The sequence below is a fragment of the Bacillus sp. SRB_8 genome, assembly GCF_003264205.1.
In the GTDB taxonomy this organism is placed as follows: domain Bacteria; phylum Bacillota; class Bacilli; order Bacillales; family Bacillaceae_G; genus Bacillus_A; species Bacillus_A mycoides.
Genome location: NZ_NADT01000018.1, coordinates 827,993 through 884,296, shown reverse-complemented (window position 1 = coordinate 884,296; position 56,304 = coordinate 827,993). Strand labels below are relative to the sequence as shown.

General features: G+C 36.4%; 64 protein-coding genes, 4 pseudogenes and 1 other annotated feature (2 of these 69 only partly in view). Of the genes and pseudogenes, 46 read left to right on the top strand and 22 right to left on the bottom strand.

Features of this window, described 5'->3' with window-relative positions:
• Together B5P40_RS14750 and B5P40_RS14745 are read left to right on the top strand one after the other, a co-directional pair.
• Positions 1-547 carry the end of a putative polysaccharide biosynthesis protein gene (locus B5P40_RS14750; RefSeq protein ID WP_002089053.1) on the top strand. Its footprint begins 1,106 nt before the window's first position, so only the last 547 of its 1,653 coding nucleotides appear in the window; its start codon lies off the left edge, out of view; its stop codon occupies positions 545-547.
• A 41-nt stretch (positions 548-588) separates the two neighbouring features.
• Positions 589-1,317, top strand: a complete 729-nt coding sequence (locus B5P40_RS14745) for a pseudouridine synthase (RefSeq protein ID WP_002034388.1) — start codon at positions 589-591, stop codon at positions 1,315-1,317.
• 82 nt (positions 1,318-1,399) lie between these two features.
• On the opposite strand, the gene B5P40_RS14740 is transcribed toward B5P40_RS14745, so the two are convergent.
• Positions 1,400-1,621 carry a DeoR family transcriptional regulator gene (locus B5P40_RS14740; protein ID WP_000805512.1) on the bottom strand — a complete coding sequence of 74 codons (222 nt, stop codon included), beginning with the start codon at positions 1,619-1,621 and terminating at the stop codon, positions 1,400-1,402.
• Positions 1,622-1,978: 357 nt separating this feature from the next.
• Between B5P40_RS14740 and pepV the strand changes: the two genes are divergently transcribed.
• The 4 genes from pepV (at position 1,979) to B5P40_RS14720 (ending at position 7,356) form a co-directional block, all read left to right on the top strand.
• A complete protein-coding gene (pepV, locus tag B5P40_RS14735; protein ID WP_113709351.1) occupies positions 1,979-3,385 on the top strand; it encodes a dipeptidase PepV in 1,407 nt (468 codons plus the stop codon).
• Between the two features lie 103 nt (positions 3,386-3,488).
• Entirely contained in the window at positions 3,489-4,034 is a 546-nt protein-coding gene (gene thpR / locus B5P40_RS14730) for an RNA 2',3'-cyclic phosphodiesterase (RefSeq protein ID WP_113709350.1), read from the top strand.
• A 137-nt stretch (positions 4,035-4,171) separates the two neighbouring features.
• Positions 4,172-6,313 (top strand): type I pullulanase, encoded by a 2,142-nt coding sequence (gene pulA, locus B5P40_RS14725; RefSeq protein ID WP_002190925.1) that lies wholly within the window; start codon positions 4,172-4,174, stop codon positions 6,311-6,313.
• A gap of 245 nt (positions 6,314-6,558) precedes the next feature.
• Complete coding sequence (locus tag B5P40_RS14720) at positions 6,559-7,356, top strand: phosphotransferase family protein (RefSeq protein ID WP_002034382.1); 798 nt, start codon at positions 6,559-6,561, stop codon at positions 7,354-7,356.
• Between the two features lie 3 nt (positions 7,357-7,359).
• On the opposite strand, the gene B5P40_RS14715 is transcribed toward B5P40_RS14720, so the two are convergent.
• Positions 7,360-7,638: a YtzH-like family protein gene (locus tag B5P40_RS14715; protein ID WP_002015625.1), complete on the bottom strand. Its 279-nt coding sequence runs from the start codon at positions 7,636-7,638 to the stop codon at positions 7,360-7,362.
• Positions 7,639-7,870: 232 nt separating this feature from the next.
• On the opposite strand from B5P40_RS14715, the gene trmB reads away from it, so the two are divergent.
• The gene (gene trmB / locus B5P40_RS14710; protein ID WP_002015624.1) at positions 7,871-8,524 is read left to right on the top strand and encodes a tRNA (guanosine(46)-N7)-methyltransferase TrmB; all 654 of its coding nucleotides are present in this window, start codon (positions 7,871-7,873) and stop codon (positions 8,522-8,524) included.
• Between the two features lie 70 nt (positions 8,525-8,594).
• Positions 8,595-9,449 carry a YtnP family quorum-quenching lactonase gene (locus B5P40_RS14705; protein ID WP_002190924.1) on the top strand — a complete coding sequence of 285 codons (855 nt, stop codon included), beginning with the start codon at positions 8,595-8,597 and terminating at the stop codon, positions 9,447-9,449.
• A gap of 129 nt (positions 9,450-9,578) precedes the next feature.
• On the opposite strand, the gene B5P40_RS14700 is transcribed toward B5P40_RS14705, so the two are convergent.
• Positions 9,579-9,890 carry a PepSY domain-containing protein gene (locus B5P40_RS14700; protein WP_002112333.1) on the bottom strand — a complete coding sequence of 104 codons (312 nt, stop codon included), beginning with the start codon at positions 9,888-9,890 and terminating at the stop codon, positions 9,579-9,581.
• 148 nt (positions 9,891-10,038) lie between these two features.
• On the opposite strand from B5P40_RS14700, the gene B5P40_RS14695 reads away from it, so the two are divergent.
• The 10 genes from B5P40_RS14695 (at position 10,039) to murC (ending at position 21,832) form a co-directional block, all read left to right on the top strand.
• Positions 10,039-11,112 (top strand): M42 family metallopeptidase, encoded by a 1,074-nt coding sequence (locus B5P40_RS14695; protein ID WP_002089046.1) that lies wholly within the window; start codon positions 10,039-10,041, stop codon positions 11,110-11,112.
• A 289-nt stretch (positions 11,113-11,401) separates the two neighbouring features.
• On the top strand, positions 11,402-11,911 hold the full coding sequence (locus B5P40_RS14690; protein WP_002089045.1) for a DUF84 family protein: 510 nt from the start codon (positions 11,402-11,404) through the stop codon (positions 11,909-11,911).
• Between the two features lie 83 nt (positions 11,912-11,994).
• Complete coding sequence (locus B5P40_RS14685; protein ID WP_002015619.1) at positions 11,995-12,309, top strand: thioredoxin family protein; 315 nt, start codon at positions 11,995-11,997, stop codon at positions 12,307-12,309.
• Between the two features lie 79 nt (positions 12,310-12,388).
• A complete protein-coding gene (locus B5P40_RS14680) occupies positions 12,389-13,201 on the top strand; it encodes a DUF1444 domain-containing protein (protein WP_002129459.1) in 813 nt (270 codons plus the stop codon).
• Positions 13,198-13,812 (top strand): YtpR family tRNA-binding protein, encoded by a 615-nt coding sequence (gene ytpR / locus B5P40_RS14675; protein WP_002089041.1) that lies wholly within the window; start codon positions 13,198-13,200, stop codon positions 13,810-13,812. The genes B5P40_RS14680 and ytpR overlap by 4 nt, the downstream gene beginning before the upstream one ends.
• Positions 13,813-13,956: 144 nt before the next feature.
• The gene (locus tag B5P40_RS14670) at positions 13,957-14,301 is read left to right on the top strand and encodes a hypothetical protein (RefSeq protein ID WP_002015616.1); all 345 of its coding nucleotides are present in this window, start codon (positions 13,957-13,959) and stop codon (positions 14,299-14,301) included.
• 40 nt (positions 14,302-14,341) lie between these two features.
• Positions 14,342-15,298, top strand: a complete 957-nt coding sequence (locus tag B5P40_RS14665; protein WP_002190922.1) for an N-acetylmuramoyl-L-alanine amidase — start codon at positions 14,342-14,344, stop codon at positions 15,296-15,298.
• A 156-nt stretch (positions 15,299-15,454) separates the two neighbouring features.
• Entirely contained in the window at positions 15,455-19,090 is a 3,636-nt protein-coding gene (locus B5P40_RS14660) for a DNA translocase FtsK (protein WP_113709349.1), read from the top strand.
• 61 nt (positions 19,091-19,151) lie between these two features.
• Complete coding sequence (locus tag B5P40_RS14655; protein ID WP_002015597.1) at positions 19,152-20,270, top strand: nicotinate phosphoribosyltransferase; 1,119 nt, start codon at positions 19,152-19,154, stop codon at positions 20,268-20,270.
• A 251-nt stretch (positions 20,271-20,521) separates the two neighbouring features.
• Positions 20,522-21,832, top strand: a complete 1,311-nt coding sequence (gene murC, locus B5P40_RS14650; RefSeq protein ID WP_002015598.1) for a UDP-N-acetylmuramate--L-alanine ligase — start codon at positions 20,522-20,524, stop codon at positions 21,830-21,832.
• A 53-nt stretch (positions 21,833-21,885) separates the two neighbouring features.
• On the opposite strand, the gene B5P40_RS14645 is transcribed toward murC, so the two are convergent.
• Together B5P40_RS14645 and B5P40_RS14640 are read right to left on the bottom strand one after the other, a co-directional pair.
• A complete protein-coding gene (locus tag B5P40_RS14645) occupies positions 21,886-22,548 on the bottom strand; it encodes an HAAS signaling domain-containing protein (protein WP_002190914.1) in 663 nt (220 codons plus the stop codon).
• Positions 22,545-22,889, bottom strand: a complete 345-nt coding sequence (locus tag B5P40_RS14640; protein ID WP_002190913.1) for a PadR family transcriptional regulator — start codon at positions 22,887-22,889, stop codon at positions 22,545-22,547. The genes B5P40_RS14645 and B5P40_RS14640 overlap by 4 nt, the downstream gene beginning before the upstream one ends.
• Positions 22,890-23,032: 143 nt before the next feature.
• Here B5P40_RS14640 and B5P40_RS14635 point away from each other — a divergent pair, with 143 nt between their 5' ends.
• The 5 genes from B5P40_RS14635 to B5P40_RS14615 all read left to right on the top strand — a co-directional run bounded on the left by B5P40_RS14635 (position 23,033) and on the right by B5P40_RS14615 (position 25,181).
• Positions 23,033-23,581, top strand: a complete 549-nt coding sequence (locus B5P40_RS14635; protein ID WP_002034364.1) for a GNAT family N-acetyltransferase — start codon at positions 23,033-23,035, stop codon at positions 23,579-23,581.
• Positions 23,578-24,069, top strand: a complete 492-nt coding sequence (locus B5P40_RS14630) for a GNAT family N-acetyltransferase (protein WP_002190912.1) — start codon at positions 23,578-23,580, stop codon at positions 24,067-24,069. The genes B5P40_RS14635 and B5P40_RS14630 overlap by 4 nt, the downstream gene beginning before the upstream one ends.
• A 77-nt stretch (positions 24,070-24,146) precedes the next feature.
• Positions 24,147-24,551 (top strand): PH domain-containing protein, encoded by a 405-nt coding sequence (locus B5P40_RS14625; RefSeq protein ID WP_002164959.1) that lies wholly within the window; start codon positions 24,147-24,149, stop codon positions 24,549-24,551.
• Positions 24,548-24,730: a hypothetical protein gene (locus B5P40_RS14620; protein ID WP_078175974.1), complete on the top strand. Its 183-nt coding sequence runs from the start codon at positions 24,548-24,550 to the stop codon at positions 24,728-24,730. The genes B5P40_RS14625 and B5P40_RS14620 overlap by 4 nt, the downstream gene beginning before the upstream one ends.
• Positions 24,731-24,746: 16 nt before the next feature.
• Positions 24,747-25,181, top strand: a complete 435-nt coding sequence (locus B5P40_RS14615; protein ID WP_002190911.1) for a hypothetical protein — start codon at positions 24,747-24,749, stop codon at positions 25,179-25,181.
• A 37-nt stretch (positions 25,182-25,218) separates the two neighbouring features.
• Here B5P40_RS14615 and B5P40_RS14610 read toward each other — a convergent pair whose 3' ends face one another.
• Entirely contained in the window at positions 25,219-26,334 is a 1,116-nt protein-coding gene (locus B5P40_RS14610) for an aminopeptidase (RefSeq protein ID WP_002167560.1), read from the bottom strand.
• A gap of 187 nt (positions 26,335-26,521) precedes the next feature.
• Here B5P40_RS14610 and B5P40_RS14605 point away from each other — a divergent pair, with 187 nt between their 5' ends.
• The 5 genes and pseudogenes from B5P40_RS14605 (at position 26,522) to ccpA (ending at position 30,416) form a co-directional block, all read left to right on the top strand.
• Positions 26,522-27,031, top strand: coding sequence for a DUF948 domain-containing protein (locus tag B5P40_RS14605; protein WP_050001013.1), 510 nt, complete (start codon positions 26,522-26,524; stop codon positions 27,029-27,031).
• Positions 27,032-27,033: 2 nt separating this feature from the next.
• Positions 27,034-27,360, top strand: coding sequence for a bacillithiol system redox-active protein YtxJ (gene ytxJ / locus B5P40_RS14600; RefSeq protein ID WP_033728252.1), 327 nt, complete (start codon positions 27,034-27,036; stop codon positions 27,358-27,360).
• Positions 27,361-27,473: 113 nt separating this feature from the next.
• Positions 27,474-28,490, top strand: a complete 1,017-nt coding sequence (locus B5P40_RS14595) for a CamS family sex pheromone protein (protein WP_002138665.1) — start codon at positions 27,474-27,476, stop codon at positions 28,488-28,490.
• A 172-nt stretch (positions 28,491-28,662) separates the two neighbouring features.
• Positions 28,663-29,142: pseudogene (locus tag B5P40_RS33450) on the top strand (bifunctional 3-deoxy-7-phosphoheptulonate synthase/chorismate mutase); the annotation flags it as partial.
• A gap of 275 nt (positions 29,143-29,417) precedes the next feature.
• On the top strand, positions 29,418-30,416 hold the full coding sequence (gene ccpA / locus B5P40_RS14580) for a catabolite control protein A (RefSeq protein WP_002034370.1): 999 nt from the start codon (positions 29,418-29,420) through the stop codon (positions 30,414-30,416).
• A 34-nt stretch (positions 30,417-30,450) separates the two neighbouring features.
• Here ccpA and B5P40_RS14575 read toward each other — a convergent pair whose 3' ends face one another.
• A complete protein-coding gene (locus B5P40_RS14575) occupies positions 30,451-30,813 on the bottom strand; it encodes a DUF4288 domain-containing protein (protein ID WP_002067607.1) in 363 nt (120 codons plus the stop codon).
• Between the two features lie 15 nt (positions 30,814-30,828).
• Positions 30,829-30,936: pseudogene (locus B5P40_RS14570) on the bottom strand (DUF3949 domain-containing protein); the annotation flags it as partial.
• Positions 30,937-31,047: 111 nt separating this feature from the next.
• Between B5P40_RS14570 and B5P40_RS14565 the strand changes: the two are divergent.
• Positions 31,048-31,320, top strand: coding sequence for a DUF3917 domain-containing protein (locus B5P40_RS14565; RefSeq protein WP_002129437.1), 273 nt, complete (start codon positions 31,048-31,050; stop codon positions 31,318-31,320).
• A 50-nt stretch (positions 31,321-31,370) separates the two neighbouring features.
• Here the strand turns inward: B5P40_RS14565 and mscL are convergent, their stop codons facing one another.
• From mscL to B5P40_RS14550, 3 genes are all read right to left on the bottom strand, one after another.
• Positions 31,371-31,772 carry a large-conductance mechanosensitive channel protein MscL gene (gene mscL, locus B5P40_RS14560; protein WP_002015591.1) on the bottom strand — a complete coding sequence of 134 codons (402 nt, stop codon included), beginning with the start codon at positions 31,770-31,772 and terminating at the stop codon, positions 31,371-31,373.
• A gap of 128 nt (positions 31,773-31,900) precedes the next feature.
• On the bottom strand, positions 31,901-32,827 hold the full coding sequence (locus tag B5P40_RS14555) for a Gfo/Idh/MocA family protein (RefSeq protein WP_002129436.1): 927 nt from the start codon (positions 32,825-32,827) through the stop codon (positions 31,901-31,903).
• A 136-nt stretch (positions 32,828-32,963) separates the two neighbouring features.
• Entirely contained in the window at positions 32,964-33,644 is a 681-nt protein-coding gene (locus B5P40_RS14550; protein ID WP_002190905.1) for an ankyrin repeat domain-containing protein, read from the bottom strand.
• Between the two features lie 171 nt (positions 33,645-33,815).
• On the opposite strand from B5P40_RS14550, the gene B5P40_RS14545 reads away from it, so the two are divergent.
• The 3 genes from B5P40_RS14545 to B5P40_RS14535 all read left to right on the top strand — a co-directional run bounded on the left by B5P40_RS14545 (position 33,816) and on the right by B5P40_RS14535 (position 36,354).
• Positions 33,816-35,270: a sensor histidine kinase gene (locus B5P40_RS14545; RefSeq protein WP_002129434.1), complete on the top strand. Its 1,455-nt coding sequence runs from the start codon at positions 33,816-33,818 to the stop codon at positions 35,268-35,270.
• 1 nt (position 35,271) lies between these two features.
• Positions 35,272-35,961 (top strand): response regulator transcription factor, encoded by a 690-nt coding sequence (locus tag B5P40_RS14540; protein ID WP_033728166.1) that lies wholly within the window; start codon positions 35,272-35,274, stop codon positions 35,959-35,961.
• Between the two features lie 123 nt (positions 35,962-36,084).
• Positions 36,085-36,354, top strand: coding sequence for a hypothetical protein (locus B5P40_RS14535; RefSeq protein WP_002129432.1), 270 nt, complete (start codon positions 36,085-36,087; stop codon positions 36,352-36,354).
• A 66-nt stretch (positions 36,355-36,420) separates the two neighbouring features.
• On the opposite strand, the gene B5P40_RS14530 is transcribed toward B5P40_RS14535, so the two are convergent.
• The 4 genes from B5P40_RS14530 to acuA form a co-directional block, all read right to left on the bottom strand.
• Complete coding sequence (locus B5P40_RS14530; protein ID WP_370458374.1) at positions 36,421-37,281, bottom strand: alpha/beta fold hydrolase; 861 nt, start codon at positions 37,279-37,281, stop codon at positions 36,421-36,423.
• Between the two features lie 143 nt (positions 37,282-37,424).
• Complete coding sequence (acuC, locus tag B5P40_RS14525) at positions 37,425-38,591, bottom strand: acetoin utilization protein AcuC (RefSeq protein ID WP_078175968.1); 1,167 nt, start codon at positions 38,589-38,591, stop codon at positions 37,425-37,427.
• Positions 38,588-39,232 carry an acetoin utilization AcuB family protein gene (locus B5P40_RS14520; RefSeq protein WP_002190901.1) on the bottom strand — a complete coding sequence of 215 codons (645 nt, stop codon included), beginning with the start codon at positions 39,230-39,232 and terminating at the stop codon, positions 38,588-38,590. The genes acuC and B5P40_RS14520 overlap by 4 nt, the downstream gene beginning before the upstream one ends.
• A 17-nt stretch (positions 39,233-39,249) precedes the next feature.
• Positions 39,250-39,882, bottom strand: coding sequence for an acetoin utilization protein acetyltransferase AcuA (acuA, locus tag B5P40_RS14515; protein WP_002190900.1), 633 nt, complete (start codon positions 39,880-39,882; stop codon positions 39,250-39,252).
• Positions 39,883-40,058: 176 nt separating this feature from the next.
• On the opposite strand from acuA, the gene acsA reads away from it, so the two are divergent.
• The 6 genes from acsA (at position 40,059) to tyrS (ending at position 45,342) form a co-directional block, all read left to right on the top strand.
• Positions 40,059-41,777: an acetate--CoA ligase gene (gene acsA / locus B5P40_RS14510; protein WP_002190899.1), complete on the top strand. Its 1,719-nt coding sequence runs from the start codon at positions 40,059-40,061 to the stop codon at positions 41,775-41,777.
• Positions 41,778-41,877: 100 nt separating this feature from the next.
• On the top strand, positions 41,878-42,435 hold the full coding sequence (locus B5P40_RS14505) for a maltose acetyltransferase domain-containing protein (protein WP_002129424.1): 558 nt from the start codon (positions 41,878-41,880) through the stop codon (positions 42,433-42,435).
• Positions 42,436-42,501: 66 nt separating this feature from the next.
• Positions 42,502-42,957: a hypothetical protein gene (locus B5P40_RS14500; RefSeq protein WP_002190898.1), complete on the top strand. Its 456-nt coding sequence runs from the start codon at positions 42,502-42,504 to the stop codon at positions 42,955-42,957.
• Positions 42,938-43,483, top strand: coding sequence for an RNA polymerase sigma factor (locus B5P40_RS14495; protein ID WP_002190897.1), 546 nt, complete (start codon positions 42,938-42,940; stop codon positions 43,481-43,483). Before B5P40_RS14500 ends, B5P40_RS14495 begins: the two co-directional genes overlap by 20 nt.
• Positions 43,464-43,709, top strand: coding sequence for a hypothetical protein (locus tag B5P40_RS14490; protein WP_002190896.1), 246 nt, complete (start codon positions 43,464-43,466; stop codon positions 43,707-43,709). Before B5P40_RS14495 ends, B5P40_RS14490 begins: the two co-directional genes overlap by 20 nt.
• A gap of 77 nt (positions 43,710-43,786) precedes the next feature.
• Positions 43,787-44,015, top strand: a binding site (T-box leader).
• A 70-nt stretch (positions 44,016-44,085) separates the two neighbouring features.
• Positions 44,086-45,342, top strand: coding sequence for a tyrosine--tRNA ligase (tyrS, locus tag B5P40_RS14485; RefSeq protein WP_002190895.1), 1,257 nt, complete (start codon positions 44,086-44,088; stop codon positions 45,340-45,342).
• A 78-nt stretch (positions 45,343-45,420) separates the two neighbouring features.
• Here the strand turns inward: tyrS and B5P40_RS14480 are convergent, their stop codons facing one another.
• The gene (locus tag B5P40_RS14480) at positions 45,421-45,723 is read right to left on the bottom strand and encodes a YjdJ family protein (RefSeq protein ID WP_002190894.1); all 303 of its coding nucleotides are present in this window, start codon (positions 45,721-45,723) and stop codon (positions 45,421-45,423) included.
• A 150-nt stretch (positions 45,724-45,873) separates the two neighbouring features.
• On the opposite strand from B5P40_RS14480, the gene B5P40_RS14475 reads away from it, so the two are divergent.
• On the top strand, positions 45,874-46,002 hold the full coding sequence (locus B5P40_RS14475) for a hypothetical protein (protein ID WP_000050938.1): 129 nt from the start codon (positions 45,874-45,876) through the stop codon (positions 46,000-46,002).
• 345 nt (positions 46,003-46,347) lie between these two features.
• Here B5P40_RS14475 and B5P40_RS14470 read toward each other — a convergent pair whose 3' ends face one another.
• Both B5P40_RS14470 and B5P40_RS33445 read right to left on the bottom strand, forming a co-directional pair.
• The gene (locus B5P40_RS14470; protein WP_002190892.1) at positions 46,348-46,770 is read right to left on the bottom strand and encodes an immunity 70 family protein; all 423 of its coding nucleotides are present in this window, start codon (positions 46,768-46,770) and stop codon (positions 46,348-46,350) included.
• Positions 46,771-46,957: 187 nt separating this feature from the next.
• On the bottom strand, positions 46,958-47,107 hold the full coding sequence (locus B5P40_RS33445; RefSeq protein ID WP_002190891.1) for a hypothetical protein: 150 nt from the start codon (positions 47,105-47,107) through the stop codon (positions 46,958-46,960).
• 244 nt (positions 47,108-47,351) lie between these two features.
• On the opposite strand from B5P40_RS33445, the gene B5P40_RS14460 reads away from it, so the two are divergent.
• Positions 47,352-47,825: a hypothetical protein gene (locus tag B5P40_RS14460; protein ID WP_002190890.1), complete on the top strand. Its 474-nt coding sequence runs from the start codon at positions 47,352-47,354 to the stop codon at positions 47,823-47,825.
• Positions 47,826-47,964: 139 nt separating this feature from the next.
• On the opposite strand, the gene B5P40_RS14455 is transcribed toward B5P40_RS14460, so the two are convergent.
• Entirely contained in the window at positions 47,965-48,303 is a 339-nt protein-coding gene (locus B5P40_RS14455; RefSeq protein ID WP_002190888.1) for a GNAT family N-acetyltransferase, read from the bottom strand.
• Positions 48,304-48,611: 308 nt separating this feature from the next.
• A complete protein-coding gene (rpsD, locus tag B5P40_RS14450; RefSeq protein WP_002015568.1) occupies positions 48,612-49,214 on the bottom strand; it encodes a 30S ribosomal protein S4 in 603 nt (200 codons plus the stop codon).
• Between the two features lie 398 nt (positions 49,215-49,612).
• Between rpsD and megL the strand changes: the two genes are divergently transcribed.
• A complete protein-coding gene (megL, locus tag B5P40_RS14445; protein WP_002190887.1) occupies positions 49,613-50,791 on the top strand; it encodes a methionine gamma-lyase in 1,179 nt (392 codons plus the stop codon).
• 62 nt (positions 50,792-50,853) lie between these two features.
• Here the strand turns inward: megL and B5P40_RS14440 are convergent, their stop codons facing one another.
• Positions 50,854-51,333, bottom strand: a complete 480-nt coding sequence (locus B5P40_RS14440; RefSeq protein ID WP_113709348.1) for a GAF domain-containing protein — start codon at positions 51,331-51,333, stop codon at positions 50,854-50,856.
• A gap of 147 nt (positions 51,334-51,480) precedes the next feature.
• Here B5P40_RS14440 and refZ point away from each other — a divergent pair, with 147 nt between their 5' ends.
• The gene (gene refZ, locus B5P40_RS14435) at positions 51,481-52,119 is read left to right on the top strand and encodes a forespore capture DNA-binding protein RefZ (protein WP_002160225.1); all 639 of its coding nucleotides are present in this window, start codon (positions 51,481-51,483) and stop codon (positions 52,117-52,119) included.
• A gap of 11 nt (positions 52,120-52,130) precedes the next feature.
• On the opposite strand, the pseudogene B5P40_RS34360 reads toward refZ, so the two are convergent.
• Positions 52,131-52,259: pseudogene (locus B5P40_RS34360) on the bottom strand (EamA family transporter); the annotation flags it as partial.
• Here B5P40_RS34360 and B5P40_RS14430 point away from each other — a divergent pair.
• From B5P40_RS14430 to thiI, 4 genes and pseudogenes are all read left to right on the top strand, one after another.
• Positions 52,207-52,500: pseudogene (locus tag B5P40_RS14430) on the top strand (LysR family transcriptional regulator substrate-binding protein); the annotation flags it as partial. The pseudogenes B5P40_RS34360 and B5P40_RS14430 overlap by 53 nt on opposite strands.
• A gap of 248 nt (positions 52,501-52,748) precedes the next feature.
• Entirely contained in the window at positions 52,749-54,458 is a 1,710-nt protein-coding gene (ezrA, locus tag B5P40_RS14425; protein WP_002190884.1) for a septation ring formation regulator EzrA, read from the top strand.
• A 274-nt stretch (positions 54,459-54,732) separates the two neighbouring features.
• The gene (locus B5P40_RS14420; protein ID WP_033731427.1) at positions 54,733-55,875 is read left to right on the top strand and encodes a cysteine desulfurase family protein; all 1,143 of its coding nucleotides are present in this window, start codon (positions 54,733-54,735) and stop codon (positions 55,873-55,875) included.
• Between the two features lie 6 nt (positions 55,876-55,881).
• Positions 55,882-56,304 carry the 5' portion of a tRNA uracil 4-sulfurtransferase ThiI gene (gene thiI, locus B5P40_RS14415; protein ID WP_002067574.1) on the top strand. Its footprint extends 792 nt past the window's final position, so only the first 423 of its 1,215 coding nucleotides appear in the window; it begins with the start codon at positions 55,882-55,884; the stop codon falls past the right edge of the window.

The window sequence follows — 56,304 nt, the reverse complement described above, 5'->3', positions numbered from 1 at the left end:
TGGACAAGTATTAATGTGGTATGCGCCAGTTGCATTGTTATTCGCTTTATTCACAGTAACAGCAGCAATTCTGCAAGGGATTAACCAGCAGAAACATGCGGTTATTGCGCTTGTGATGGGTGTTATTTTGAAATTTGCATGTAACGTAATCTTTATTCGTTATTTCGGTACAGTTGGGGCGATTTTGGCTACTGCAGTCGGCTTCTTAGCTTCCGTATGGTATACGAATAGACAAATTAAAAAACACGCACACTATTCATTTGGTGTTGTATATAAGAGAACATTCCAAATTGCAGTCTTAACACTTGTAATGGTTATTGCTGTAAAACTATCACAATGGCTTCTATCCTTCATGATTTCGCCTGATGGCCGTATTGGTGCTCTTATTACAGTTGCGATTTGTGCAGGTATTGGTGGTCTTGTTTACGGATTGTTAGCGATTCGCACAGGAGTACTAGAAAGAGTATTTGGCGGAGAAGCTTTAGAGAAAATCCAGCGTAAACTTGGTAGTAGATTCAAAATAAAGTTGAAATCAAAAGGGGCGTAAATACGTCCCCTTTTCTATGATAAATAAAGAAGGTGAAGAACATGAGATTAGATAAATTATTAGCGAATATGGGACACGGAAGTAGAAAAGAAGTAAAGAAATTACTGAAAGACGGCGTTGTGAAGATTGATGGAACGCCAGTGAAAGATGCGAAGTTTCATGTGAATGTAGAAGAGCAAGAGGTTATGATTCACGGTGAAGTTGTGGAATATAAAGAGTTTGTTTATTTAATGATGCATAAACCACAAGGTGTTATTTCAGCGACAGAAGATGATAACCACGAAACAGTAATAGATTTATTAGAATTAGAAGATGCGATTTTCGATCCATTCCCTGTTGGAAGGCTCGATATTGATACAGAAGGTTTCTTATTAATCACAAATGATGGGAAGTTAACGCATCAACTATTATCTCCGAAAAAGCATGTGCCGAAAAAATATTATGCACACATTTCAGGTGTTGTAACGGAAGAGGATGTAATAGAATTCGCTAAAGGTGTTATTTTAGAAGATGGCTATGAAACGAAGCCAGGCGAACTTACAATTTTAAAAAGTGATGATATTTCTGAGATTGAACTCGTTATTACAGAAGGAAAATTCCATCAAGTGAAGCGTATGTTTGAAGCGGTAGGGAAAAAAGTAGTTTATTTAAAGAGAACAGAGATGGGACCTTTAATGTTAGATGAAGAGTTAGAACTTGGGCAATATCGTGAATTAACAGATGAAGAAGTAGAAATGTTAAAGACGTATCAAGTAGATAACGAAAAGTAACGCCAATTTCAGAGCATAGAAAAGACCCCTTTCTAATGAGTTAGAAAGGGGTATGTATTTATTTACATACAATTATTTTTTATTATGAGGTCATTCTCACTTTCTTTCCTGTCGTTGTCCACTTGCCGCGGCAAGGACTATACACGAGTTCATTAAACTGCAACACATTTAGATCACGTTGTATTGTTCGCGGTGTGATCCCGAACTCATCTACAAGGTCTTTCGTTGTTACCGTACCGTTTTCATTGATGTACATATAAATCGATTTAATGCGTGTTAGCATACGAGTAGTTGTAGGTTTCAAGAGAAAACCGCTCCTCTACTAGTTTTTTTGACCCCATTCAGGAAAGAAGGTCGTTACTACCATTGTACTCTACATGATAAAATTCATGCTTTAACTTACTTAAATTTTACAAAAGTTTAACAAATATTCATATAGAAAAATATTGGTAGTTGACATTGTATGTCTGGTCAGTCAACTAACTCATAAATTTCTACGTAAAACGCCAAATTCCTGCAAATTTTTTTTAAAAAATAAAAGAAAAACTAATAAGAAATATCTGAAATATTACAATTGTCCGTTATTAGTTTTTCATGTATGGCATAAGAGATTTTCGTTTGCTATGATGAAAGAGACAATATAGTGAAGGATGGATGCGTGATGTCGACGATTAATTGGACAGAAGAAGTTACAAAACGAAAAGATGATTTAATTCGTGATACACAAAAATTTTTACAAATTAAAAGTGTATGGGAAGAAGAATCTGCGAAAGAGGGCGCACCATTTGGTGAAGGTGTAGAAAAAGCCTTATCTTTCATGTTACATAAAGGAGAAGCAGAAGGTTTCTGTTCTAAAAATTTAGAAGGATATGCAGGTCATCTTGAAATGGGACAAGGAGAAGAATTAGTAGGTATTCTTTGTCACGTTGATGTTGTACCAGAAGGAGATGGCTGGACAACTCCTGCGTATAGTGCGGATATTCGCGACGGGAAGATTTTTGCACGCGGTGCAATTGATGATAAAGGGCCGACGATGGCAGCTTATTATGCGATGAAAATCGTTAAAGAATTGGGCTTACCTCTTTCAAAACGTGTTCGTATGATTTTAGGAACAGATGAGGAAAGTAATTGGAAGTGTGTAGATCATTATTTTAAAAATGAAGAAATGCCAACAATCGGTTTTGCGCCGGATGCAGATTTTCCGATTATTAATGCGGAAAAAGGAATTTCTGACATACAAGTTGTGCAAAGTGGTGGCGAAGAGAAAGAAGGCACATTTAAGCTTATTTCATTTGAGTCAGGTCGTCGTTTAAATATGGTTCCTGATTTTGCAGAAGCAGTTATTACAGGAGAAGATGTAAATACACTTACAGTAGCATATGAAGAGTATTTACAAACTGCTAAAAAAATAGGTAAAGCAATTGTAGAAGGAAAGACGGTGACGTTGCAAATCAAAGGGATTTCAGCTCACGGATCTACTCCGGAAAAGGGAGAAAATGCAGGTTTATTATTGGTAAACTTCTTAACGAAAGTTTCTCTTGATGGAAAAGGGGCTTCATTTACCTCGTTTGTAACAGAAACATTTACAGGTGATATTATGGGAGAAAAAGCTGGTATTTCTTATAAAGACGATATTAGCGGGCCGTTAACAGTGAATGTTGGTCGTCTGTCTTACTCGCAAGAAAACGGTGGTAATTTAGGATTAAATGTACGCTATCCAGTTACAACTAACTTTGAAGAAACGATTGCAAAGTTAAAAGAATATGTTGGTACTCACGGATTTGAAGTAGCGGATTATTCTAACTCTCGCCCGCATCACGTTGACAAAGATCATACGTTAATTCGTACTTTACAACGTGTATATGAAGAACAAACTGGTGAAAAAGCTGAATTGTTAGCAATTGGCGGTGGTACTTATGCTCGTTCATTGAAAGCTGGCGTTGCATTTGGCCCGTTATTCCCAGGAAAAGAAGAACTTGCGCATCAAAAAGACGAGTACATTGAAATTGAAGATTTATTAAAAGCGACAGCGATTTACGCTCAAGCAATTCATGAATTAGCGAAATAAAAGATATTTAAATAATGACCGCTCTCTACTTTAGAGGGCGGATTCTTTTTAGCTGAATGAGATAAGGAAGAAAAGCAACAATAACATAAAGGAGACGATGTAGATGGTGCCGCATTATTTTGTCGCAGTAACTTTACCACGTCATATAAAAGAAATTCTTTCTAATTATAAAGAGGAAATGAAGGATGAATTACCATTTCGCTCGTGGGTATATGAAGAAGACTATCATATTACCCTTTCATTTTTAGGAAGTGCGACAGAGGAACAGTTAGAAGGAATAAAGAATGGATTACAGACACTTACAGAAAAAACGGAATTATCGTTCACGTTACAAGGACTTTCTACATTCGGACAGGTGGACCAGCCGCGTATATTTTGGGCGGGGATAAGTGTTAATCAAGATTTGTTTAGTTTACAAAAGCAAGTGCATACAATTTGTGAAGAAAATGGCTTCTCTCTAGATACACGTCCTTATCATCCACATATTACTGTTGCGCGTAAATGGGTAGGAGAAAAAGTGTTTGATCTGACAAATGTAAAAGAGTTACCTGTAACATCATTTCAAGCAGATACGATTACTTTGTATGAATCTCACGTTAAGGAAACGCCGAAGTATAAATCGATTACTGAAATAAAACTAAAAAAATAGAATGTATGAAAACGTTTTTTATACAGGTGAATATACTATAGGGAATAATGTGTTACTGTATAGAGCTTCGCTGATAAGAAAAACCTTATCATTTGCAGCTCGTTTCATTTTAACTTTAAGAATGATGGTGATTTTTTATGTTGAAAGTAAAACGTCCATTTGATGCCTATTTAGATGAAATGAATAAAATTACAATTTTGCTCCCGCATGCGTATGGAACAAGCCGGACATTTCGTTTACAAGAAGGAAGCAATGTGAAAGAGTTACCGATTGTTCATACTATTGCTCTTCCAGATGCAACGAAGTATGAATGCTTTATAGAAGAGCCGATAGATGTGGGGAAGTATTATACAGTACGGGATGAACGGAATGAAGAAACAGATTTACAAATAGGCGCTGTGATTCGAACAGTAGTTTTCGATGAAAAATATTATTACGAAGGTACCGACTTAGGTGCTGTGTATAAAAAAGAAGAAACAATATTTAAAGTATGGGCTCCGACTGCAAGGCTTGCGAAAGTACGGATTTATAAAAGTGATAAAGAATATATTGATTATGAAATGTACAGAGAAGAAAACGGAGTGTGGATTCATACATTACAAGGTGATCATGATGGAGCACGATATACATTCCTTGTTTGTATTAATTTAATATGGAACGAAGCGGTTGACCCTTATGCAAAGTCTGCGACGATAAATGGAAAATACGGCGTCGTTATCGATTTGGAAAAAACGAATGTGACAAAACGAGTAGAATTATCACCATTACAGTCAATGACAGATGCCATATTGTATGAACTGCATATTCGTGACGCTACTATTCACCCAAACAGTGGGGTGAATAAGAAAGGAACATATAAAGGGCTAATGGAAGAGGAGACAGTAGGGCGAAATGGGACATTAACAGGATTGTCTCATATAAAAGATTTAGGCGTTACACATGTTGAACTATTACCTTTACATTGTTTTGGTGGTATAGATGAAGTGAATCCTGCTTCCGCATATAATTGGGGCTACAATCCGTTATATTACAATATACCAACAGGATTTTATGTTACAAACCTTTCTGATCCATATAACAGGATAGTAGAGTGTAAACAACTAATTGAAACATTTCATGATCACGGCATTCGAGTGATTATAGATGTTGTATATAATCATGTTTATGAAAGAGAATTATCATCATTTGAGAAGCTTGTCCCGGGATATTATTTTCGTCATGGGGAAGACGGTATGCCTTCTAATGGGACGGGAGTTGGAAATGATATAGCATCTGAACGGAAAATGATGAGGAAATTTATTATAGAATCTGTTTTATATTGGCTTACTGAATACAATGTTGATGGATTCCGATTTGATTTAATGGGAATTTTAGATGTTGAAACGATGAATGAATTACAAAAAGAAGTACGAAAAATAAAGCAGGATGCGCTGTTATTAGGTGAAGGATGGGATTTGCAAACACCGCTTCCTCTTGAAGAGAAAGCGACGTTAAATAATGCGAATAAAATGCCATGTATCGCACAGTTTAATGATCAATTTCGTGATGGAATAAAAGGAAGTACTTTTAATATAAATAAACGTGGCTTTGCATTTGGTGGGCATGTAGACTGTAATCATTTGCAGTATATAGTAGCTGGTAGCCTTTTAAGTATGAAAGAAACAGGATTGTTCCTAGAGCCAGTACAAAGCATCAACTATGTAGAATGTCATGACAATATGACGATGTGGGATAAACTAGTGCAAAGTAATCCAGAATCAGAAGGAATTTTGAAAAGGCGTCATCGTTTAGCAACTGCAATGGTTATTCTTTCACAAGGGATTCCTTTCTTACATGCGGGGCAAGAGTTTTATCGTACGAAGCAAGGGAACGAAAATAGCTATAATGCAAATGATGAAATTAATCAATTAGATTGGGATCAAAAAGAGAAAGAGATGGAGACCGTTAACTATATAAAAGGGTTAATTGCGATTCGCAAAGGGCATGGGGCATTCCGATTACAAAATGTAGACCTTATAAAAAAGCATATGACTTTTTTGCAAACATCTACAGAAGTACTGGCATACTACTTAGAGCATGTAGAATTATTTGGACCGTGGAAAGAGATTGTAGTTTTATTTAATAGCGGTTTGGAAGCTAAAACGGTGCAGCTTCCAAAAGAAGAAACGTGGCATGTGTTAGTAAACGAAAAGCAAGCGAAAATAGAGCCAATTTCTTCATTTAGAGGAAAGGAACTTCAATTGGCTCCAATTAGCACGTATATATTGACGATAATGTGACAAATCGCTACTTGACGATGAGAATGTAATAAATGTAGAATTGACAAAGGTGACGATTTTCATAAGTTGTCATTCTATGATTGATTTTGTAAAATAAACTAGAAGAACAGGTGATTTATCCTGTTTTTGGCTTATGCCAAGTTTTTTCATTCAAATACAGTAAAATATATGAATCCACAACATGTGTAGAAATGTTGCGGTTTTTCTTTTCATAACTATAAAAGATAAGGATTTGTTAACGGGTAATGAATATGGAATGGTTGGAACAATTATTAGGAAAAGAGTGGAGTCTTATACCGGCTGGTGGAGTAACGGGCGATGCATATATTGCGCAAAACGGACAACAAAAGTTATTTTTAAAGCGGAATACATCGCCCTTTTTAGCGGTATTGTCAGCAGAAGGAATTGTTCCAAAATTACTTTGGACAAGAAGGGTAACGAACGGTGATGTAATTTCTGCTCAAAAATGGCTTCCGGGACAGAAGTTAGAGCCAGAGGATATGAAACTAGAACGTGTTGCGAAACTTTTGAAGAAAATACACTCCTCTAAAGCGCTTGTGCAGATGATTCAAAGGCTAGGAAAGCAGCCGCTTCATGCGCAAGAGTTATTACAACAATTACAGCTCGTTTTAAGAGGAGATATAAGAGTTGATGAAACAATTCAGCAAGGTCTTCAATATTTAACGGAGTCATTAAAAGATATTGAGTACAATGAATTCGTTGTATGCCATTGTGATGTAAACCATAACAATTGGATATTGTCGGACGAAGATGAATTGTTTTTAATTGATTGGGATGGGGCTGTTATTGCTGACCCAGCTTTAGATCTTGGTATGTTATTATATTGGTATGTTCCGCGCCATGAATGGAGTGAGTGGCTCGGATATTATGAGATTGAACTAGATGAATCATTGCTTAGGCGTATGAGATGGTATGTGATAGCACAAACGATTTTATCTATGCAATGGCACACAACAAAAAAGCAGCAAGCAGAAGCTAAATATTGGCATCAATATTTACAGCAACTACTTGCTTCAGAATAATACTTAAGAAAAATTGTCCATTCCAGCAATCCACTGAGTAAGTTGTTCTTGATTATTGGAAATATGGTTGTCCAAATTAGAGGAAGATTTACCCGATTGACTATAAGAATATACATCGTTTAGCATTACTTTAGTGTCACTACTTATACTATCGTTTGCGAGTAACGATTGAATGAGTCGCTCTAATTGCTCGCATTCAGAAACTGTCCCGCAGCAATCACTTTGATGGTTGATTAAAATATCTTTTAATACTTCTAATTGATGCTGTTGATTAATTGGCATGAACGGATCATCCTTTCGAGTGTTTTTCTCTCCCTAGAAATGTAAGAGAAAAAGCTGTTTCGTCATGGAATGTTTAATGCTTTATGTAGTTTTTATCAAAATGGTACATCTTATACTTGAAAGAAACGGACCGAGTGCTCGTACGTACTTGGTTTTTTGTTTGATAGATTGATTAAAACAGAAAGAAGGAATTTTTCCTTTAAAATAGTTTTGTAAAGAGAGGGAGACATCTATGCGTTTAAGACATAAGCCTTATGCAATGGATCGAATTAATGAGTATTCACATATCGTAATTGGAAACCCAGAGGAGAGTGCTGGTAACTGGAAAGAAATATTTGGAAATGAACAGCCAATTCATATTGAAGTAGGTACAGGACGTGGCCGCTTTATGTATGATATGGCAAAAGCAAATCCGCATATTAACTATATTGGAATTGAAAAATTCACAAGTGTTGTTGTAGATGCACTTGATAAATTAATTGAAGAAGAAGTACCGAACTTAAAGTTAATTAATAAAGATGCTGAAGATTTAACAGTTTTCTTTGCGAAAGGTGAAATTGACCGCGTTTATTTAAACTTCTCAGATCCATGGCCGAAGAATCGTCATACGAAGCGTCGTTTAACGTATAAAACATTTTTACGCAATTATGAAGAAGTGTTAGTAGATGGCGGAGAAATTCATTTCAAAACTGATAACCAAGGTTTATTTGAATATTCTATTATGAGTATGGCTGAGTATGGTATGTTATTAACTTACCTTAGCCTAGATCTTCATAATAGTGATTATGAAGGAAACATTATGACAGAATACGAAGAGAAATTTTCTAGTAAAGGTCATCGTATTTATCGAGTTGAAGCAAAATATCGTACGGAGCCTATGCAGTAATGCATAGGTTTTTTATATGAAAAATAATCGGAATATTATGTTAAAATTAAATAGAAAAGGGGGATGGGATATGGAACAGTTACAAATTGGAAATATAAAAGTGACGTGGCTAAAAGGTGGGAATACACATTTAGATGGAGGCGCGATGTTTGGAGTTGTGCCAAAAGTACTTTGGTCACGAAAATATAAACATAATGATACAAATCATATTTATTTACGAACAGATCCGTTACTCTTACAAACGAAAGAAGGAAACATGCTTATTGATTCAGGGATAGGGAATGGTAAATTGAATGAGAAAATGAAGCGGAATCAAGGTGTAACAGAAGAATCATCAGTTAAGGAATCTTTAGAAAAATTGGGACTGCATAATGAAGATATTCATTACGTCTTAATGACGCATCTTCATTTTGACCATGCATCTGGTTTAACAAAATGGGAGGGAAATCGCCTTGTTCCGGCGTTTCCGAACGCAACGATTTATGTAAGTGAGACTGAATGGAATGAAATGAAAAATCCGAATGTTAGATCGCGTAATACATATTGGAAGGAAAATTGGGAGCCAATCGTTGATAAGATTGTTACGTTCAGGCAAGAAATAGAAATTACGGATGAAATAAAGATGGTGCATACGGGTGGTCATAGCGATGGACATGCTGTTGTCGTCCTTGAAAGTCAGGGTGAAACGATGCTTCATTTAGCGGACATTTTACCGACGCATGCACATCAAAATGTATTATGGGTAATGGCATACGATGACTATCCAATGACATCGATTGAACATAAACAAAAGTGGATGAAGTATGGTGCTGAAAAAGAGGCGTGGTTTACTTTTTATCATGATGCATATTACCGTGCAGTAAAGTGGAATGAGGAAGGGCATATAGTGGAGAAGATAGAGAGAAAAACAAATATAGAAGCTTAATATTAATAAGAGGAAGGTGTCCAAAAATATTTATTGGAACAATCTCCACTTATTATGTATTGCTGTTATTATCAGCTTTTGTTGGTAATTCTAAAAAAAAAAGAGGTTCACCTAATGGGAAACCTCTTTTTATGCTGCTATAACCTCTAAAACAGTACCTGTTTTAGCATCAACTAAAAATTCAAATCGTTCTTGTATTTCATCTAACATCGTTGTAAGACCGCCGCGATAAACTTCGTACGCGACATCATATTTTTCAAATGTCTCCGGAACCATATGTACCCAAGAGCCAGTAATTTCACCTTTATGACTTAATGCTTGTTTCACCATTTTCAATGCTTTTTCTGAAGAAATATGGGATTGTTCTTGTACTTTGTTTGCAACGAAATAACCAGCTGCGAACCCAACGCCAAGACCTGTGACTAAACCTTTCCAGCTCATATATTCACCTCAATTCTTTAAAATAAAAATAGTGTACCAATAATAATTATAATGCAAATGCAACTAAAAAAGAAGAAACTAGAAACATTTCGAAAATTTCGTTACAATAAAAGAGGTATTCTACTAAGGTTTGAAAGAAGGGGACTTCGTGAATAAAGAGACATTACAATTATTTCGTACGTTAACAGAATTACAAGGTGCATCAGGTTTTGAACATGATGTGCGCAGTTTTATGAAGCAAGAATTAAGCAAATATGCTGATGAGATTGTGCAAGACGGTTTAGGTAGCGTATTTGGTCTGAAAAAAGGGGACGAAACTGGCCCGCGCGTTCTTGTAGCAGGTCATATGGATGAAGTAGGTTTCATGGTTACGCAAATTACGAAAAATGGGATGCTTCGTTTTCAAACGTTAGGTGGCTGGTGGAGCCAAGTACTATTAGCTCAGCGTGTACAAGTTATGACGAAGAATGGTCCTGTTATTGGGGTTGTTGGTTCCATTCCTCCTCATTTATTAAGTGATGCGCAACGTGCAAAACCGATGGATATAAAAAATATGTTAATTGATATAGGTGCAGATAGTTATGAAGATGCGATTGAAATTGGCATAAAGCCAGGGCAACAAATCGTTCCAATCTGCCCATTCACGCCAATGGCAAATGAAAAGAAAATTATGGCGAAAGCTTGGGACAACCGCTATGGATGTGGCCTTGCTATCGAATTGCTAAAGGAATTAAAAGATGAAACATTACCAAACACATTATACTCTGGTGCGACTGTACAAGAAGAAGTAGGTCTTCGCGGAGCACAAACTGCTGCAAATATGATTCAACCAGATATTTTCTATGCGCTTGATGCAAGTCCAGCAAATGATGCATCTGGTGATAAGACGCAGTTCGGTCAATTAGGAAAAGGCGCTCTTCTTCGTATTTATGACCGTACAATGGTAACACATAGAGGAATGCGTGAATTCATTTTAGATACAGCAGAAACACATAACATTCCGTACCAATACTTTATTTCACAAGGTGGTACAGATGCGGGCCGTGTGCATACAAGTAACTCTGGTATCCCATCAGCAGTAATTGGTGTTTGTGCACGCTACATTCATACACATGCTTCTATTTTACATGTTGATGATTATGCGGCAGCGAAGGAATTAATTACGAAGCTTGTGAGAGCGACGGACAAAACGACGTTAGAGACAATTAAGAATAACGCGTAAAGAGGAAGGGTGAAAAACCCTTCTTTTTTTAGGTTGAATAGATGACCCAGCGATGAATGGGAGCGGTCAGTGTCTAGTTGGTGTTCGAGCGATGTATTAAGACCGCGGGTAGGAAGAGAGAGGAAGGCTGTTTTTGGAAAACCTTTTCTTTTTTTAGGTGGGAGAGATGACACAGAGATGCGTGTGTGCGGTCAGGCGCACTACGGTATAAATCTCAGTCATGAAGACTGATTTGGTGTTCGAGGCTAGTATTAGGATAGAATGATGAATTTATATAGAGGTGAATGAAATGAAGGTAGTAGTTGGATCGAAGAATAAGACGAAGGTTGGGGCTGTGGAGAAGGTTTGGGAAGATGCTGAAATTACATCTCTTTCTGTTCCATCAGGAGTAGCAAATCAGCCTTTTTCAGATGAAGAGACGATGCAAGGAGCAGTAAATAGAGCGAAGAGAGCATTGCAGGAAGGTGCAGCTCATATCGGCATTGGGCTAGAAGGCGGCGTTATGAAAACGGAGCATGGGTTATTTATGTGTAACTGGGGTGCTTTAGCGACGATTGAAGGTAAAACATTTGTTGCGGGCGGGGCACGTATTAAGTTACCAGACGATTTTTTAGCACCGCTTGAAGAAGGAAAAGAGCTAAGTGAAGTGATGGAAGAGTTTGTAGAGCGAAAAGATATTCGTAGTCACGAAGGTGCTATCGGTATTTTTACAGATGATTATGTCGACCGAACGGAATTATTTGTACACGTTGTTAAGTTACTTGTTGGGCAATATAAGTATGATGAAAAGCAAGCATAAACCTTGCACCATGCGCGATGTATGGTAGTATAAAGAAAAGATTATAGTGTGAAAAAGTGCACTCGTTAGAGGAGGAAATATAGATGAAATCATTAGAAAGCATGGAACAATTCCAAGAATTAAAAAATGAAGAGAATGTAGTCTTCATGTTCTCAGCAGAATGGTGCCCAGATTGCCGTTTCGTTGATCCATTTATGCCAGAAGTAGAAGAGAAGTATAGTGATTTCTCATTTTACTATGTAGATCGTGATGAATTTATTGATTTATGCGTGAAAGTAGACGTATTTGGCATTCCAAGCTTTGTAGCGTACAATAAAGGTGAAGAAACTGGACGCTATGTAAATAAAGATCGTAAAACACAAGAGCAAATCGAAGAGTTTATTGAAGGTTTAAAATAAGACAATTAGCCAATTGAATTGTAAAAACAACCTCTACCTTCGCGGGGGAGGTTATTTTTTTGGAAGGGAGGAAAAAGAGATGAAAATGACAAGTAAAAAGATGAAAGACGAGTTAATGAAGAAATTATCTCGACCAGAATGGGACTTTCATTATGATAGCGAGAAAGAAGTTCTTCGTATTGAACAAACAGACTCGAAAAAAGGTATTAACGTATCACTTCCAGGAGTAGTTGCAAAATGGGAAGTGAACAAAGAAAAAGCAATTGAAGAGGTCGCTTATTACGTACAAGAAGCGCTAATTGCAATGCATAAAGAAGAAAATAGCACGGCGAAAATTTTACCTGTTATTCGCTCTACTTCTTTCCCGAAACAATCAGAAGAAGGAAATCCGTTTATTATGACGGACCATACGGCGGAAACACGTATTTACTATGCGCTAGATTCTAATAAAACATATCGATTAATTGATGAGCGCCTATTGCAAAAATTAGAGCTTACAGAGGAACAAGTACGTGAAATGGCATTATTTAATGCTCGCTCATTAGGCTATGAATTTAAGCAGGAGACAGTAGCAGGTAATACATTCTACTTTTTAAACACAAATGATGGATACGATGCGAGTCGTATTTTAAACGAATCGTTACTACACTCGATGCGTGAAAAGATCTCTGGTGATATGGTTGTTGCAGTTCCTCACCAAGATGTATTAATTATTGCTGATATCGTCAACGAAATCGGTTATGATATTATTGCACAAATGACAATGAAATTTTTTGCCGAAGGGCATGTTCCGATTACATCACTTTCATTCGTATATGAAGATGGGGACTTCGAACCAATCTTTATTTTAGCGAAGAATCGGAAGAAGACAGATGGAAAAGAGAAAGGATGAACGAAGTGAACGTTTTTTACAACCTTGAAGGAATTGGTGACACTTTAATTGTTACCTTACAAGATATTACTTTAGAAAACCGTACATTTGACCGCAAAGGAGATGTTGCTCGCGTATACGATCGTGAAAGCAACGTAACAGCAGGATTCAACATCTTTAATGCGTCTTCTTATGTAGAAGTAACAGACAACGGAAACGTTACATTAACGAAAGAGTTTGTTGAAAAAATTAACGGAATTTTAGCGAAGAATGGCTTTGAAGAAAAAGTAGAAGCTGATTTCACGCCGAAATTTGTTGTAGGCTATGTAGCTGAAAAAGAGAAGCATCCAAATGCTGATAAATTAAACATTTGTACAGTAGAAATCGGTACAGAAACATTACAAATCGTATGTGGTGCACCAAACGTTGATGCAGGACAAAAAGTTGTTGTTGCAAAAATCGGTGCTGTAATGCCAAGTGGTATGTTAATTAAACCAGCTGAACTTCGCGGTGTTCCTTCTTCTGGAATGATTTGCTCTGCACGTGAGTTAGAGCTTCCAGATGCTCCAGAAGAAAAAGGTATTCTTGTATTAGAAGATAGCTTTGAAGTTGGACAAGAATTTAAATTTTAATTGATGTTAGAAAAAGTAGTCTCGCATATGTGAGGCTATTTTTTTGTGCGAAATTCCTAGGATTGTAACGTTTCCTCTCAAAATCTATATTGTATTTCAAAAACGGATTAGGTAAAATTTAGAAAAAAGAAGGAGGGTAGACGTATGAAGCAACAACCAAAAATTGCAGAACTTCTGAAACGAATTGAAACTTCAAAACAGCAAGATATCGAACTAGGTTCCTATGAAATATATGTGTTTAGCGAAAATGAATTAGAAAAAGGACAAATCGGTTATCGATATGATAAACATAAAAATTCATTAATAAGTGAAGAAAGTGGAAAATGGAAAGAGGAATGGATTGTTATCGGATATGAAACGGATATGGGGGATCCTGTTTTCGTAAATGTAGCTGATGATGCTTATCTAGTCTATACCGCAGAGCGTGGTACAGAAACGTGGCAACCCGTTCATATTGGAAATATGGATGAAATTATAAAACAATTATAAGAAAAACTTTGAGACCGGTGCAAAGTGATAGGAGAGAAAAATGAAGTATATAAAAATAATGAGCGCTATTGCAGTCATTGGAATATATATGGGAGGTTGTTCGCAAGAAGAGCCGAAAAAAGAAACAACCTCTTCTATACAAGAAAAAAACAAAGATAATAAGGAAGACGCACCGGTAGAAAAGCAGCAAGAAGAACAAGAAAAGAAAGAACAGCCGCAAGCAATTCAAACGAATGAGCAAGTGGAACATAAGCAGGAGGAAGTGCCGGCCGAGGAAAAGAAAGAGGAAACTACGCCGCTGCAGCCAACTGAGCAACCAGTACAAAATAATAAACAAAAAGTAGAGAGTAATGAAAAACAAGAAAAGTTTCTCGTCGTTATTGATCCAGGGCATCAACAAAAAGCGAATTTAAATTTAGAGGCAATTGGTCCAGGAGCAACTACGCAAAAATATAAAGTAACAGACGGAACAGCGGGAGTTGTAACGAAAAAGAGGGAATCAGTTCTTGTATTAGAGATGGCTTTTATATTGAAAGAAAAACTGGAAGCAAAAGGTATACAAGTATTGATGACGAGAACGTCACATGAGGTTGATATAAGTAATAAGGAACGAGCAACATTCGCGAATGATCATAAAGCGAATTTATTTTTGCGCCTTCACGCAGATGGTTCTGAAAATCCAAATCAAAGTGGATTTGCTGTATTGACACCGGCAGAAGGAAGTCCGTATACGAAAGAGATTTATGCTGAAAGTCTTCAAATCTCTCAAACGATAGTAAATAAAATGAGAGAGAATCATCAAGTGAAAGTAAATGGAATTAAATTTCGGGATGATCTTTCTGGATTTAATTGGTCAAAAGTTCCAGGAGTACTATTAGAACTTGGATTTATGTCAAACCCTGAAGAAGACAAAAAATTATCTGACCCACAGTATGTAAATTCTTTATTGCAAAGTGTAACGGATAGTGTGGATGAATATCGGAAGGGTAAAGATTAAACGAGGTCTTACATGTAAGACCTCGTTTTTCTATATGAAAAACAATCGTGAATTAGAATATTATGGATAAAACTAATATGCTTAATTTTACCTGCACTTTTTGCCGAATGCTGATACAATAAAGGATGTTACTATTTAGTAGAAAGAGTGGTAAACATGTTAGATTGGATGAAAAAGCTGTTTAACAAAGAGGAAGAAAAAACAGTGATGAATAAAGAAGTACCGGCACAAATTGAAAGTCAGCCGAAAATTCCTCGTGTAAACCACTACACTGAAGCAAGAGAAGCACAAATGGCAAGTCGGAATGCAGGGAAATGTCGTTTTCCATTAATACCAGATAATGGCTTCGATGAGGAGGATGTAAGAGAACTGCCTAACTTTGAAGAACAACCTATTCAAAGAGGAGCATATGAAGAACAGCCTACTCAAAGAGGAATAAAAGTGGAAAGAAGCAGACGACCGTATGTGGAAACAGAAGCACCTACATATGAGGAACCGGAATTGCAATATGAACCGGAACCAGAGCCTGTCGTAAAAAAAGCATTCGTACCGTCGCAAGAAAGTAACCGTAGACCATTTCGTCCAACAGAAATGATTTCTCCGATTTATGGATATAACCGTCCTTCAGTAGAAACGAAGGTTGTGCAGGAGGAAGAAAAGGTAAGAGAAGATCTTGAAATATCTGTTGAAGGAAAAGCTGTTGTTGACGCATGGTTAGAGAAAAAGGGATATACATTATCTGACTTTTCGGGAGTTCTACAAGGAAGTTCATCTGTTAAGAACGGAGTGAACGAACGAAGTAATAAAGTAGAAGAAAAATCGGTTGTGGATACATGGTTAGAGAAAAACGGTTACGAAGTTGAACGTCAAGCCCCTTCATTAGAAGAAAGCCTAAGTGATGATTTGCTTCATAAAACAGTAGGACAGCATGTGGAAGAAGAGGCTACAATTGTACAAGCCTTGAAGCAGGAGCAAGATGTAGTGGCGTTATCATCTACAGAAGATAACGAAGAAACTTTACAAGAAGAGTCAATAGATTCTAAAGTAGAGCATGTGTATTCGATATTAACAGAAGAAAATGAATGTAATACAGAAATAGAAGAAACTGTTGCTGAAGTTGCAGCAAATCAAGTCGAAGAAGAAACCTTAGAAGATGTAGTGATTGTAAAAGCAGATGAAAAGCTTGAAGAAACAATTACTATAGAAATACCAGATGCTTTTGAAGAAGAAGCTAAGGAAGCAGAAGAAGTTGTGGAATTAGAAGAAACTGAGGAAGCAATAGAAGAAGTTGTGGAATTAGAGAAATCTGAGGAAGCGACAGAAGAAGTTGTGGAATTAGAGAAACCTGAGGAAGCAGCAGAAGAAGTTGCAGAATTAGAGGAAGCTGAGGAAGCAGCAGCAGAAGAAGTTGCAGAATTAGAAGAAGCTAAGGAAGCGACAGAAGAAGTTGTGGAATTAGAGAAACCTGAGGAAGCGACAGAAGAAGTTGCGGAGTTAGAGGGTACTAAGGAAGAAGAACCAATTTCTCAAGAAACAGTAATTGAAGAAACGATGAATACAGATTTAGTGGAAAATACACCAGTTGCAGAGCAACCAGTGATTTCTCAACAAGAAACAATTACGTTCAAGGAAGAAAGTGAAGTATTCGTACCAGTTTCAGAAACGGATGAGCAAACAAAGAAAGATGTTCAAAACTTTGCGAACGTTTTAATTGAAGAAGCGGAAGAAAAGAAGCAAGTTGCTGAAGAACAGCCTGCTTTACAAATAGAAGAACCGAAACGTGAGAAAAAACGTCATGTCCCATTTAATGTTGTCATGTTAAAGCAGGATAGAAAGAAATTAATGGAAAGACATGCGGCAAGAACGAACGTAATGCAATCAACTGTCAGTGAACGAGTGGAAGAAAAGCCAGTGCAGCAAGTGGTAGTAGAACCACAAGCAGAAGAAAAGCCAATGCAGCAAGTGGTAGTAGACCCGCAAGTGGAAGAAAAACCAGTGCAGCAAGTGGTAGTAGAACCACAAGCAGAAGAAAAACCAGTGCAGCAAGTGGTAGTAGACCCGCAAGTGGAAGAAAAACCAGTGCAGCAAGTGGTAGTAGACCCGCAAGTGGAAGAAAGTCCAGTGCAGCAAGTGGTAGTAGAAGCCCAAGTGGAAGAAAAACCAATGCAGCAAGTGGTAGTAGAAGCTCAAGTGGAAGAAAAACCGATGCAGCAAGTGGTAGTGGAACCGCAAGTGGAAGAAAAACCGATGCAACAAGTAGTGGTGGCTGGACAAGTACAAGAGTCAATTTCAAGTACGGAAGTACAAGAGAAAGCATATGTTGTAAATCAAAAAGAGAATGATATGCGCAACGTACTACAAGCGCCACCGAAGTATGAACTTCCGCCATTAACGTTGTTGTCAATTCCACAGCAGGCAGCATTAGATAATACGGAGTGGCTAGAAGAACAGGAAGAATTATTAAATACGACATTTAATAATTTCCATGTTGGAGCACATGTTATTAATGTGTCACAAGGGCCGGCGGTAACTCGTTTTGAAGTACAACCAGACCCAGGTGTGAAAGTAAATAAAATTACAAATTTAAGTGATGATATTAAGTTAAGTTTAGCTGCGAAAGATATTCGAATTGAAGCGCCAATTCCAGGGAAGAGTGCAATTGGAATTGAAGTTCCAAACAAGGAAAGTAAGGCAGTATTCCTGCGTGAAATTTTAAGAAGTCCTGTATTTACAAAGAGTGAATCACCGCTTACAGTTGCGCTGGGGCTTGATATTTCCGGTGATCCAATTGTAACGGATATTCGAAAAATGCCACATGGACTTATTGCGGGTGCAACTGGTTCAGGGAAAAGTGTGTGCATTAACGCGATTTTAACGAGCATTTTATATAAAGCGAAGCCGCATGAAGTGAAGTTGATACTAATTGATCCGAAGATGGTTGAGCTTGCACCATACAATTCTGTTCCACATCTTGTAGCACCTGTTATTACTGACGTAAAAGCAGCTACAGCTGCGTTAAAGTGGGCGGTTGAAGAGATGGAACGTCGTTATGAATTGTTTGCTCATGCTGGTGCTCGTGATTTAACTCGTTACAATACGATTGTAAGTGGTAGAGAAATCCCAGGTGAGACATTACCTTATATTGTAATTGTCATTGACGAGTTAGCGGACTTAATGATGGTTGCTCCTGGTGATGTGGAGGAAGCGATTTGTCGTATTGCACAAAAAGCTCGTGCTTGTGGTATTCACTTATTAGTTGCGACGCAGCGTCCATCTGTAGACGTTATTACAGGTTTAATTAAATCAAACATTCCAACGCGTATTGCGTTTACAGTATCATCTCAAGTTGATTCGCGTACGATCATCGATATTGGGGGCGCGGAGAAGTTACTTGGTCGTGGTGATATGCTATTTTTAGGAAACGGCACATCTAAACCAGTTCGTGTACAAGGTGTATACGTATCAGATGATGAGATTGAAAGAACAGTTGATCATGTGAAAAAGCAAATGAAGCCAAACTACTTATTTAAGCAAGAGGATTTATTAGCAAAATCAGAGCAGAGTGAGTCTGAAGATGAACTATTTTTTGATGCATGTCAATTTGTTGTAGAGCAAGGGGGAGCGTCCACATCTTCTGTACAGAGAAAATTCCGCATAGGTTATAATCGCGCGGCACGTCTAATTGAAGAGATGGAGTCGCAAGGGATTATTTCTGAAGGAAGAGGAACGAAACCGAGAGATGTCCTTATTTCTGAGGATGAATTCGCTGCTATGCAGGAAACAAATGTATAGGAAACGGTTTTGCTGTATACTAATAGAAAATGTTGGATAGTAAAGTAGGGAGTAAAGCGACATGAAAGAAATTGAATTAAAATTAAAAGGTGAAATAAATCGACTAACAAATAAAACATTTAAATTTGATGAACGTGTTGGAGAAGGCTGGTTCTCTGCCGTTTACTTTTTAAAAACTAGAGAAATCATTGAAGAATTTCGCCCGAAAAGCGTTGTAACAATGCAGTTTTTTCAAAAAGAACATGCAGTTCTTTGCGGAGCAGATGAGGTAATCGCATTGCTACAAACATTTGCCAAAAATCCTGAGGAATTAGAAATTCATTCTTTAAAGGATGGCGATAATATTAGTCCGTTTGAAACAGTTTTAACAATTCATGGTCCTTATGAATACTTCGGCTTTTTAGAAGGTGTAATTGATGGGATTTTAGCTCGTCGTACATCAGTTGCGACAAACGTATATAACGTTGTCCAAGCTGCACGTAGTGTAGATAAAGAAAAACCGGTTATTTTCATGGGAGATCGTGACGATCATTATACGCAACAAGCTGGTGACGGCTATGCGGCATACATCGGAGGTATGAGCGCGCAAGCGACGCATGCAATGAATGAATGGTGGGGCAGAAGTGGTATGGGGACGATGCCTCACGCTTTAATTCAAATGTTTAATGGTGATGTTGTTGAAGCTGCAAAGGCATATCATAAAAAATTCCCAGAAGATGAATTAGTCGTACTAATTGATTATAACAATGATGTCATCACAGATGCACTTCGCGTAGCGCGTGAATTTGGATCAACATTAAAAGGTGTACGTGTCGATACGTCTCGCACAATGATTGATCAATACTTCATTCGTCACCCAGAAGTACTTGGAACATTCGATCCACGTGGTGTAAATCCATCACTTGTATTTGCACTTCGTAAGGCTCTTGATGAGGAAGGGTTCCAACATGTAGATATCGTTGTAACTGGTGGGTTTGATGAGAAGCGTATTCGTGAATTTGAAGCTCAAAATGTTCCTGTCGATATATACGGAGTAGGAAGTAGCTTATTAAAAATGAATATTGGTTTTACTGGTGATAACGTAGAATTAAATGGAAAACCAGAAGCAAAAGCTGGTCGTAAATACCGTCCAAATTCACGTCTAGAGCGTGTTCAATTAGAAACAAAAGAAGATATGTAAAAGCGAGAAAAACTGATAGGTGATTGACCCTATCAGTTTTTCTGTTATCATAGTATAGCGGCTTGTTTTTTGCTATAATAAATGTGTTATGGACATAAAAGAAGTACGTACGAGTTTATCACTGATAAGTGAATATAAAAAGAAATTCACTGCATCAGAAATGTATGATGATTACCAAAATAAGAAAAGATTCATATACTGTCTTATAGATAGGCCGTTGTATTAGTTCGAAATGTTGGAGGTTCTTTAAGATGACAGTTTACCATTTTGTAGGAATTAAAGGAACAGGAATGAGTTCATTAGCACAAATTCTTCATGACATGAAGCATACTGTTCAAGGGTCTGATTATGAAAAGCGTTTCTTTACACAAACAGCATTGGAAAAGCGTGGTATTTCCATCCTTCCTTTTGATAAGAATAATATTAAAGAAGGACAAGTGATTATCGCAGGAAATGCATTTCCTGATACGCATGAAGAAATCGTAGCAGCAAAAGAATTAAATATCCCAGTACATCGTTACCATCACTTCTTAGGTGATCTTATGAATCAGTACACAAGTGTTGCTGTAACTGGTGCACATGGAAAAACATCAACAACTGGTTTGTTAGCCCATGTAATGCAAGGTGCACACCCAACATCATACCTTATTGGAGATGGAACGGGGCATGGGGTAGAAAATAGTAAGTATTTTGTATTTGAAGCTTGTGAGTATCGTCGTCATTTCTTGTCTTACTATCCAGACTATGCAATCATGACAAATATCGATTTCGATCACCCAGATTATTTTGCAGACATCAATGATGTATTTAATGCATTCCAAGAGATGGCATTGCAAGTGAAAAAAGGTATTATTGCATGTGGTGATGATGAAGAACTTCAAAAAGTTCAAGCGAAAGTACCTGTTATTTTCTATGGATTTGGAGAAGATAATGATTTCCAAGCACGTAACATTCAAAAGAGAACTGATGGTACTATATTCGATGTATTCGTTCGTAATACGTATTATGACACGTTCAAAATTACAGGATACGGCGATCACAGCGTATTAAATGCATTAGCAGTAATCGCGCTTTGCCATTATGAAAACGTTGATGTAGAAGCAGTTAAGCATCAGCTAACAACTTTTGAAGGCGTAAAACGTCGCTTTAATGAAAAGCCAATGGGAGAACAAGTTATCATTGATGACTATGCACACCATCCGACAGAAATTAATGCAACGATTGAAGCAGCTCGTCAAAAACATCCAGAGCGTGAAGTTGTCGCTGTATTCCAACCACATACATTCTCACGTACAGAGAAATTTTTAGATGAGTTCGCGGAAAGCTTAAGTAAAGCTGACCAAGTATACTTATGTGATATTTTCGGATCAGCACGTGAAAACAAAGGTGAATTAACAATTGAAGATCTGCAAAAACGTATCGATGGCGCAGAACTAATTACAGATACAACAACGGATGTGTTAAAGAAACATAAAAACGGCGTTCTTATTTTCATGGGCGCAGGTGACATCCAAAAATTCGAAGCAGCTTACGTAAAAGAAGTTCAAGTTGCAGAGAAGTAATAGAAAAGACGCATAGCTTGGCTGTGCGTCTTTTTTGTTGTGTTCGATATATTTTAAAAAGCGTTGATATGTTGGTATTGTTCATTTTTTTTGTATAGTTGTTTTAATAAGAATATATATAGTGAACTAAAAAGTACATATCCAATTAAATAATAGAATGAAAACATATCGAATTGTTTTGTTAGCATAATTCGAATCGCGAAAAATGCAAATGGAAGTGCAATTAAAACGCTAGTACTAAAGGAAATCATTGTTTTTAAAAATTTTAATTGCTTTGTATTCCAATGGTTTTCTCTACAGATGAACCAAATGTTGCTTGCGATAAAGGCTAATAAAAATGGTAAATTAGCTGAAATATTTATAAAGCCAAGTGCGATAGGTACTGATAAAGCAACGAGTGGAGCAACTGATAGTCCTGTAAAGTATTTAATAAATGTATTTGTAGATTGCTGTGCATTTTGAATAACATCTGTATATTCTACTGCAATTTCCTTTGCTAATTCTTTTGGAGGAAGAAATTCTTCAATCACCTGTGAAGGGATGGTTGCTGGTGGTACCCCTTCACTTCCTTTACTTAATGCATTTTCATATAAATCGGATTTGATTTCTAGCATATGTTGTTCTCTTGCTGACGTAGGTAAGTTCATTAAACCTTTATGAAGATCGTGTAAGAAAGAAACAATGAGTTCATTTGAAAAGAATCGTTCCTTGTTCATTTTTTATCCTCTCCTTTAGCTAGTAACATTAGAGCTTGATATACTGCACCATAATCATGTAAGCGACTATTTAAAATTTCTCTCCCTTCGTCTGTAATGCGATAGTATTTTCTTTTTGGCCCATCACCGGACTCTTCCCAATAGGAAACAGCCCAATTGTTTTTCGTGATTCGATTTAATATAGGGTAAATCGAACCGTTCGGGATATGAAACACAGGGATATCTTGTAAGGCACTTGTAATTTCGTATCCATACATAGGTTGTTTGCTTATTAAAGACAAAATAGCGAGATCAAAAACACCTTTACGTAATTGAATTATAAAATTATCATATTTTTCCATACTTTAACTATATATGATTCATATCTAGATATCAATCATATATAGTGATTATTCTTATATAAAACTGAAAAAGTGCGAATGTTTAACTTTTTTTCACCTATAAGTGTTAGAATAATAGGAAAATTAAAAGGGGCTAAAAAAACATGTTCACACTCCGAGTAGATGACGAAATCGAATTACAACTATTAGAAAAACATCATAAAGAGGGACTATATGAATTAATAGATCAAAATCGTAATCATTTAAGAAGATGGCTTCCGTGGGTAGATGGGACGAAATCAGCTGATGCGTATAATGAGATTTTTCCGATGTGGTTAAAGAAATTTGCAGAGGGAGATGGGTTTGAGGCTGGTATACGCTATAAAGGAAAGCTCGTTGGGATGGTAGGTATTCATCCGGTGAGCTGGGGTAAGAAAGCTACGAGTCTTGGATATTATCTTGCAGAAGATGCTGGCGCGAAAGGTATTATGACGCGAAGTGTGAAGACTGTGCTTCATTATGCATTTGATAATTTAAAGCTGAATAAAATTGAAATTCGTTGCGGTGTTGAAAATGCGAAAAGCCGTGCGATTCCAGAACGTTTAGGTTTTAAATTAGATGGTATTTTAAGAGATGAAGAATGGATATATGATCATTTCCAAGATATCGCTGTGTATAGTTTACTAGCTTCAGAATGGAAGAAGATTCGATGAACGAGAAGATTTGTATTATTCCGTATGAAAGTATGTTTCAAGATGAAGTAGTAGATCTTATCGTTCATATTCAGCAAAAAGAGTACAATGTCCCTATTACGAAAGAAGAGCAGCCGGACTTACTAGAAATAGAAACGTTCTATCAAAGGGACAACGGAAATTTTTGGGTAGCAACTTATGATGGGAAAGTAGTTGGAACGATAGCTTTATTAGATATTGGGAAGCATCAAGTAGCGCTAAGAAAAATGTTCGTGAAGAAAGAGTTCCGCGGAAAAGAATGGGGCGCATCACATACGCTACTTCAAACGGCAATTTCTTGGGCGAAAGAAAAGAACTTGGAAGACATTTATTTAGGAACAACAGTTAAATTTCTAGCAGCACACCGTTTCTACGAAAAGAATGGTTTTCAAAGTGTGAGTATAGAAGAGTTGCCAAAAAGTTTTCCAGTGCTAGAGGTAGATAAGAAATTTTATAGGTATACTGTTTAAAAAGGTCATTCATAAATGATCTTTTTTTATGAACTAAAATGGAGATGATGGTATAATTTGGATTAGGGGGTGTGGGTATGAACTTTCCAATTCAGAGAAGTAAGTTAGGAATAATTTTCGTTAGTATAACGTTAGCTTTTATGGTGATATATCCAATAGTTATGTTCTTTACAAGAAAAGGGGATTGGGCTTCAGCTCTAATTGGGATGGGATTATGTTTTATTGTAAATGTCCCTCTCGTTTGGGAAATGTTCATTAAAAAACATAAAGTAGAAAATGGTATTTTAAAATACGGAATTTTAAATGACGACGTTGTATTAAAAGATATAAGAGTTATTCGTCAAGTTGGAAAATCATTTGAGATTACAACGAATGCATATAAAGTACATATGATTGCGATGCCGCAAGATCCGGATGAATTTTTGGCGCTTATCGCGAAAGAAAATCCATATGTGAAAATAGAAATGGTAGGTAAGAAATGAAATATGTAAAACTTTTGTTTTGTTTGGAAATTTTGTTTGTGCTTGTTGGTTGCACTAGAGTATATATGAAATGGGATCTGCCCTTATATGTCCCAATATTAATAGGTACTATCGCAGTGACGCTTTTATTTTATTTTCATTTTCAGCAAACAAAAAGCGAGAAAAATAGCTCCATATAAAGTAGGGGGATTAGAAATGAAAAAGATCTATATGTTGTTTTTGTTTCTGCTAACTGCATCCATTCTTTTAATAGGATGTAGTGCGAAGAAAGAGAAGTCTGATGTTAGTTTAGAAAAGGCACAAAAAATTGAAATTGAATCGCTTATTGATTCGAGTGATAAAAAAACAATTACCGATAAGAAAGAAATCACAAAGTTGTTTGAATCAATCAAAATGGATGAGTGGGAAATGGAATCGGCTCCTTTAGATACTCCGCAAGGGAAAACGTTTAAAATGTATCAAGAGGATACACCGAAATTATTGGATTCGAGTAAAGATAAAAAAGAGTTACATGAAATTGGTACTATGACAGTATATAAAGATGTCCCTTATGTCGAAGTTGAAATGAAAAATAAGAAAATGAGTTTTAAAGTGCCAGAAGATGTGGCGAAAGATTTATTACAATATTAATAAAAAGACGCTCGGAGAAAATTCCGAGCGTTTTTCATTATTTTAAGTTCTCTGGGTTTAAAGCTTCTAGTTCAGTTACAACGAAGCGTCCGTCTTTACGGATTAATACGTCGTCGAAGTAAATTTCACCGCCGCCGTATTCAGGGCGCTGAATGCATACTAAATCCCAGTGAATGTTAGAGTTGTTGCCGTTCCATGCATCATCATAAGCTTGTCCAGGTGTGAAGTGGAAGCTGCCATCGATTTTTTCATCGAATAGGATGTCTCCCATTGGATGTAAGATGTATGGGTTTACGCCGATTGCGAACTCACCAACGAAACGCGCGCCTTCGTCTGTATCGAAGATTTTGTTAATGCGCTCTGTATCATTTGCAGTTGCTTCAACGATTTGACCGTTCTCAAATTTAAGTTGTACATTTTCAAATGTATAACCGTTGTAAGGAGATGGTGTATTGTATGAAACTGTACCGTTAACAGAATCGCGAACTGGTGCAGAGTATACTTCACCATCTGGAATGTTTAAATGACCCGAGCATTTAATAGCTGGAATGTCTTTAATAGAGAATGTTAAGTCAGTTCCAGGACCAGTTAAGCGAACCTTATCTGTTTTATTCATTAATGTAACAAGGCTATCCATCGCCTTATCCATTTTACCGTAGTCTAAGTTACAAACTTCGAAGTAGAAGTCTTCGAAAGCTTCTGTGCTCATTTTAGCAAGCTGCGCCATAGAAGCATTTGGGTAGCGAAGAACAACCCAGCGTGTTTTCGGAACACGGATGTCTCTATGAACTTTTTTGCCAACTGTTTGGCCGTGAACTTTCATACGTTCACTTGGAACGTCAGCTTGTTCGTTAATGTTATCACCAGAGCGAAGGCCGATATAAGCGTCCATATCTTTCATTACGCTCGCTTCATATGCAGCGATTTGTTCGAAATGTTCTTCAGTAGCACCCATTAATAAAGAGCGATCTACTTGATGATCTTTTAAAGAAACGAATGGGAAACCACCAGCTGCATATGCTTCTTTTACAAGTGCAGTTACAAGTTCTTTTTGTAAGCCAAAGTTTTCAATTAATACTTTTTCGCCTTTTTGTAAACGAATAGAGTAGTTAATTAAATTGTATGCTAACTTTTCAATGCGTGGATCTTTCATATGTAAAGCCTCCCTACTAATTATGTATCCTCTCCTATTGTAACCTACTTAGTGGAATTTGTTGAATCATTTATGTTAAAGTTAACGAATAAGTATGAAAATTCTAATGAAAAGATAGGGATTAGAATGAAACGGAAAATGATTGTATAATGGGAGAAAGTATGAAAAAGATAAAGGAAGTGATGAAATGCAAGTTCTTCTATATGTAAGTGCGGCTATTATCGCGGTTGCTTTCGCAGTATTAGTAGTGTATGTATGCAGAACATTGTTATCGGTTCAGAAGACGTTAGAAAACGTTGCGAGCACGTTAGAAGGTTTAGAAAAGCAAATGCAAGGAATAAGCGTAGAGACGGAGCAATTATTACATAAGACAAATGCGTTAGCTGATGATATTCAACAGAAGTCACAGTCGCTAAATAAAGTAGTAGAAGGTGTGGATGGAATCGGAACGACGATTCACTCTTTAAATACGAAGCTTCGCAATGTATCAGAGTCTGTTACGGACGAAATTGAAAATAATGCAGATAAAGTAGCACAAGTTGTACAGTGGAGCAGCGCAGCAATTGAAGTATATAATCATTACCGTACTACGAGACAAGAGAAAAAGGTTGAAAAAGAAGAGCGTAAACTTGAGAGAGCTGAGCAGAAGGCTGAAAAGAGAGAGAAGCGCTCTAGACTTCGCATGAGAGGTGAGTAATGATGAGTATGATGAAGATTGAAACAATTGAAGAATTTGAAGCGTTAGTAGAAAAGAACGAGCCTTACGTTCTTTTTAAACATAGTACGACATGCCCAATTAGTCACGGTGCATATACAGAGTTTCAAGCATATTGCGGTGAAGAAAGAGAAGTGCCAGCATATTACTTATACGTACAAGAGGCGAGAGATGTTTCGAACCATGTTGCAGAGCAGTACAGCATTAAGCATGAATCTCCGCAAGTGTTATACATAAAAGATGGAATGGTAGTATGGCATACATCGCATTGGAATATTAAAAAAGAAGCTTTAGAAGAGAATGTAAAATAGGGAGAGGCAAGCGAAGGGCTTGCTTCTTTTTTATTTTGTTGCAATATATTTAGTGGTACACTAGAGATACTTTAAAACTAAGTAAATTGACTTTTGAAAGTGGGTTTTAAGCAATGAAGAAAATGGCATTATGCATCGCAAGCTTAAGTTTATTACTGGGGGCTTGCAGCAATAATACTATTGAGAAGAAGGATGAAGTTGTACAGAAAGATACGAAAGAAAAAAGTATGATTCCAAGAACTGCTGTTTCTAAGGATTACTATAGAACTGTTATTCCTTTAAAAGAACAAAAGGTAATTAATACAGTTAATGTTAAAACTAATTCTAAACTAGATTTAGCAGAATATGAAAATGGTTTAATGGATATTGCTTCAAAACAATTCGATACAGAAAATTACGTATTACAATTAAATCAATATATTCCAGAGAAAACAATTGATGAATTAGTTACGAAACAAGAAGTACCAGTTTTGACTAATATTATAGAACAGGACTACTTCGGCAAACAAAATTCAAATGAACTAAGCTTATCTGGTGTTGTTATTGGTTTATCTATGTCTTCAAGTGTATCTAATGAGGAAGCTATTTCTAAAGGTACTGAAGTCGCTAAGGGGCTTATAGAAGCTATTAATAAAAATGATAAATATAACAAATCTCCAATTACGTTTGCTATATTTAAGCAAGAAAGTACAAGTTCTTTAAAGAATGGTACTTATATTTCAAGCGCTACTGTTCAAAAGAACGAGACTAATCTTGGAAATTGGGATACTATTGATGAAAAGTCGTATTCGTATCCTTCTCAAGAATTTGAGGGGGCACATGGAGAAGATAATGATAAGCTAAAGAATTTTTCTAAAGCAATGAAGGCATTTTCTCCAGGAGATTATATCCCTGTTAATGCTAAGATTTCTTATAAGCAAAATAAGATGGATAAATTAAAGATGGATATTGTCGTTAAATATAACGGTAAGTCAGAATTAATGGCACTCTCTCAAACGGCTGCTCAAAGTATGTTAGAACAATTTCCTAAAGATGCTAAAGTTCAATTACAAATAAAGTCCGAGAATAAAATCGAGGCTGTTATTATAAAAGAGAAGAACAGCGATAAACCGTTTGTTTCTTTCCTATAATAAAAAAAGACAGTTTTTAAGCTGAGGCTACTGAAAAAGTGAATACTTCGAGAAAAACATTTCGAATTTCCTAAAGATGTTGAAAGAAGAAAGGAGGTCATTACCTGTACATAGTAGGGAATGACCTCTTTTTTCTTATGAAATAGACTCTTTCAGTGCCTTCTTTAAAGTGTCAGATTATGTTGATGTTATTCAAATTGGCGCTCGCAATATGCAAAACTTTGAACTGTTAAAGGCAGCTGGTGCTGTAAATAAACCAATATTATTAAAGCGTGGTTTATCAGCAACAATTGAAGAATTTATTAATGTAGCAGAATATAGTATGGCAGAGGGGAATGGTAATATCATTTTATGTGAGCGTGGTATTCGCACATATGAATCAGCAACGCGTAATACGCTTGATATTTCCGCTGTGCCAATTTAAAAGAAAGAAACACATTTACCTGTTGTTGTCGATGTAACACACCCTACAGGGCGACGTGACCTTCTCTTACCGTTTGCAAAAGCGGCTATGGCAATTGGTGCTTTTGCTATTATGGCTGAAGTACATCCAGACCCAGCAGTTGCATTATCAGATGAAGCGCAGCAAATGGACATTCCAGAATTCAATGAGTTTATGAAAGAATTAAAAGCATTCGGAAGTAAATTATAAAAAGATTTCTTAGTCTATGTAGCCTTGTTACATAGCTTTTTTACAAAAATTGACCTTTTTTGCATAAAAAATACGAAAATACGAGAAAAGAAGCGAATTTTTTCGAAACTTTTGCGGGAAAATATTGTATGACCCTGTGTTTTTAGCGTATCATTAGTAAAAGGAAGAACTCGGGACGATTGTTGGCATCTGCAAATAGAGTTGATGTCTTTTTTTCATTCAAGTGAACCGATACATAAAAATAGATAACATAAATAGAAGGAGTGTGCGAAGAGATGAACGTAACAATCTATGATGTAGCGCGTGAAGCAAATGTTTCAATGGCTACCGTATCACGCGTTGTGAATGGTAACCCAAATGTAAAGCCTACAACAAGAAAGAAAGTATTAGAAGCAATTGATCGTTTAGGATACCGCCCGAATGCGGTAGCACGTGGACTAGCAAGTAAGAAGACAACTACAGTGGGTGTTATTATTCCGGATATCTCAAATACGTTTTATGCAGAACTTGCTCGTGGAATTGAAGATATCGCAACAATGTACAAATATAACATCATTTTAAGTAACTCTGACCAGAACAAAGAGAAAGAGTTCCACTTATTAAATACGATGCTTGGGAAACAAGTGGACGGGATTGTTTTCATGGGTGAAGATATTACAGATATTCACGTTGAAGAGTTCAAAAAATCTCCAGTACCAATTGTATTAGCAGCGTCATTTGATGAACAAAATGAAACGTCATCAGTAAATATTGATTATACACAAGCAGCTTACGATGCAATGAAGCATTTTATTGAGCAAGGACATAAACGTATCGGTTTCGTCTCTGGTCCTTTCATTAATAAAGCAGGAAGCGCGAAGAAGTTACAAGGTTATAAAAAAGCTTTAGAAGAAGCAGGTATTTCATATGATGAAAATCTTATAATTGATGGAGATTACACATATGATTCAGGTATAGAAGCGTTTGAAAGACTTTGGGGCATGGATGAAAAACCAACAGCAATCTTCGTATCTTCTGATGAAATGGCACTAGGTGTAATCCACGCAGCACAAGACGCGGGATTAAACGTACCAACGGATATCGAAGTGCTTGGTTTTGACAACACACGTCTTGCATTAATGGTTCGTCCGCAACTTTCGACAGTTGTACAACCAATGTATGATATCGGTGCAGTAGCAATGCGTCTACTAACGAAATATATGAACAAAGAAAAAGTAGAAGATCACTCAGTTATCTTACCTCACCGTATCCAATTTAGAGATTCAACGAAGTAAGAATAAGAGAGCTCACAGCGATAGCTGTGAGCTTTTATTCATATTCAGGATAATGGTGTTTAACTACTGTATCTACACTTTCAGTTTTCTTAACATGTAAAAAGCGTGCATATAATTCTTTTCCTGTCTCAAATGGTGTGTCATCTAATTCGAAAACATGCAACACTTTTCTAAACGTCCATGTTACTTGCTCACCGTACATATTATCGTACGTATCTTCAGACTGTAGAGCTATCTTTTCACCTAGCTCATGAGCTTCCTCTAAACTGTTCGCCTTAACGAGAATGATACTTTCTTCAAAAAGTGTATCGTGATTCTCTTCATAATGTTCATCAATTTTACTAGGATTAGGCTCACTTGAATGGACAGATTCAAATAATAATTTTACAGCATACACATGAGATCAGTCTCCTTATGCTGAATGTTTTACTTTATAAACAATACTCGCGATAAGTGAAGCGGGTATTGTAAATACGTTGCTTTGATAATGGTAATGTATTTGGGATTCTTTATAAGACATTCGCTACAGTTGGGGTTATTCCTTGTTATATGTCACACAAGTGCAAATTTAACTATTATAGGGCAATGTCATGTATAATAGAAAGAAAAGGCTTGTGAGGGGGGAGAAGAGATGATCGTTCTTTGGATAATTACGCTTTGCATGACTGCTATTTTTGCATATATGACGTTAAAACAAAATGGCTTAAAGCGATTTGTTCCAGGAAGTATTCTTGCAGGAATCGCCCTTATCACGTATGTAATTTCTATTTTTATTGAAAGTGTATCAGTGGACATGAGCACAAGTTTAATGTTCATGGGTATTACACTATTTGCAGGTAGCATTATGGTACTTATGGTTGCAGGTATTATTGCATTTATTCATATGAATTCGGAAACGTTATAGCATATAAAAAAAGGCATGTCCCAAGGGGGCATGCCTTTTTATCCGTTCAATTATGCTCTATCTTTAGAAGAGTTTTGTTGTTTTAGTAAGTCGCGAATTTCGCCAAGAATTTCTTCTTCTTTTGTTGGTTCTGGAAGTTCTTCTTTCTTTTCTTCTTCTTCTCTTTTAGATGTTAGTTTGTTGAAAACTTTAACAAACATAAAGATAGCAGCTGCAATAATTAAGAAATCAAAAATAGTTTGGATGAAGTTACCATACATAATAGATGATTTACCGAATGTAAGTTTTAAATCTGTAAAGTTAACGCCGCCCAGTACCATACCAAGTAATGGTGTGATGATATCTTTAACTAAAGAACTAACGATTTTACCGAATGCAGCACCGATTACAACCCCGACAGCTAAATCGATTACATTCCCTTTGAATGCGAATTTTTTAAACTCGTTCCACATGTGTTAATCCCATCCTTTCCACGATTCAATATGAAATTTATAATTCCTATCAACATATTCTATAGAAATTTGTGATAGAAATAAAGAGGAAATGGGAATGAAAGTAAATTCTGAAAAATGTATCCGTTTTAATTTTTGCTTACAGCTTGCAGTAGAGATTGGAGCATTTGTTGAGATTTTAATCCTTCTAATCCATCTACAATAGGCTGTGTATCACCTTGTACACATTGGATAAAATGATGAACAGCATCTTCAAATCCGCGCTGCTTTAACGTTGTCTCCCATGATGGTGAACCACTTTGTGAAACGGAGTTTTCTTGCTCAATTTCAAATGTGTTCATATTTTTTACGCGAATGATTTTACCTGCCGTTACAAGTTCAATTTGTTCTAAATTTGTACCTGCATGGCGGTGCATCGCCGTAGAAAGTAAAAGTCCATTTGCAGTTGTATATGTATGATGTCCGTAAAGAAGTTCGTTCTTTTCATTGATTTGCATCATATTATGAACGATGTTAAGGTCATCGTTAGCTAACCAGCGAGCAGTATCTACAATATGTAAGTAATCATCTAACATAGTAAAGTCATACGTATATGGCCCCACCTTATTTGTGCGGTGCTTTTCAATTCGAATCCATGAAGTATCATTAGCTTGCTCTTTGGCAGTAACGTACATAGGAACGAAACGGCGATTAAATCCCACCATTAACTTTCGATTATACTTTTCACTCATTTCAACTAGCTTCTCTGCTTGCTCAGTAGTAGCAGCTAGCGGCTTATCAACATAAACATCGATTCCTTTTTTCAGAAGTTCAGAAACGATTTCATAATGTGTAGCAGTTGAACTATGAACGAAAGCCGCATCACATTCTGAAGCGAGTGCCTGAAGGTTAGCGAAATCTTGAATACGATATTGCTCGCAAATTTGTTTTCTTTTATTAACATTAGGTGTAAACGCTCCCACAAAAGTCCAATCAGTTTCCTTTGTCAGTGTTGGAAGGTAAGCCTTTTGTGCAATACTACCTAATCCAATCATTCCAATACGAGGTTTGCTCATGTTTTTTTCCCACCCTATTATAAATATATAAGTTGTCTAGCTGTATAGCTATGTGACGAAATAACTGTAGCATAGACTGGGGAGAATGGCAAAAAATAGATTTGAAAATGATACGTTTTTTATAGGAAATGAGCTTTTATTTATTTGTCGCTAACAAAATCTTCTCTATCTCTTCAAAGTTATGAACACGGGCATGCTCTAGCGGGGTAACACCATCGTTGTCGGGAATGTTTACATCAGCACCATGTTCAATAAGAAGGCGAATGACTTGTTGCTGTGTTTCGTTTCCATTACTTAGTACGATGGCTTCCATTAAAGCGGTCCACCCGAGATTATTTACATGGTTAACATCAATAGTTGTTCGCGTAAGGAGTTCTTTAATAACATCAATATAGCCATGTTCTGAGGCGGGGATAAGAGCTGTTCCGCCGTAACGATTTGTAAGCGATGGATCTGCACCGGCATCAATCGTTAGTTTTAAAATATCAAAGTAACCTTCTGCACCGGCGTATAGAAAGGGATTGTTTTTCATATCGTCTTGGATATTTACGTCAGCCCCTGCTTCAATAAGCACTTTTGCAGTTTTTACATCATTTTTGTATGTAGCAATCATAAGAGAAGTACGTCCTTTATTGTCCGTTATATTTATGTCAGCCCCTTTTTTGAGTAATGATATAACAGTATTCGTTTCTTGTTTCTCAGTAGCTGTTAGTAGTGCTGTCTCCATGTTTGTCATCTCCTTTTTAACTTCTTGTTCTTGTGAGCATCCTTGTAAAAAAATTACGCAACATATCATGCTTAATGTTTTTTTGAACATGGAATTTCAACCTCCTTTTGCAAGCAATTCGGTATCCTAATTTAAACTGTAAAATAGGAACATTAAATTTTTATAAACTGGTGCTAAAATTACTATAAAATCGCTTGAGTATTTGAACATATATTTTTATGCTTATGAATAACAAGGTTTGTTAAAGTGAGGATGTAAGATATGTCTATTAAAACAAGATTTTTATTTTCTTATATCGCTGTTATTCTCGTTTCCATCACGCTCATATTAGTCGCGGGATTTTTAATTGTTTTTTCCATAACAGGAGACTTGGAATCAGTGAAAAATTTCTATAAAAGTTCCTATATTCAAAAGCCGCTTACGCCAGAAGAAGAGAATACGTATATTGAATTGAAATTAGCGGCAAAGAAAAATCAATCACAACTATTAGATGAATCGTTCGTTTCATCACTTGAAAAAGAAGGTGTGAAAATAGTTGTAAGAAAGGGAGAAACCATTTCTTATGCTACAAAAATATTTGAAGGTGTATCTTTAAAAGAAGCCATTCCGAAATTTGAATCAGCAAATATTAATAGTCGTGGTACAACGGAACTAGGCGATACATTTTATCGATATGTAAAATTTGATTTTTATTTTCCCGGAGATGAAGAAGGGAGTATATTTGTACTAAAAAGGCAGAGTTCATTTGTCGATCTTACACAAAAATTATTTCCAATTTTGTTCGGAGCGCTTTTACTGTTAGCCATTTTACTCATAGGGTTATTAAGTTATTTCGTCTCAAGAAGTGTGATAAAACCAATTTTTGTATTGAAAGATGCGACTGGGAGAATTAAAGAAGGGGATTTAGATTTTCAAATTCCAGTTACATCCTATGATGAGATTGGGCGATTAAATCAAGGGTTTGAGGAAATGAGGAAGAGATTAAAAGAGTCGATAGAGATGCAAGCACAGTATGAAGAAAATCGAAAAGAACTCATTTCAAACATATCTCATGATTTAAAAACACCGATTACATCTATTATTGGATATGTAGAAGGCATAAAAGATGGAGTCGCAAATACGCCAGAAAAAATGGATAAGTATTTAACGACCATTCATACGAAGGCAAAACATATGGATACACTCATTGATGAGCTCTTTTTGTTTTCAAAGCTTGATTTGAATCGAGTTCCCTTTCAGTTTGAAACGATAGAGTTAAACGTGTTTATGCAGGAATTATTAGAAGAGATGCAGATGGATTTAAGTGAGGAAGGTATAGAAGTTTACTTACAATTACAATCATCACCACTATATGTAACGGCTGATTGCGAAAAGATAAATAGAGTTATATCAAATTTGATTCATAATAGTGTGAAATACATGGATAAAGAAGAGAAGAAAATTACTGTAACAGTATTGAGTGATAACAATAAAGTTATTGTGAAAGTGATGGACAATGGGTCAGGTATAGAAGCTGATACGCTGCCGTATATATTTGAGCGGTTTTATCGTGCAGAGCAATCGCGAAATTCTAGCACAGGTGGAAGTGGACTTGGCTTAGCGATAGCGAAGCAAATTGTTGAAGAACATGGCGGGGAAATTTGGGCGGAAAGTAAGCTTTGGGAAGGTACAAGTATTTTCTTCTCATTGAAAAAAGTACAGGAATGTGGTGAGTAGAATGAAGAGAATTTTACTAGTAGAAGATGAAATAAGTATTGCAGAATTACAGCGAGATTATTTAGAAATTAGTGATTTTCAAGTCGATGTAGAGTATTCAGGTGAAATAGGTCTACAAATGGCTCTTCAGGAAGACTATGATTTAATTATTTTAGATATTATGCTTCCGAAAATGAATGGTTTTGAAATTTGTAAACAAATACGTGCTATAAAAGACATTCCGATTTTACTTGTTTCAGCAAAGAAGGAGGATATAGATAAAATTCGCGGATTCGGTTTAGGCGCGGATGATTATATAACGAAGCCGTTTAGTCCAAGTGAATTAGTCGCAAGAGTAAAAGCACATATTTCTCGTTATGAAAGATTATCAGGAAATGTGAGTAAGCAACGCGATACGTTATATATTCATGGAATTTCTATCGATCAGCGAGCGAGAAAAGTTTTTATAAACAATGAAGAAATTGCGTTTACAACGAAAGAATTTGATTTGTTAACATTCTTTGTAACGCATCCAAACCAAGTATTAAATAAAGAACAGTTATTTGAACGTATTTGGGGACTAGAATCAGCTGGCGATTTAGCCACTGTCGTTGTTCACATTAGAAAGCTACGTGAAAAAATTGAAAGAGATCCTGCTCACCCGCAATATATTGAAACAGTGTGGGGAGCCGGTTATCGCTTTAACGTGTAATGTACCTGCCAAGTAATTGGTAGGTTTTTCATGTTATTCGAACAAAAAGGGAATAATAGGTAATTTATGTTAAAATATAAAGAGAGATAAAACATAGGAGAGCATGAGAGGGCGTGCTACATTTTGGGAGATACATTAAAAGATAATAAATCAAACAAGGCTTTAAAGATTGGAACCAATATCATACTTATCTTATTAATTATCGGTGCAATACAAATGTTTTATGATGAAGATTCTACGAATGATCATTTCGGTGGGTTATTTATGATGGTCTTTTTTGGAATTAAAATAATTTCTAATTTTATGATGAGTATAAAAGCAGGAGATAAAAAGTCGATATTCATTGATGTAGGCTTAATGATTTTTTTGTTCTTCTTGTTGTTTCTAGTGTGAAATATTTCTTTTGAAAAAAGTTCATATTCTTATAGAGGCTGTGAGCTTTCCTTAGTAATAACGGTACTAGTGTAACGATTTATAAAATGTTTGAGTAGTAGAAGTAAACTGAGCAGCTTCTTCTAAAAAAGGATAATGGTTACTCTCCTCAAATATCACAAAGATAGAATTACGTATACCCTCATGCATCTCGATAGAATATTGGATCGGGCACTGTACATCATATCTTCCGCATATAATAAGGGTCTTTGTTTGGATGGAAGGTAAATTCTCTCTTAAATCAAATGACGGATATTCATTGGCGAAAGTGTTCATCCGGCTAGCGGACATAGTTTTTTTGATTGGTTTACAAAAATAAAATTTGTAGTTTTCGGGTTTATACAATGATAATTTTGTTCTCTTAGTAGATAGTTCTTTCCGTTCTTCACTTGTAAGGTGAGGGCTTTTTAAAGTTTCGATGAGTTGTTGCATATAATGAAACTGAGGATGTGCTGGGTGATAAATGCAAAATAGTGTTTCGGTATAGTTACTTGCTGCGGCTCCAACGATGACTAATGATTGTAAGGAATTTGGATATGTAATCGCATATAAAAGTCCAAGCATACCGCCTGTTGAGTGGCCAGCGAAATGCCATGTTGGGAGTTGTAAAGCTTCTCGTATTGCTTCTAAGTCGTGAACGGTTTCAATCATACTTAATTCTTTTTCTGAATTGGCTTTTGCTGAGTTACCAGCGTTTCGTAAATTAATGAGCAATACACGATGCGTAGCAGTGAAAACATCCGCAAAGTAATCGCCAGTGTCATTAAATTGTGAATAGTGATGTGTAATACAAAGCGGTTCGCCATTTCCTTTTGTAAAGAGTTCGAATGTGCCGCGTTTCGTGTTGATTATTTGTTGTTTCCACATAGTGTCACTACCTTTTCTCATTAGAGTTGGGGTTAGTTCATTAATAAATAAAAAATATATCATCGATTCGACACGGAATATCGATTTAACGACAAAACACAACAATAGTAGCAAACAAACTATAAAAGAAAGGAGGCTGTTCAAAAAGCGAGCCTCCTCTCTGTTTAATATAAAGATTTTGTCATATTATTCCGAATAATTTCAAGAGATTTCGCTACAGTTAATGCATTTTTTTCTTCGATTTCTGGTTTTCTAGGGATAGGTTGATACATGTTGTCTGGATCTTCCCATGTAAGGGGAAGGTCGGTTTCTGCTTGTCCTTTCCAAGCGTCAATCCATTCTGGAGGGAGATAACCTGAGATGTTTTGGATGTTGTTCATTTCGAGCCAAATGAGTGCCCAAGCTCTTGGTACGACGCGCCAGTGATCATAGCCACCACCGCCGACAGCAATCCAGCGACCGTCGCAATATTCATTAGCGATTTCACGAGCGAGCTTCGGTATTTCACGGTAAATGTTCATCGTTGCGCAAAGGTGTGTAAGTGGATCGTAATAATGTGCATCAGCACCATTTTGCGTTAAAATAATATCCGGTTTAAAGTATGCTGCCACTTCTTTTACAACTGTTCGATATGAATCTAAAAACGATTCGTCTTCTGTAAAAGCGTCGAGTGGAACGTTAAAAGAATAATTATATCCATTTCCTTGTCCACGTTCATTTACTGCGCCAGTTCCAGGAAATAAATAACGCCCAGTTTCGTGTAATGAAATGGTGCATACGTTAGGATCGTCGTAAAAAGACCATTGTACCCCGTCACCGTGATGAGCATCTGTATCAATATATAAAACGCGTAAACCGTATTTCTTCTGAATATATTTCATTGCGATAGAGCTATCGTTATAAATACAAAAGCCAGATGCTTTACCACGAAAGCCATGATGTAAGCCACCACCTAAATTGAGGGCGTGCTTTACTTTCCCAGAAATAACAGCATCGACAGCTGTTAATGTTCCGCCAACGAGTAATGCACTTGCTTCGTGCATATTTGGAAACATCGGTGTATCTTCTGTTCCAAGTCCATATGTCATCGCAATTGATTTTTCTAACTTTCCTTCTCCAGCAAGTTTTACCGCATTTATGTACTCCTCTGTATGAATGAATGCAATTTCCTCATCTGTAGCCATTCTTGGCGAGATGACTTGAGAAGGGGAGATAAAACCACTCTTTTGTAATAAATCATACGTGAGTGTGACGCGTAGTTGGTTAAAAGGATGATCAGGGCTAAAAGAATAGCCCCGAAAGTCATCCGAATAAATGAAGGCGCTGCTCATGCTTGCATCCCCATTATGTTTGGCCATAATACGCGGTAGCCCTCTGTTTCGAGTGCATCAATCACTTTTAGAGGATTCATCGTTTGAATGCGGAAAACGAGTACTTTATCATTCTCATCTTTTGCTGGATAGACGAGAACGCTCACAATATTTATTTGTAAATCACTAAAAATAGCAACGACTTTTCCAAGAATACCAGGTTCATTTTTCACTTGAATTTCAATTTGTGAACTCGGTTGATGAGCTCCTGTTAATTTTACTAACGTGTGCAGCACTGTAGATTCAGAAATGATACCTACGAGTTTTCCAGCTTTCGTAACAGGAAGACAGCCTATTTTATTTTCAAAAAATAAAGTCGCAATTTCCTCAACGAAATCGAGAGGGTGACAAGTCATAACAGGGTGTTTCATTATGAGTTCAAGCGGTTGCTTCAGCATATCGAGTGAAACTTGTTCATCTAAAATAGACGGACTTGCATCTCTTACATCCCGATCAGAAATAATGCCTACGACATGATTATTTTGATCGACAATTGGAATGTGCCGAATGCCTTTCGTACGTATCGTTCGGATTGCTGTTTCAATTGTATCGTTTGGATGCAGTGTCACTACATCTTGATTCATAATTTCTTCTACAATCATTCCAGTTGCCCCCTTTATTAATACATAAAACGATTGTGAAAACGTAGACGATCAAATGCTTGAATAGAATCCGTATCGACGCGTTTACCGATGCGAACCATTAAACAGTTAGCCGGGTGTGAACAAATTTCAGGATCATCTGTAGCCATCCATTGTAAACCACCAGCATTCATCATTTTTTCCATTACTTTTCGGTATTCCCAAACATTTAAGCCTGTTTGTTTTAAATCCCAGTGCCAATAATATTCAGTCGTTAATATAATGTAATCTTCCATATGATCGTCCATCATTGAAACTTCTAATAAATTTTTTCCGACAGAGCAACCACGAAAGGCTGGGACAACTTCAATCGCCCCGAGTTCAATTAAGTTTTTAATCTTTCCTTCTGACCATCGCTCGAGCGGATCAGGATATAAGTATGTAACATATCCAACGATCGTTTGGTCATGTCTAGCAATAATGAGACGAGCTTCTGGTAATTTAGAAATTTCGACAATTGCTTTATATTGCTGCTCGGCAGGACGAAACGCAATTAAGTCTGGATGAAATTCATACATTTCAAGATTATGTGTAGAGACAGGACCTTCAATAATTAAAGTGCCTTTCGCTGTTTTTAAGTTTCTGGCATTATATATTTTTTTATGAATCAATTTATTGCTCACCACCTTGAGGGTTTGTGAATCTATTAATATCGTACTTTATAATATATGCGATGTGAATCGAATTTTGTCATTAAAAATTTGTCTAAAAATCAACAAAAATACTGAAAATTTTAAATAATGTCATTATAATAGATAATAGAATACATAGGAGGGGGATGTAAAGTATGAAAGTGGAAACGCTTCCTGTCATTAAAGGAGAAAATAATTTGCCGAATTATGAAGAGGCATACGCGAATTTTAACTGGGAAGAGGTTAATAAAAATTTTACTTGGAATGAAACAGGACGAGTAAATATGGCGTATGAGGCAATTGATAAGCATGCGAAATCAGATCGAAAGAATAAAGTAGCACTTTATTATCAAGATGGATCGCGAAAAGAGAAATATACGTTTAAGGAAATGAAGGATTTTTCTAATAAAGCAGGAAATGTCCTGAAAAACTATGGCGATGTTGAGAAAGGCGATCGCGTTTTTATTTTTATGCCGCGTTCCCCAGAATTATATTTCGCACTTTTAGGTGCAGTGAAATTAGGGGCAATTGTTGGACCATTATTTGAAGCATTTATGGAAGGCGCAGTTCGCGATCGTTTAGAAGATAGCGAAGCGAAGGTGTTAATTACAACTCCTGAATTGTTAGAGCGCATACCATTAAATGATTTACCTGCTTTAAAAACAGTCTTCCTTGTTGGAGACAATGCAGAAGAAGGCGGTAAAACTGTAGCGTTCAATCCTTTATTTGAACAAGCTTCAAAAGAATTACATATCGAGTGGTTAGGCCGTGAAGACGGTTTAATTCTACATTACACATCTGGTTCTACTGGTAAGCCAAAAGGCGTCCTTCATGCTCAAAACGCAATGGTTCAGCACTATCAAACAGCGAAATGGGTATTAGATTTAAAAGAAGATGATGTATATTGGTGTACAGCTGACCCAGGCTGGGTAACTGGAACAGCTTACGGTATTTTTGCACCGTGGTTAGTGGGAGCATCAAATGTTATTTTAGGCGGGAGATTTAGTCCAGAGGCATGGTATGAAGCACTGCAAGATTACGGTGTAACAGTTTGGTATAGTGCACCGACAGCGTTCCGTATGTTAATGGGAGCTGGACAAGACGCAATTAAAAAATATGATTTATCACAAGTGCGTCACGTATTAAGTGTTGGTGAGCCATTAAATCCAGAAGTAATTCGCTGGGGTATGAGCGCATTTGGACTTCGTATTCATGATACGTGGTGGATGACAGAAACAGGCGGACAAGTTATTTGTAACTATCCTTGTATGGAAATCCGTCCAGGTTCAATGGGGAAACCAATTCCGGGTGTGAAAGCAGCGATTGTTGATAATGAAGGAAATGAAGTGCCTCCATACACAATGGGGAACTTAGCAATTGGTAAAGATTGGCCATCTATGATGCGTGGAATCTGGAATAACCCACAAAAATATGATTCTTACTTCATGCCGGGAGATTGGTACGTATCAGGTGACTCTGCTTATATGGATGAAGATGGATACTTCTGGTTCCAAGGACGTATTGACGATGTAATTATGACGTCAGGTGAGCGTGTTGGTCCGTTTGAAGTAGAAAGTAAATTAATCGAGCATGCTGCTGTAGCAGAAGCTGGTGTAATTGGTATTCCTGATCCAGTACGCGGGGAAATCATTAAAGCATTTATCGCGCTTCGCGTGGGATACGAACCATCTGAAGAATTAAAAGAAGAGATTCGTCAATTTGTGAAAAAAGGCTTAGCAGCTCATGCAGCTCCAAGACAAATTGAATTTAGAGATAAATTACCGAAAACGAGAAGTGGTAAAATTATGCGCCGTGTATTAAAAGCTTGGGAGCTAAACTTACCAACAGGTGACTTATCAACGATGGAAGATTAAAAGAGGAAGGGTCTGAACAAGTAATATGTTCAGACCTTTCTTTTTTTATGTTATGATGTAGTTGTTCAACTTATATATATGAGTTAAAGGGGATAGTATGATGAAAACAGAAAAAGAAAAGATGATACAAGGGGAAATGTACATACCGGCTGATCCCGTTTTAGTAAAGGACAGGGAGCAAGCTCGTATATTAACGAGAAAATTAAATGAAACACCAGAAGTAAAACTAGAAGAACGTAGTGCAATCGTAAAAGAACTATTCGGAACGACTGGAGATAACATTCATCTTGAATCTTCTTTTAGATGTGATTACGGTTATAACATTCACGTTGGTGAAAACTTTTACGCAAACTTTGACTGTACGATTTTAGACGTATGCCCAGTTACAATCGGAGTGAACTGTATGTTAGCTCCAGGTGTTCACATTTATACAGCAACGCACCCGCTTGATCCAGTAGAGCGCATAAGCGGATCAGAGTACGGAAAACCAGTTACAATTGGCGATAACGTATGGATTGGCGGAAGAGCGATTATTAATCCGGGCGTAACAATTGGAGATAATGCTGTCATCGCATCTGGTGCTGTTGTAACGAAAGATGTGCCAGATAATGTAGTAGTTGGCGGGAATCCTGCGAGAATCATAAAAAAAATAAAATAATATTTGAACGAAGCGCCTTCCTCGTCTGTATACATTTATGAAAGAATAGATGAGGGAGGCTTTTTTATGTCTAATAAATTGATGCTGACTTTTGCTTTAATTGGAATTATAGTTGTGTTTTCTTGTGGTATGTTATTACCTATACCAATTGGATTTAAAATTTCAATGATTACAGTTGGGATTATTATGATTGTTATTTTTTCAATCCTTATTCCGTTTGATAAGAAGTATATTGTACGAAAAAATGGAAATAAAATTGATTTTACAAAGACAAAAGTGTATTTTCGCTGGAATGTATTTGATACTATTTCGGTTTGTCTTGCCGTGTATGCATGCATATGTGTGCAAGCATTAAACATTTTAGTTTCAACCGGCCATACAATTCAAAACCCTTACGTTCAATTTTTTGCGAATCAATCGCAAGTATGGATTATTGTTGCAAGTGCATATTTAATTTCCCGTATTTCATTAACGTTAAAAGGAATAAAGGAGATCAAAAAAAATGGCGCAGATTGGGATTGAGGAGGAGCTCATGCTTGCTTATCAAAATGGAGATAAGCAAGCCGGAGAAAAACTATATGTTTTAATCAAACCAGCGCTATATACATTTTTGTATCGATTTAATCGTGATGAACAACTGAGTATAGATCTCGTTCAAGATACGTTTTTGACTCTAGAGCGTAAGAAACATATGTATGAAACCCGAAAAGGAAAAATTAAAACGTATTTATTTCAAATTGGTTATCGTCTCATGATTAATAAATTAAATAGGAGAAAAAAGTGGCGCACGCTTTTGCCATTTTTAGTGCCGATTCAGGAAAAGGAGTTTTCTCACGAAGATCGTCTCACGGTAAGAGAAGCAATTTTGAAAGTTCCTGAAGAACAGCGAGCGGTCCTGATTCTCTCTTATTATCATGATATGCAGCAAAAAGAAATTGCAGAGGTACTGGATATTCCTGTTGGAACAGTGAAGTCGAGACTTCATAACGGGATAAAGAAATTGAAACAATTGCTGGAGGTGGATGAAATTGAGCGAAAATCCTTTTAAGAATGAATATAAATTAAAGCAGCATTTAGATAGCGATCATGTAGAAATACCGGATTTTCCGAAAACGGTAAGCCGCTTCGATCGATTACTTGGATTTCTTGCTTCTCCGGCCAAAGATCCTGTGGAAGCGACGATTGGGAATGATTTATCGGTTGTGTTTCATGTGTCGTTATTAGTTGGTGTTCCAGTTATTTCTCTTATTACGATATTCCTTGCGACTTTATAAAGGATTGGTAGGGAAAGAACTCATACCTCTATTTGACACGCCTATATAAATGATGGTATAAAGAAAAGTATATGAATAATTGAGCGTGGAAAGGGAGAAGTAGTGATCATTTCCCTGTTTTAGAGAGCTGATGGTCGGTGGAAATCAGCACATAGATGATCGCGAATTACGCCCCTAGAGCATCTTTTTTCGATTGAGTTATATTCAAAAGGGAAAAGACGGTGCTAAGCCGTTATGTAAATAAGGTGGTAGGCTTTTTTTGTCTGCAACTAGGGTGGTAACGCGATGATCAAAATCGTCCCTTATTTAAAGGGGCGATTTTTTTATGTTTTCAACCTTCACGCCAGTAATGAACTTAAAGGAGAGTATGTAGGATATGGGTATTTTACAAGATCTTGAATTTCGCGGTCTAATTAACCAGCAAACAGATGCTGAGGGCCTTGAGCAATTATTAGAAAAAGAAAGCGTTAAATTATACTGTGGTTTCGACCCGACAGCGGATAGCTTACACATCGGTCATATGTTACCAGTATTAATGTTACGTCGTTTCCAATTAGCTGGTCACCAACCAATCGCACTTGTTGGCGGTGGTACTGGTATGATCGGTGACCCAAGTGGTAAAAAAGCAGAGCGTACATTAAATACGAAAGATACAGTTGCTTACTACACAGAAAGCATTAAAAACCAACTTTCAAACTTCTTAGAGTTCGAAAACGTGGACAACCCAGCAACAATGGCTAATAACTATGATTGGCTTGGTAACTTAGATGTAATTTCATTTTTACGCGATATCGGTAAAAACTTCGGTTTAAACTATATGTTAGCAAAAGATACAGTAGCATCTCGTTTAGATACTGGTATTTCATTCACTGAGTTTAGTTATATGATTTTACAATCATACGACTTCTTAAACTTATACCAAAACCATAATTGCCGTCTACAAATCGGTGGTAGTGACCAATGGGGTAACATTACAGCGGGTCTTGAATTAATCCGTAAATCAGAAGAAGATGCGAAAGCATTCGGTTTAACAATTCCGCTAGTTACAAAATCTGATGGTACGAAGTTTGGTAAAACAGAGGGCGGCGCAATTTGGTTAGACCCAGAGAAAACAACTCCTTACGAGTTCTACCAATTCTGGATCAATACAGATGACCGCGATGTAGTTAAATACTTAAAATACTTCACATTCTTATCTCATGAAGAAATTCTTGAGCTTGAGAAGCAAGTAACTGAAGCACCAGAAAAACGTGCAGCACAAAAATCATTAGGATCTGAAATGACAAAACTTGTTCACGGCGAAGAAGCGTTAGAGCAAGCAATTAAAATTTCAGCTGCATTATTCAGTGGCTCTGTAGCAGAACTTACTGCAAACGAAATCGAGCAAGGATTCAAAGACGTACCATCTGTAGAACGTACTGCAGAAGATACAGTATTAATCGACTTACTTGTAGAAAGCAAAATTTCACCATCTAAACGTCAAGCACGTGAAGATGTAACTAACGGTGCAATCTACGTAAACGGTGAGCGTACACAAGCGTTAGACTACGTTGTAACAGAAAACGACCGCATCGAAGGTAAATTCACAATCATTCGCCGCGGTAAGAAGAAATATTTCTTAATTCGTTACTAATCAGAAAAGAAATTAAAACAAATAGTACCCCGAATGGTAGGCTGAAAAGTCTATCGTTCGGGGTTTTTATGTATGCATTTAAATTGCCTCATGATTTCTTTTAAATAGAATATGAAGAATTAATACGAGCATGTAAAGTAAGCTAATTAGCATAACGACAAATGCCCCGGGATAAAATTTTGCCGCATATATAAAGAAATCGATTTGATAAATATCGTCATAATGTGAAACGTACCCTTTAAAATAATTCGTAAACTTAGCGCTATATTTCCATTCATCAGGATAATCTATTAAATTACTCCCTTGATACCAACTCATAAGTGCTGAAGTAATAAACAGCATAAATGCACTGCCTAACTGAACCATTTGGTTTATTGTCAAAATGAAACAACCTCCTATTTAATGGTTATTATAGCGTGCATTCGTATTCCTGGAACCTTTTTGTTGTAATCTCCTTTTCGAGTTCATACGGAAATCACATGTAAGCGGTATGATAAATGTATAACAAATAGAAAGGAGTGGTAAAACAAAATGTCACTAGAAGCGCTCATTATTTTTTCTTTGCTAAACGCTGGTCAGCTTGCAGAGCATTCGAAGGTTGATGTACATAAAGAGCAGAAAGATGCTTATGTATATGTTCAAAAAGAGGAAAATAAATAATTTTATTTTATATATAAAAATAAAGGCTGTTTGAAGTAACTGTTTAGTTGCTTTAAACAGTCTTTTTTAGCTAGAAAGAATAAATCTGTCTAAGGACGTCGTCGATAAATCAAAGAGAAAATGTCGTTATTATATGCGTAGTTTTAACTGTAATTATTAGATGTAAATTAAAAAAGTCTTTTTTAAAAAATAAAGGGGGTGTGAAATGTCTACGAAAATCTATAAATTATTACATAATAAAAGCCACAACTCATATGAGTGTGACTTAAATGTTTTTATTCAGCCTCAGCCTCGAAGCGTAAAGTGATTAAAACTCAAATGAAACCATAAGATATCTAGCAGGATTTATTTTCCTAGATTTGAAATTGTTATATCAATTTTGTTTCTTTTTGCAGTGTTTAAAGCGTTGCTTAGTAAATCTAAAAAAATTGTACCTGTTGGAGTAGCATGATAATTGGCTAAATTAGTTATTTTATTAGGGATTTTATTTCCCCAAGGTGGCTGTTTTTCCATGTGCTCAATATCCCAAATGACTTCTGCAGGAGGTAATTCACTTAAAATTTTTCTTATCTCTTCTACATTTTGAAGTGCTTCTTCTGTGTCCTCCCAACGTAACTTGTCGAAATATAAATTCTTCATTAATAGTGGGTACTTAGTGCCCCAACCTTCAGACTCTGTATGATATGACATGGTTGAAAAAAAGCTATGTAAAAAATCAGGGTGTCCTGTTTCATAGAAAAATATATCTACTTTAAATCCTACTGCCATTAATATCAATCCTCTCGTTTAAATATTACCTCGGGTGTTTCTTTAGACTTTTCTCTTATTTTTCTTACGATATCAAATAAAGCCTCTTCAGGAACAGTTTGTCCTCGTATATCAATGATGACAGTTTGCTTTGTACCTATAGGTAAATTATCAACCCTATCATTAACTTGTTTAACAATAACTCTAACTAGGTTACTTTTTTTGATGAAGTAGACAAGTCATAATTTTTCACTTCCAAGCTGTGATCCTTTGTGTAAAAATCAGGTCTTGTACTACCTTTTGTAACTTTTGAAACTTCTTCTCTATCTTTAAAAGCAACTTTAAAGTATAATTTCATATTTGCACCTTCTTATTCATGAATTTTGAAATAGTCTTTTGGTATCTCGCCTTTTATCAAATACTCATTAACTCTTTTTGTCCACTTTAGAGCGAGTTTTTTTATGAGAACTTCGGTACCTCGTATATTAGCGGAAATGGAAGTGGCAGAAGAAGCTAAAAAGGAAGTACTGTAATAAAGGGAATTTCTTATATAGTAATAACCTTATGTTGTAATATGTATTTACAACATAAGGAGGTAGAAAATGGATTGGATTAAAATTATTACGCTAATTTTTTCTGGTATTACAGCAGTAATGGTAATCATCAATTCTATAAAAGATTATCTTACTAGGAAAAAAGATCGTAGGATAGCCGTGGTGTTACCTGAAAAAAGAAGAATGCAAAATGAATTATTTGAACATATTATAAAAGTTCTTGATCTTGGTAGAAGATGTCTTGAAGAAACGGATGAGAACGAAAAACAAAAGATGAAATATGAATTATTAAATCATAAACCGTTCATTTGGATTAATTTAGATAGGGAAAATTGTTTTCAGGAAGATTTAAGGAAGAGATGTAACCTATATATTACGTGGTGTGCTGATTTTGTAGATTCATCGAAAGAGGAAGAAAAGAATAACTATAAGAATTCTTCTAATCAAGAGAGGAAACATATATGGGTTTTAATTGATAAGTATATTGAAGAAGAAAATAAATCAATTGAAAAATTAATGTAGTCACATTTAATAGAGTGTGGCTTTTTACTATTCATTGAATATGCTTGTATGTGGAAAGAATGGGTAACATTAGATAATGCACTGAAGTAAAAAAAGTGAACGGGTATGAAAAAATATTCGTTCACTTTTATTTTACTCTTTATAAATGTAATTCATAATTTCCGTCGGTACTATCAGGCTTTCTAAATATTTCCTCGAATGGACCAACCCTTTTTGAAAAACCATTTTTTAATGCAAAATGGTAACCTTCTTCAGTTATAACTTCCTGTAATACTAATCGCTCGAAGCCTTTTTCTTTAGCGAATGTTTTAAACCATTCAAGAACAATACTTCCCTTACCTTGATTACTTGGTGTAATGTTTATAGCAGTAATCGCCAAGTATGGATCGGGGTAAAACTCGCTTCTAAGGTTAATGGTGACTTTAGATTCTTTAGAAGAAATATTTAAAGCATACTTAGAAACCCCTTCTATGAACATTATTTCATCTTATACTAATTCGTCTAATAACATTTTTAATTTTTGAAAGTCTTGTACATGAAGAGTGATCTCGTTGAATTTTTCTTTCAAAACAATTAACTCCTTTTATCATCTGTTTTTTGCGCTTATCCATTTCTATACACACGCCAGCCATTATATTTTTTGCCCCAAACTAGCCCCACTTAGCCCCAGGTACATTCTTTTTTATGTGTTATTTTGCATTGTTAATGATAAATAAAAAAAGCCCAGGCCCCTTGATAAACAAGGTTCCTAAGGCTTTTAATAATACTCTTTGCAGAGTACCGAGATTAACGAGAGTAGAACTCTACGATTAATGCTTCGTTGATTTCAGCTGCTAACTCAGAACGCTCAGCGTGACGAGTGTAAGTAGCTTCTAACTTATCAGCATCGAAAGTTAAGTATTCTGGTACGAAGTTGTTAACTTCGATCGCTTCTTTAACAACAACAAGGCTGTTAGATTTTTCGCGAACGCTGATAGTTTGGTTAGGTTTAACGCGGTAAGATGGGATATCTACGCGAGCGCCATCAACCGTGATGTGACCGTGGTTTACTAATTGGCGAGCTGCACGACGAGTGCGAGCTAAGCCCATGCGGTAAACTAGGTTGTCAAGACGAGCTTCAAGAAGGATCATGAAGTTTTCGCCGTGCTTACCAGGCATTTTACCTGCTTGGTCAAATGTGCGACGGAATTGACGCTCAGTCATGCCGTACATGTGACGAAGTTTTTGTTTCTCTTGTAATTGTAAACCGTATTCTGAAAGTTTCTTACGTTGGTTAGGACCGTGAGGACCTGGTGCGTAAGGGCGTTTTTCTAATTCTTTTCCTGTGCCGCTTAGAGAGATTCCAAGACGACGAGACAGTTTCCATGCTGGACCTGTATAACGAGCCATAGTTGACTCCTCCTTTAAAAATGTTTTTATTTTCGTAAAATAAAAACAGACGTAATCGATATTTACGGGTATTTTGTTTTCATGTACCTTCGCTCCAGCAGCAGGGAGTTACGAGATACACCTCCGCAGAGGAACAAAATACAAACGATAAACTCACATTACAAGGCTGCCTTTTTATTTTACACAAACGCTATTATATCTTTTACTTACAGTTTCGTCAAGAGACTCCCTTTTTGTTTTATGCAGATAAATTTTGGGAATTAACAAGAAGGAATTTAAAACAATATAAAAGAAGAGATAGAAACAGAAGTGAAACGCTTACATAAAATGTAGTAAAGACGTTCATCAGATTTTTCCTGGTGGATATGTGGAAATAAAGACATAAGGGGGATGTTTTTATGAAAAAGAAACATATAGAGACAGCATTAATTCATCACGGATATGAATCAAATGAAAATAAAGGGAGTTTAACACCACCTTTATTTCAAACTTCTACATTTACGTTTGAGACAGCACAGCAAGGAGAAGCGAGTTTTGCGGGAGAAGATCCATCTTATATTTATTCAAGGCTTGGGAATCCAACAGTGAAATTATTTGAAGAACGTATGGCTGTTTTAGAAGATGGAGAGGAAGCGCTGGCGTTCGGTTCAGGTATGGCAGCCATTTCAGCAACTTTAATCGGTTTTCTAAAGGCTGGAGATCATATTATTTGTTCAAATGGATTATATGGATGTACGTACGGTTTTTTAGAAGTATTAGAAGAGAAATTTATGATTACGCATTCGTTTTGTGATATGGAGACAGAGACTGATATTGAAAATAAAATTCGTCCAAATACAAAGCTCATTTTCGTTGAAACACCGATAAATCCAACGATGAAATTAATTGATTTAGAAAAGGTGATCGGGGTAGCGAAGCGCAATGATTTGCTTGTTATTGTCGATAATACGTTTTGTTCCCCTTATTTACAAAGACCTCTTGAGCTCGGTTGTGACGCCGTCGTTCACAGTGCGACAAAATATATTGGTGGTCACGGGGATGTTGTAGCGGGTGTAACAATTTGTAGAACGAAAGCGTTAGCTGATAAAATTCGTCCGATGCGAAAAGATATCGGCGGTATTATGGCGCCGTTTGACGCATGGTTATTGTTACGCGGATTAAAAACATTAGCAGTAAGAATGGATCGTCATTGTGATAATGCGGAAAAAATTGTATCGTTTTTGAAAAATCATGAAGCAGTAGAAGGTGTTTGGTATCCGGAGGGAGAATTAGCATCCCACCAAATGAAACGAGGCGGGGGCGTTATTTCTTTTTCAATTAAAGGCGGGAAAGAGGAAACACAGTCGTTTATCAATGACCTCCATTTTATTACAATTGCCGTAAGTTTAGGTGATACAGAAACGTTAATTCAGCATCCAGCGACGATGACGCATGCAGCTATTCCAGCTGAACTAAGAATAGAAATGGGTATTTTCGATAATTTAATACGCCTATCTGTCGGCTTAGAATCATGGGAAGATATCGTTTCTGATTTAGAACAGGCGCTAAAGAAGATATCTACTGTGAGTAATCAATAAAAAAGAGTGAGCTATCGGTTTCGTACGTTACGTACGTAATCGATAGCTCACTCTTTTCTTTATTAAATATGTTTTAGGAGTGTTTCCACAAACTTTTCTAAATAGTGCTGATCTACTTCATCGAAACGATTTTTTTCAGGACTATCAATATCAAGCACACCAATGATATTTCCTTCTTTCATAATCGGTACAACGATTTCAGAATTAGAGGCACTATCGCAAGCGATATGTCCTGGGAATTGGTGAACATCTGCTACAAGTTGCGTTGTTTCTGTTTCAGCTGCAACGCCGCAAACACCACGTCCGAACGGAATACGCACGCAAGCTGGTATCCCTTGGAATGGTCCAAGAACAAGTTGATTTCCTTCTGTTACATAAAAGCCAACCCAATTAACGCGATCTAAAAATTGATTTAATAGTGCGGACGCATTTGATAAGTTTGCGACTACGTTCGGTTCGCCAGTTAATAATGCATCCAGTTGTTTAATTACTGTCTCATATTGCTCTTCACGAGATCCTGCATAACTTTCTTTTGTAAACATGGAAACAACTCCCTTTTTAGCGAGATATGTAAAACGATAGCAAAATACGATGTATTTCACATGACTTTGTCGATAGAAAATTAAAGGGATTTGTCTTAAAAGTCAAGAAATTTAAACTATAGCTGTTCATTGAGAGGAAGTGAGCGCATGAAGCAGACGAAACAAAAAGTAATTGATGCGGCAATATCGTTGTTTAATACGAAAGGTTATGACGGGACATCAGTGCGAGACATTGCAAAGCGAGCGGATGTGAATGTAGCGAATATTTCATATTATTTTGCTGGAAAGCAAGGGTTATTAGAACAGCTTATTACTGATTTTTTAGAAGGATATATTCACGTAATTGAAACGTCATTTGAACAGAGAGAATATTTATCGGCTAAAGATGTGATGGTGCAAATGGTGCGCGGGATTTTACGATATCAATTTGATAATAGAGAACTGACACGTTTTTTTTATAGAGAGCTTTCGCTTGATACGACATTAATTCGTGAAGTGATGACCGTTTATTTTTCTAGAGAAAGATATTATATAGAGCAAATCATTAAACAAGGACAAATGAAGCAAGAATTTAAAAAGGTATCTTTTACAATGTTTATGACGCAATTAAAAGGCATGATGAATATGCCGTTTTTATATCCACAATATATATCAGAGGTGCTACACTCATTTCCGTCTGAGACGTTTTTCTTAGAAATGTATACGAAGGAAATTGAGCAATGGATGGAACGAACATTATATAAAGCGAGTATGTATTATGAACTACCAAGAGCTGTTCATATGTGAAAAATCCCCACCTAACGAACTGAGGTGGGGATTTTTATATGTTGTTTTCTTTGCCATAAATTGTTGCATACTAGCGCAATAATTGTTAATGAACAGCTAATTGTATACCCAGAAATATGTGATGTAAGGAAAATGATTATGAATGTGTTTCAATGTATGGGCGCGAAACCAATAATTGCGGTTGAAACATCTTATGCAGAACCGATGATTGCGATGGTAGGAGCTGGACTTGGTATAACATTGCTTCCGGAAACCGCTTTACAGTAAGCCGTAATGCAAGGTAACGTACGTGCGATTTCTGTAGAACCACCACTAATGCGAAAGATTTATTTCGTCTCTCATATGAAAGAGAGCTCGTTATCCTGCATTAACTGCCCGTAAAAGTCTTACCTTTATTGCATTCATTTGAGGACGGATAATGGAATAAGTGGAATATTAAGAAATATTACAATCACATGTAAAGAAACATGAAATTTTTAAAAAAACTAGGTCAAAAACACGTCATTACATGGTATGATTAGAACATTGTTAGTTGTTAAATATAGGGGAATTCCCTTTTTATACATAATGCCTTCCATTTCATAAACGGAACGGACAAAAAAAGAGATATAACTAGGAGGCTTTTTTGCATGGATTCTATCCTGACGATCGTTATCATTGTAGTAAGCTCTATTCTAGTGCTGCTCATGATAGAGCTTGTGATAAGAAATCGTTCATATAAAGATATTGAAGCACTGGAGCAGTGGAAACAAGAGATAAAAGATAAACCTGTGGCAGATGAACTAAAGCGGGTAAAAGATTTAAATATGACAGGTCAAACGGAAGAGCTGTTTGGTAAATGGCGTGAAGAGTGGGATGAAATTGTATCAACAACTCTTCCGAAAGCTGAAAAAGATTTAGGGCAAGCGCGAAAATTCGCCTCGCAATTCTCCTTCCGCAAAGCAAAGCATGCGATGAAAGAATCCATAAGTGGTTTAGATGACGCTGATAATCGTATTACAGACATTTTAAATGAATTACAGCAACTGTTAGAAAGCCATGAGAAAAATAGCGCGGAAATTGAAGGGTTACGTGATACATATCGTAGTATGAAAAAGAGCGTTCTTGCTCATCGACACATGTATGGAGCAGCTGAGCAAAAAATTGAAGAGATGTTAGATGGTGAATCCGAGAAGTTCAAAACTTTTGAAGAGGCAACAGATAATGGTGATTATTTAAAAGCGAGAGAAATTGTTATTAGTTTAGAAGAAGGTTTAGCAAGTTTAGAAATCGTTATTCATCAAATTCCGGATTTATTGGTAGAGTGTCAAGCGACATTACCAGTTCAGCTGGAAGATTTATTACAAGGTCATGATGATATGATAAGACAAGGCTATGTATTAGAGTATTTGGAAATCCCTAAAGAAGTCCGCGATATGACGACACAACTACACACATGTTTAATGGATATACAGGAACTTCATATAACAGAAGCAGCAGAAAAAGTAGAGAACTTAAAAACTCGTTTAGACAGTTTTTATGATCAACTTGAACAAGAAGTGCATGCGAAACATTATGTGGAGCAAAAAACACTGTCTGTTTATGAAGATTTAGAAGAAATTCGTACAGAAACAATTGAAACGAAAATAGAAACACAACTTGTGAAACAAAGTTATCAATTACAAGACAAAGATATTGAGTCACAAAAAGTAATTGAAAAGCAAATGCATATTTTAATGAAACGTTTTGAAGTGTTACAAATACGCGTTGCTGAACAAGATATTGCATTCTCTATTATTCGTGAGGAACTAGAAGAGGTTTATGAGCAATGTGAAACTTTAAAAGTACTTCATGCAGAATATAAAGAAATGCTGCAAACGATGCGCAAAGAAGAATTTGAAGCACGTGAGAAGTTACAAGAAATGCGAAATACAATTTTTGAGACGAAACGTTTTATGCAAAAGTCGAATTTACCAGGTCTTCCAGAGAGTATTATGGAAGATTTACAAAAAGGGCAAATGGCGATGCAGGCTGTATATGAGCAATTAGAAGTAAAGCCGTTAAATATGAATACTGTAAATAGCAGTTTAGAAGAAGCATACACAGTTGTGAATGGTGTATCTGAAATGACAGAAGAATTAATTGGACAAGCTTATTTAGTTGAAAAACTAATTCAATACGGTAACCGATACCGCAGTCATGATGAGAATCTTGCAGAAAGCTTAAATTATGCGGAGAAATTATTCCGTGAATATCAATACGATGCAGCTTTAGAACAAGCGGCTTCTATATTAGAGCAACTTGAACCTGGTGTTGTTCAAAAAATAGCTGAATATGTAGACAATGAGCAAACCCTTTAATAAAGGGTTTGTTTTTTTGTGTAATTTTGAAGTCGATGTTGCTATAATGAATAGCGGAATACAGTAAGGTTGTTCGTTTCAAAATAAAGTGAAACCATAAGTGATGGGGTTTCATCCACCACTGATTATTAATCTTCACCACTCAGTATGCCTGCAAATGGCCGGGGGAAATGTACACTTTTATATAAAAACGGAACCTTTGAGTAGTCTTAGCGTAATTACACGTATTTGTGATATGATTATATGATGTGATAGCGCTGAAAGGGGAAGAACGATGATCTATTTTGATAATAGTGCGACGACGAAGCCATATCCAGAAGCGCTTCAATCGTACGTAACGGTTGCAGGGAAATATTTTGGTAATCCTTCTTCTATCCACTCGCTTGGAGGAGAGGCAGAGCGTCTATTAACACAATCGAGAACGATTGCGGCACAGCTCCTTCACGTTAAACCTTCTGAAATTATTTTCACATCAGGTGGAACGGAAGGGAATAACCTTGCGATTAAAGGGATAGCGATGAGGAATCGTTCGCGCGGCAAACATATCATTACAACAAATATTGAACACGCGTCTGTGTTTGAAGCATATAAACAATTAGAAGATCTCGGTTTTGATGTAACGTATTTACCGGTTAACGAGCACGGTGTTGTATCGGTAGAAGATGTAAAACGAGCACTTCGTGAAGATACGATTCTTGTGTCAATTATTCACGTGAACAACGAGACTGGAGCGATTCAGCCCGTTGCTGAAATTGGAACATTATTAACGAACTATCCGAAAATAAGATTTCACGTGGACCATGTACAAGGGATAGGAAAAGTACCACTTGATTTATACGCTTCTCATATTGACCTTTGTTCAATATCTGGACATAAATTTCATAGCGTAAAGGGGACAGGTCTTCTTTACGTACGTGATGGTGTAAGATTAGATCCAATCTTATCAGGTGGTCAACAAGAGCTCAAGTATCGTTCAGGTACAGAAAATTTACCTGGTATTGTAGCGATGGTGAAAGCACTTCGTATGACGATGGAACAAGTGAAAGAAAAGATAGTTCATTTGCAAAATTTACAAACAGAGCTGGTCCGTTTCTTTAAAGAGATGGAAACTGTAACGATTAATACATCACTTGAATATGCGGCACCGCACATTTTAAATGTATCATTTGTCGGTTTAAAACCAGAAGTAGTCGTTCATGCTTTAGAAGAGCATGGTGTATATGTATCGACGAAGTCTGCTTGTTCTTCAAAAGCAAATGAAGTGAGCAGAGTACTAGTGGCAATGGGAGTACCGCACGCCGCAGCTACAAGTGCGATTCGCATTAGTCTAGCACCAGACAACACGATGGAAGAAGTAAAACAATTTGAAGGTATTGTTAAAGAGACGATGCCAAAATTATATGAAGTGATGAGGTAAAGAAATATGATGACATATGAATATATTTTAGTTCGTTATGGAGAAATGACGACAAAAGGAAAGAACCGTTCTAAGTTTGTAAGTACGTTAAAAGATAATGTGAAATTCAAATTAAAAAAATTCCCAAACATTAAAATTGATGCAACACATGATCGTATGTACATTCAGTTAAATGGTGAAGACCATGAAGCAATTTCTGAAAGATTGAAAGATGTATTTGGTATTCATAAGTTTAACTTAGCAATGAAAGTACCATCAGAATTAGAAGATATTAAAAAAGGTGCATTAGCAGCTTTCTTACAAGTAAAAGGTGATGTGAAAACATTTAAAATTACAGTGCACCGCTCTGATAAGCGCTTCCCAATGAAGACGATGGAGTTACTTCCAGAAATCGGTGGGCACATTTTAGAAAATACAGAGGATATCACA

Coding starts and splice junctions, on each gene's coding strand:
- mscL (WP_002015591.1), bottom strand. CDS start 31,772: ATGTGGAACGAGTTTAAAAAATTCGCATTCAAAGGGAATGTAATCGAT.
- megL (WP_002190887.1), top strand. CDS start 49,613: ATGAAAAAGAAACATATAGAGACAGCATTAATTCATCACGGATATGAA.
- B5P40_RS14505 (WP_002129424.1), top strand. CDS start 41,878: ATGAAAACAGAAAAAGAAAAGATGATACAAGGGGAAATGTACATACCG.
- ezrA (WP_002190884.1), top strand. CDS start 52,749: ATGGATTCTATCCTGACGATCGTTATCATTGTAGTAAGCTCTATTCTA.
- B5P40_RS14715 (WP_002015625.1), bottom strand. CDS start 7,638: ATGCCAATTAATCAACAGCATCAATTAGAAGTATTAAAAGATATTTTA.
- B5P40_RS14440 (WP_113709348.1), bottom strand. CDS start 51,333: ATGTTTACAAAAGAAAGTTATGCAGGATCTCGTGAAGAGCAATATGAG.
- B5P40_RS14530 (WP_370458374.1), bottom strand. CDS start 37,281: ATGAGAAAAGGTAGTGACACTATGTGGAAACAACAAATAATCAACACG.
- ytxJ (WP_033728252.1), top strand. CDS start 27,034: ATGAGTATGATGAAGATTGAAACAATTGAAGAATTTGAAGCGTTAGTA.
- trmB (WP_002015624.1), top strand. CDS start 7,871: ATGCGTTTAAGACATAAGCCTTATGCAATGGATCGAATTAATGAGTAT.
- B5P40_RS14475 (WP_000050938.1), top strand. CDS start 45,874: ATGTCACTAGAAGCGCTCATTATTTTTTCTTTGCTAAACGCTGGTCAG.
- B5P40_RS14745 (WP_002034388.1), top strand. CDS start 589: ATGAGATTAGATAAATTATTAGCGAATATGGGACACGGAAGTAGAAAA.
- B5P40_RS14470 (WP_002190892.1), bottom strand. CDS start 46,770: ATGGCAGTAGGATTTAAAGTAGATATATTTTTCTATGAAACAGGACAC.
- B5P40_RS14720 (WP_002034382.1), top strand. CDS start 6,559: ATGAATATGGAATGGTTGGAACAATTATTAGGAAAAGAGTGGAGTCTT.
- thpR (WP_113709350.1), top strand. CDS start 3,489: ATGGTGCCGCATTATTTTGTCGCAGTAACTTTACCACGTCATATAAAA.
- tyrS (WP_002190895.1), top strand. CDS start 44,086: ATGGGTATTTTACAAGATCTTGAATTTCGCGGTCTAATTAACCAGCAA.
- B5P40_RS14595 (WP_002138665.1), top strand. CDS start 27,474: ATGAAGAAAATGGCATTATGCATCGCAAGCTTAAGTTTATTACTGGGG.
- B5P40_RS14640 (WP_002190913.1), bottom strand. CDS start 22,889: ATGGAAAAATATGATAATTTTATAATTCAATTACGTAAAGGTGTTTTT.
- acsA (WP_002190899.1), top strand. CDS start 40,059: ATGAAAGTGGAAACGCTTCCTGTCATTAAAGGAGAAAATAATTTGCCG.
- B5P40_RS14545 (WP_002129434.1), top strand. CDS start 33,816: ATGTCTATTAAAACAAGATTTTTATTTTCTTATATCGCTGTTATTCTC.
- B5P40_RS14630 (WP_002190912.1), top strand. CDS start 23,578: ATGAACGAGAAGATTTGTATTATTCCGTATGAAAGTATGTTTCAAGAT.
- B5P40_RS14665 (WP_002190922.1), top strand. CDS start 14,342: ATGAAGTATATAAAAATAATGAGCGCTATTGCAGTCATTGGAATATAT.
- B5P40_RS14565 (WP_002129437.1), top strand. CDS start 31,048: ATGATCGTTCTTTGGATAATTACGCTTTGCATGACTGCTATTTTTGCA.
- acuC (WP_078175968.1), bottom strand. CDS start 38,591: ATGAGCAGCGCCTTCATTTATTCGGATGACTTTCGGGGCTATTCTTTT.
- B5P40_RS14620 (WP_078175974.1), top strand. CDS start 24,548: ATGAAATATGTAAAACTTTTGTTTTGTTTGGAAATTTTGTTTGTGCTT.
- B5P40_RS14615 (WP_002190911.1), top strand. CDS start 24,747: ATGAAAAAGATCTATATGTTGTTTTTGTTTCTGCTAACTGCATCCATT.
- B5P40_RS14610 (WP_002167560.1), bottom strand. CDS start 26,334: ATGAAAGATCCACGCATTGAAAAGTTAGCATACAATTTAATTAACTAC.
- B5P40_RS14540 (WP_033728166.1), top strand. CDS start 35,272: ATGAAGAGAATTTTACTAGTAGAAGATGAAATAAGTATTGCAGAATTA.
- B5P40_RS14635 (WP_002034364.1), top strand. CDS start 23,033: ATGTTCACACTCCGAGTAGATGACGAAATCGAATTACAACTATTAGAA.
- B5P40_RS14660 (WP_113709349.1), top strand. CDS start 15,455: ATGTTAGATTGGATGAAAAAGCTGTTTAACAAAGAGGAAGAAAAAACA.
- B5P40_RS14645 (WP_002190914.1), bottom strand. CDS start 22,548: ATGAACAAGGAACGATTCTTTTCAAATGAACTCATTGTTTCTTTCTTA.
- murC (WP_002015598.1), top strand. CDS start 20,522: ATGACAGTTTACCATTTTGTAGGAATTAAAGGAACAGGAATGAGTTCA.
- B5P40_RS14550 (WP_002190905.1), bottom strand. CDS start 33,644: ATGTTCAAAAAAACATTAAGCATGATATGTTGCGTAATTTTTTTACAA.
- B5P40_RS14685 (WP_002015619.1), top strand. CDS start 11,995: ATGAAATCATTAGAAAGCATGGAACAATTCCAAGAATTAAAAAATGAA.
- B5P40_RS14500 (WP_002190898.1), top strand. CDS start 42,502: ATGTCTAATAAATTGATGCTGACTTTTGCTTTAATTGGAATTATAGTT.
- B5P40_RS14495 (WP_002190897.1), top strand. CDS start 42,938: ATGGCGCAGATTGGGATTGAGGAGGAGCTCATGCTTGCTTATCAAAAT.
- refZ (WP_002160225.1), top strand. CDS start 51,481: ATGAAGCAGACGAAACAAAAAGTAATTGATGCGGCAATATCGTTGTTT.
- B5P40_RS14605 (WP_050001013.1), top strand. CDS start 26,522: ATGCAAGTTCTTCTATATGTAAGTGCGGCTATTATCGCGGTTGCTTTC.
- B5P40_RS14460 (WP_002190890.1), top strand. CDS start 47,352: ATGGATTGGATTAAAATTATTACGCTAATTTTTTCTGGTATTACAGCA.
- B5P40_RS14690 (WP_002089045.1), top strand. CDS start 11,402: ATGAAGGTAGTAGTTGGATCGAAGAATAAGACGAAGGTTGGGGCTGTG.
- B5P40_RS14555 (WP_002129436.1), bottom strand. CDS start 32,827: ATGAGCAAACCTCGTATTGGAATGATTGGATTAGGTAGTATTGCACAA.
- B5P40_RS14455 (WP_002190888.1), bottom strand. CDS start 48,303: ATGTTCATAGAAGGGGTTTCTAAGTATGCTTTAAATATTTCTTCTAAA.
- rpsD (WP_002015568.1), bottom strand. CDS start 49,214: ATGGCTCGTTATACAGGTCCAGCATGGAAACTGTCTCGTCGTCTTGGA.
- B5P40_RS14655 (WP_002015597.1), top strand. CDS start 19,152: ATGAAAGAAATTGAATTAAAATTAAAAGGTGAAATAAATCGACTAACA.
- B5P40_RS14420 (WP_033731427.1), top strand. CDS start 54,733: ATGATCTATTTTGATAATAGTGCGACGACGAAGCCATATCCAGAAGCG.
- pepV (WP_113709351.1), top strand. CDS start 1,979: ATGTCGACGATTAATTGGACAGAAGAAGTTACAAAACGAAAAGATGAT.
- B5P40_RS14520 (WP_002190901.1), bottom strand. CDS start 39,232: ATGATTGTAGAAGAAATTATGAATCAAGATGTAGTGACACTGCATCCA.
- B5P40_RS33445 (WP_002190891.1), bottom strand. CDS start 47,107: ATGAAATTATACTTTAAAGTTGCTTTTAAAGATAGAGAAGAAGTTTCA.
- B5P40_RS14670 (WP_002015616.1), top strand. CDS start 13,957: ATGAAGCAACAACCAAAAATTGCAGAACTTCTGAAACGAATTGAAACT.
- B5P40_RS14700 (WP_002112333.1), bottom strand. CDS start 9,890: ATGAGCTGGAAAGGTTTAGTCACAGGTCTTGGCGTTGGGTTCGCAGCT.
- B5P40_RS14705 (WP_002190924.1), top strand. CDS start 8,595: ATGGAACAGTTACAAATTGGAAATATAAAAGTGACGTGGCTAAAAGGT.
- B5P40_RS14625 (WP_002164959.1), top strand. CDS start 24,147: ATGAACTTTCCAATTCAGAGAAGTAAGTTAGGAATAATTTTCGTTAGT.
- ytpR (WP_002089041.1), top strand. CDS start 13,198: ATGAACGAAGTGAACGTTTTTTACAACCTTGAAGGAATTGGTGACACT.
- B5P40_RS14680 (WP_002129459.1), top strand. CDS start 12,389: ATGAAAATGACAAGTAAAAAGATGAAAGACGAGTTAATGAAGAAATTA.
- pulA (WP_002190925.1), top strand. CDS start 4,172: ATGTTGAAAGTAAAACGTCCATTTGATGCCTATTTAGATGAAATGAAT.
- ccpA (WP_002034370.1), top strand. CDS start 29,418: ATGAACGTAACAATCTATGATGTAGCGCGTGAAGCAAATGTTTCAATG.